Raw genomic sequence first — 56,773 nt, forward strand, 5'->3', positions numbered from 1 at the left:
TACTAAGAGCGTCACGTCCTGTGGCAACGTAGAAGTCAGCACATCCATGTGCAAGTAAGGAAGCGAAGAGAACGAAGACCGGAGTGTGCGGTATTGGAACATGAGGATCTGAGTGAACGAGCTGACACAGAGATTTGAAGCTTATCGCAAGCTGACATCCGAGCATAGAAGTTAAGCTCTCAACGTCGATGGATAAGTAATTAGCGAGATATCATATTGACCTCAAGCTCTAAGCACAGGATGCGCCTTGTAAGATAAGGAGATGAGGCCGGCGTCAAGCTCCTAGCTAGCCGAAATGATACCAAGAAAGAGGCGATGGACAACCAACCATTTCTCGTATCGTTAAGAGATTGATCGTGTTTATTAAGTGTCAGGCCTAGAGTTGGTTTGAGAGCATAGATGGATGTAAAAAAAGATAGTATTTTGTCGAAACGTCGATAAAAAGAAAATTCCGAAGATAAACCGATTAAAATCGAAGATAAAATTACTATTTTCGAAGATAAAAACTTTCACACACATAAAAACTACAATCCTAGCCGTGAAATTCCTCCATAACCATGTATAGACAAAGTAAAATCACGATTTTAGCAACAAAATGATCATTAAAGAGAGAAATAACCCCGTTAAGCGAATTTCTCCTCCGCTTTAGTGCTTGTAAAAACGAAAGAATAAAAATTTTCTAACTCAAACTACAAAGATAAGGACTGCTCATCTTCAAATGCACCCTTATATTTACATCGCACTCCCCGTAAGGTCTAAAAAAAAATATTTAAGATAAAATAATAGTAAACTTCTAATTTCGAATTATTCTCCAAACCATAGACATACACCTAACTCTAATATTTACATAACTTAATTAGTGCACTTAAATACAATTCTTAATTTTGTATACAAATTCGTAATATGGACAGAATAAAAATAGGAGGTGGAGTGTATGGATTCTAATGGTATAAAAAAACAAGTTGGGGAAACTTGCATCGTTTGTGAAGAGGAAAAAGCTTTGGGTATTCATCTTTATACAAGCTTCATTTGTGTTGAGTGTGAAAAGAGCTTAATTAATACGGAGACTTCAGACCCTATGTATCAATACTTTCTTAGAAAACTACAAAGGGTTAAAACTCCTCCACTTTATTCGTAAGGGCTGTTCATACAGGCCTTTTTTTACATATAAGGGAGTATAAAATTTGATACTAAATCTGAGTTTCGCAAGTCCAGCTCCAGCGCCTAGCCCCGACGCACAAGACGTGCTAGTGCAGTTACAGCGACAGGACGTCGCGGTTGAAACTGTGGCCTCGAGGTCATAAGTCAATTCTAGGGTAGAAGGCAAAGAACGCCTTCTACCCTAGAATCGCCTTATGCTATGCCTAAGGCTGAACAAGGCGCTTGCGCTTTTTAAAATTTTCCTAAATAGTGAAGTATTGAGCTTGTATTGTTATAATAGGGGTATTACCAAGTAAGGGCGGAATGACAGTTATATGAAAACGCCTCTTTTTAATGCTTTGTTGCAACATGTGGAAAAAAACCCTATCTCTTATCATGTTCCTGGACATAAGAATGGAGAAGTTTTTTATAAAAAGGCAGAAGCACTTTATAAAGATATTTTAAAGATTGATGTTACAGAATTAACAGGGCTTGATGATTTACATCAACCAAAGGCAGCGATTGAAGAGGCGCAATTACTTACAGCAGCGTTATACGATGTTCAATTTAGTTATTTTTTAGTGAATGGATCTACTGTTGGAAACTTAGCGATGATCATGGCTTGTTGTGAGGAAAATGAACCTGTACTCGTTCAACGAAATAGTCATAAGTCAATTATCAATGGGTTACAACTAGCAGGAGCACTTCCTGTCTTTTTATCTCCAGTTATGGATTTTGAATACAATGTTCCCTCATATGTCGATATTGATACAGTAAAAGAAGCAATAAAACGGTATCCAAATGCAAATGCGTTAATTTTAACCAACCCAAATTATTATGGACTTGCTAATTCATTGAAGGACATTATCAAGTTGGCTCACAATGCAGGAATTCCTGTATTAATAGATGAGGCGCACGGTACTCACTTTATACTAGGTGCTCCTTTTCCTACATCAGCTATTGAATATGGAGCAGATGTGGTTGTTCAATCTGCACATAAAACGTTACCTGCTATGACTATGGGATCCTACCTACACGTAAATAGTCGACTTGTTGACCAGGAAAAAATAACAAGGTATTTATCTATTTTACAAAGTAGTAGTCCTTCCTATCCCATTATGGCTTCTCTAGATTTGGCAAGAGCTTATCTTGAGGATTGTAAAGAGACGAATAAAAAAGAGATGATCTTAACGTCATCTAGTGATTTACGAAATCAGCTAAGTCTTCTGAATGGGATTGAAGTCGTAAATAGTAAAGATTCTAAAATCAAAACAGATCCGCTAAAAATTACGGTCAAATCAAGTCAGGAGTTAACAGGCTTTGATTTACAAACTGTTTTTGAATCCAACGGTATTTACGGTGAAATGGCTGATGTTCAAAATTTCTTATTGGTCTTACCGTTAAAAGGCAACTTAATGAATCCCTATAAACTTACTCAAATTGAGAATCTATTATCGGGGTTCCAGCAAAATGGTGAACCAAAAGATAATGAACAAAAGAGAAGGACATTAAATCTGAATAATATAGAGCCTCTAGAGGAGTCTTACTCGCAGTTGAAAAAACGTTCAAAAGCAGTTGTTCCTATAAACGGGTGTGTAGGTATGTTTGCAGCTGAATCCATCATTCCTTATCCTCCTGGAATACCATTGTTTGCGGTAGGAGAAAAAATAACGATTGAAAAAATGGATAGGCTTCAATATTTATTAAGAACGGAAACGAATTTTCAAGGTGATCAACATCTTCAAGCAGGTAATATAGCAGTATATCAATAGAAAAGGTGAGAATGGTGAACGGAATTTTTATTACGTTTGAAGGACCTGAAGGCGCGGGTAAAACAACGATTATACAATTACTTCAAGAGAAGTTTGCACAGCGTAAAGGTGAGATTGTTTTTACAAGAGAACCTGGAGGAATAAAAATCGCTGAAAAAATACGAGAAGTAATTTTAAATAAAGAACACACTGAAATGGATGCAAGAACAGAGGCGCTGTTATACGCTGCTGCTAGAAGGCAACATCTTATAGAGAAGGTTATCCCAGCTTTAGACGAAGGGAAAATCGTAATCTGTGATCGGTTTGTGGATAGCTCTTTAGCATATCAAGGATTTGCTCGTGGAATAGGTATAGATAATGTATATTCAATCAATGAGTTTGCAATTAACGGAGTTATGCCAAATGTCACGTTATATTTCGATCTCGACCCAGAAAAGGGTTTAGAGCGCATTAGTAGAAGTACTATTAGAGAAGTAAATCGCCTAGATCTAGAGAAATTAGCTTTTCATCAAAAGGTTCAAGAGGGCTATCGTCTAGTAAATGAACGTTTTAAAGACAGAGTCGAAATTATACAAGCGGATCAACCAATTGAAAAGGTAATGCAAGATGTTTTAGATATACTTAAAAAATACATGGTCGTTTAAGGATTAAGCCATCAATTAAAAAGAGTTATATACATCGGTTGTAAATTACCATTAATCATGCAATGATTCATAAAAATGAGCATGTTACAATATTATGGAGGGATTACCTATGAAGTTAATGATGGCTGTCGTACAGGATCAGGATAGTAACAAGCTATTAAATGCTTTAACGGAGCATAATTTCCGAGTAACGAAGCTAGCAAGTTCAGGTGGATTTCTAAAATCAGGCAATACAACCTTCATGATCGGAACAGAGGATATTCGTGTTGAAAAGGCACTTCATATTATAAAGGAAAATTGTCAATCTAGAGAACAATTAGTTGCCCCGGTATCTCCAATGGGTGGAAATGCAGATTCTTATGTACCTTACCCAGTTGAAGTTGAGGTCGGAGGCGCGACAGTTTTTGTCTTACCAGTAGAGCAATTTCAGCAATTTTAAGGAATGATGGTTAATGAAGATTAGTCAGGAAATCCGCACAACTACAGGGAAAAGTGGCTTAGAACAAAAAAATACTCTTACGTCAGCTAGAGGCTTTCAAGACTTAATATATAAGCAAGGTAACAAGCTACAGCTCGAGCAGATAAATAAGTTAATGGTAGATATTGATGACGCAGGGCGTCGTTTATCAAAAACAAGAAACTTTAACGAATTGTTCAAGTTTAAAGTTGTAGTCAAACGGTTCATCCATGAAGCTGTAGAATATGGAATGAATATGAAGCAATCTCACAGTTGGGACTTTCATGGAAATAGCCGTTCTCTTAAACTTGTCGAACAGGTTGATAAGAGCCTAATCGAACTTACTGATGAAATAGTCAATAAAGAAAAAACGTCAATCGATATACTTGCCAAGATCGGCGAAGTAAAAGGGTTACTGATTAACCTTTATACGTAGAGAGTGTGGTAAAATGGCAAAAGGGTGGGAAAATATAGCTCGGTATCAACCTCGTGTTACGAAGTTACTTACAAATAGTATTGAAAAGAAAAGGTTAGCACATGCTTATTTGTTAGAAGGTAAAAAGGGTACTGGAAAGAAAGAAATGAGTTTAGTATTTGCGAAAAGCTACTTCTGTGAAAATCTTATAGACTACCAGCCCTGTGAGAATTGCAAAAACTGCAAACGAATTCAATCCGGAAATCATCCAGACGTACATCTGTTAGAACCTGATGGATTGTCGATAAAAAAATGGCAGATACAAGCACTTCAAGAAGAGTTTTCAAAGTCGGGTGTTGAATCAAATAAGAAAGTTTATATTATTTCGCATGCGGATAAAATGACAACGAATGCTGCTAGTAGTTTATTGAAGTTTCTAGAGGAACCCAATGCTAATACCATAGCCGTTCTTTTAACAGAGCAAGTTCATCAAATTATAAGTACAATACTCTCTCGTTGTCAGGTACTTTCTTTTCAACCACTACCCCCACAAGCAATAAAAGATGAGCTAACTAAACTAGAAATACCTGCAGATCTTGCTACGCTTGTGTCACATGTTACAAACGATATTGAGGAAGCGCTCGAAATTAGTCGAGATGATTGGTTTGCGGAAGCTAGATTAAAAGTGATAAAATTGTATGAAGTGCTTACTACTCGAAAAGGACAAGCACCTATTTATATTCATACACAATGGATGTCACATTTCAATGACAAGGAAAAACAAGATATCGGGATAGACTTGCTTTTATATTTATACAAAGATTTGTTATCCATGCAAATAGGAAATGAGGAACAGGTCATTTTTAAAGACTTATTCCCACAGTTTAGGCAACATGCCCTTCAAACAACACAAAGAAGTGTAATCGAGAATATCACTTCTATATTAGAAGCTAAAAAAAGGCTTCATGCCAATGCAAACCCACAATTATTGATGGAACATTTGGTTTTAACATTGCAGGAGGGATAAGTTTGTATAATGTAGTAGGTGTGCGCTTTAAAAAAGCGGGCAAAATTTATTATTTCGACCCCAATGGTCTTCATATAGAGAACGATGATTTCGTAATTGTTGAAACAATTAGAGGAATTGAATATGGAAAAGTCGTATTAAGCAATAAAAAGGTAGATGAACACGATGTCGTGCTTCCTTTAAAGAAAGTCATACGAATTGCTGCTGACAAGGACCGACTTATGGTACAAGAGAATCAAGAAGCAGCAATCGAAGCTTACACGGTATGTCAGCAAAAGGTCATTGAGCATAGACTAGATATGAAACTAGTGGATGTTGAATATACATTCGATCGCAATAAAGTAATATTTTACTTTACAGCCGATGGAAGAGTGGATTTCCGCGAGCTTGTAAAAGATTTAGCTGCAATTTTTAAAACGAGAATTGAGCTTCGTCAAATTGGAGTACGTGATGAGGCTAAAATGCTAGGTGGAATTGGTCCATGTGGCAGAATGCTGTGCTGTTCTACGTTTTTAGGTGACTTTGAACCTGTATCAATTAAAATGGCAAAAGACCAAAATCTATCTTTAAATCCTACGAAGATTTCAGGTTTATGTGGTCGTTTAATGTGCTGTTTAAAATACGAAAATGATGAATATGAATCTGCAAAAGAACTGCTTCCTGATTTAGGAGAAATGATTGGGACACCAAGTGGCTTAGGGAAAGTAGTGGGACTAAATATTTTAGAACGCGTTTTACAGGTGGATATTGTCGAACTTAAGCGCGTTGTTGAATACACTTGGGAAGAATTACAGAGAGATGGCGTAGTTCCAATGCAATCCACAGATTAATGAGGTGGAACAAGTGGATAAAAAAGAGATCTTTGAGTCTGTTAGCAGTATGGAAGAACAAATAGGTTCCTTATATCGACAACTGGGTGAATTGAAGCACCATCTTGGTGAATTAATAGAAGAAAATCATCATTTACAGATTGAAAATGATAATTTGCGTCGTCGACTTGAGTCAACATCAACACCTAGTAAAAAGAGTGTTGGAAAGAAAAGAAGTAAACAACAACAAACTGATCCAAAGCAAAATCAAGTTGATATAGGCGAGGGCTATGATAATCTTGCACGTCTCTATCAAGAAGGCTTTCATATCTGTAACATACACTACGGAAGCATACGTACCGGAGATTGCTTATTTTGCTTATCTTTTCTGAATAAGAAGTAATAGGATTTCCTTATAAAGGGGAATTTTCAGTTAGTAGACAAAAGAGGTTTTCCTATCGTGGGAAAGCCTTTTTAGTATTATATTAAAGTCTGTCTATACTAGTAAAAAGGAAGGGACAAGGAGAATGGTAAAATTAATTGATGATGAAAGGCTTGACTATTTATTGGCTGAAGATTTACGAATCATTCAAAGTCCAACGGTATTTTCCTTTTCTATAGATGCCGTTTTGCTCGCGAAGTTTGCTTATATGCCAATTCAAAAAGGGAGAATCCTTGACTTGTGTACTGGCAATGGGGTCATTCCTTTATTATTGAGTACAAGAACAAAAGGAAACATCATAGGTGTTGAAATACAGGAACGTCTTTTTGAAATGGCTGTGCGAAGTGTAAAGTACAATCATTTAGAGCAACAGCTTGAAGTTATTCATGGAGACCTCAAAGAAATGCCAAAGCAATTAGGACATGGACAGTTTGATGTCGTAACATGTAATCCTCCATATTTTTCGACTCTTAAACAGGATGAAATAAACTTAAATGAACATTTGGCCATCGCTAGACACGAGATTCTTTGTACACTGGAGGATGTTGTTAAAGCATGTAGCCAATTGGTTCGTCAAGGTGGGAAAGTAGCCCTTGTTCATCGACCAGGCAGGTTAATTGAAATTTTAGAGCTTATGAGAAAATACGGAGTAGAACCAAAACGAATTCAATTTGTATTCCCGAAACAAGGGAAAGAGGCCAATACCCTACTAATTGAAGGGATAAAGGGTGGACAGCCTGACCTTAAAATCCTTCCTCCATTATTTGTTTATAATGAATCAAATGAATACACAGACGAAGTTAAGAAAATTCTTTATGGTGAAAAAGAGGAGAGATCTCCGATCACAGAGAGTCATGGTGATAAAAAATAATATGGAACAATTAAACCATTACTTTTATGTACTAGAATGTAACGATGGTAGTTATTATGCAGGTTATTCAAATAATGTCGATCAGAGACTTAAAAAGCATAACGAGGGCAAGGGAGCAAAATATACAAGAGCCAAGAAACCCGTAGAACTGCTCTACTCAAAAGCTTATCATACAAAAAGTGAAGCATTGAAGATGGAATGCTATTTCAAAAAACTATCTCGAAAAAATAAAGAAATTTATCTAACAGCTGAAAAAGAAAAGGAGGGAGAATGTGGCTAGTCAAAAAAGTTTTAATGAAGATACACTCTTAGGTAGTTTATACTTAGTTCCTACTCCTATTGGGAATTTAGAGGATATGACCTATCGAGCGATTAAAATCATGCAAGAAGTTGATTTAATTGCTGCTGAGGATACAAGACAAACGAAGAAACTGTGCAATTATTTTCAAATAGAAACGTCGATCTTTAGTTATCATGAACATAATAAGTTAACGAGCGGATCTAAAGTGAAAGAATTAATTCTCGACGGAAAAAGCATCGCACTAGTAAGTGATGCAGGAATGCCAACAATATCAGATCCGGGTAGCGAGTTGGTGAAGGAAGTGCTAGCGCTTGGCGGAAAGGTTATTCCACTTCCAGGAGCTAATGCAGCATTAACAGCTTTAATTGCATCGGGCATTACGCCACAACCTTTTTTATTTTTCGGGTTTTTGGACAGACAAAAAAAGGATAAAAGAAAGCAGTTAGATAAACTAAGCAAAAGACCTGAGACAATTATTTTTTATGAATCACCACATCGAATCAAAGAGACCTTACATATTCTTTTAGAACAACTTGGTGATCGACGAATCTGCCTTTCAAGAGAGTTAACGAAGAGATTTGAAGAGTTTATACGTGGATCTATTTCAGAAGCTATTTTGTGGTCAGAAGAAAATGAAATACGCGGTGAATTTTGTATCATACTAGAGGGATCACTTGAGGAGGAAGTGGAAGAAGATGCTTGGTGGCACAATTTAAAGGTAGAAGAGCATGTAACGCATTATGTAAACCAAGGAACAAAAGTGAAAGAAGCAATAAAGCAAGTGGCAGTCGAACGGAATATACCAAAGAGAGATGTGTATCAGGCTTACCATATCGAATAATGCTAAAAAAAGCGAAAGCGCCTTGACTTATTGGGGCTTAATAGCTGGATTGAGAAACGCATGCTATAGGGTAAAATTTATATAAATTCTGATAAGAGCATAAAAAAAAGCCCTTAACTGGGCTTACTTTTGTACTAATTGACCTTGAATTTCTGCTAAGATTTGTTCAGCACCTTCACGGCTAAGGACCAATTTACCATTAGCTAAGTTAAGGTTGTGGTCAGATACTTCACCAGTCACTTGGCAAGTCATGTTTGCTTTATATTTCTTTAAAATGATTTTATCTTCGTCAACGTAAATTTCTAATGCATCTTTCTCTGCTATTCCTAATGTACGGCGTAACTCGATAGGAATTACCACGCGTCCTAATTCATCAACTTTACGAACAATACCAGTAGATTTCATATTCTTTCTCCTCCTAATGATCTATTTCTCTATGTTTTTCTTCTATGCTTCGTCAATATTCGACAAAATTATTTACTTCAATAGCATATCAGGGTTTCCAATAAACGTCAACGATTTTATTTACAATAGTTTGTAAATAATGAAATGAAATTCAATTGTGTGTTAAAATCCCTTTACTTTAGTATTCATTACCCTTAAGGGAAGGTAAATAAACTCAAATGTGGGAATTTTTTATTATTGTAGAAATAGTATTTATAACAAAAAAGTAAAATAGCCCCATACTCAAATTGATAAAACACAAGGATATTTCGACAAAAACCGACTGTTATTTAAGCATCTTATTCATGAAGGATTAAAACGCATTATTAACTGAGTTGAGTGGGGGAATAGTGAACTTTTTGAGTCAACGTTCCATTTTTCTTTTTTAACATATAAGATGCATAAAATTTGATACTAAGTCTGCGTTTCGCAAGTCCAGCTCCAGCGCCTAGCCCCGACGCACAGGACGTGCTAGTACAGTCATGGCGATTGACGTCGCGTTCTTGACTGCCTCGAGTTCATAAGTCAATCTAAATAGAAGGCAAAGAATGCCTTCTACCCTAGAATCGCCTTATGCTATGCCTAAGGCTGACCAAGGCGCTTGCGCTTTTTTTAAAAACTGAGAACAAAAAATCTATGTATAAATCCTTGATATTAGAGGCTAAGATGGTATTATAAAGAAGAATATCCAAATGGCAAAAACACATACATATTAAACAAAAAAACGCGACAACTAAATTACTCTACCCAAAACGCTCTCGTCCTTAGGGGCGAGAGCTTCTTTTTTGTAATATCAGAATTTGTATAATTCTAGGATTCAGTTTGCGTTTCTGAACCCAGCTCCAGCGCCTAGACTCTCGAGGTCATAAGTCAATTCTAAATTGAAGGCAAAGAACTCCTTCTACCCTAGAATCGTCTTATGCTATGCCTAAGTCTGAACAAGGCGCCCCGCGCTTTTTTTAAAAGATAAGAAAGTATAAGTTTTTTGTACTTAGTTTTTGTGTCTAGCTCCAGGCGCCATCGGCTCTATGGTCTAAGCCAATCCGTTCAGAAGGTTAAAGAACAACCTTCCAGCCGGCTCGTCCTATGCTTGTCGCCGATAAGCGGGCGCCTTGCGCTTTTCTTATTATTTAAGAAAATGCAATCCTTACGAACAATTGACACTCATATAAAGGGAGGCTTCAAAATGGAGAATAAACAACAGTCATTTTATATTACAACGCCAATTTATTATCCAAGTGGAAAATTACATATAGGTCATGCATACACAACCGTAGCAGGTGATGCAATGGCTAGGTACAAGCGTATGCGTGGATATAATGTGATGTATCTAACGGGAACAGATGAGCATGGTCAAAAAATCCAAAGAAAAGCTGAGGAAATTGGAGTAAGTCCTCAAAAGTATGTAGATGATATTGTATCTGGTATCCAAGATCTTTGGAAGAAGATGGACATTTCCTACGATGATTTTATTCGAACAACAGAAGATCGGCACAAAATAGTTGTAGAAAAGATCTTCGCTCAGCTTGTTGCTCAAGGGGATATTTATTTAGATCAGTATGAGGGTTGGTATTCCGTTCAAGATGAAACCTATTATACTGAGCATCAATTGGATGACCCCATCAAAGAGGATGGAAAAGTGGTTGGAGGAAAAAGTCCAGATAGTGGCCACCCAGTTGAATTGGTTAAAGAAGAATCTTACTTTTTTAGAATGGGCAAGTATGTCGATCGACTATTAGCTTATTATGAAGAAAATCCAGAATTCATTCAGCCTGAATCTCGCAAAAATGAAATGATTAACAATTTCCTGAAACCAGGATTAGAAGATTTAGCTGTTTCAAGAACAACATTTGATTGGGGAGTAAAAGTACCTGGAGACCCAAAACATGTTGTTTATGTTTGGATTGATGCTCTTTCTAACTATATATCTGCATTAGGATACGGTACAGACAGCGATTCAAAATATAAAACGTATTGGCCTGCTGACATTCATTTAATGAGTAAGGAAATTGTTCGCTTTCACACAATCTACTGGCCGATCATGCTAATGGCTTTAGACCTTCCATTGCCTAAGAAAGTATTTGCACACGGCTGGCTGCTTATGAAGGATGGGAAAATGTCGAAATCGAAGGGCAATGCAGTCGACCCGGTCACACTTATCGATCGCTATGGGTTAGATGCACTCCGCTATTATTTATTGCGTGAAGTTCCATTTGGATCAGATGGTGTTTTTACACCAGAGGGCTTTGTTGACCGTGTAAACTATGATTTAGCCAATGATTTAGGGAATTTACTGAATCGAACAATTGCAATGGTTGAAAAATACTTTGATGGAAATATTCCTAATTATGATGGATCGAAGCAAGAGTTTGATTCTTCTTTAGTAGAGTTTTACCAAGGAACTGTCAATAAGTACGAGGAAGCAATGGATAGAATGGAATTTTCAGTCGCGCTTTCATCACTATGGCAGTTTATTAGCAGAACTAACAAATACATTGATGAAACACAACCATGGGTATTAGCAAAGGACGAAGAGAATAGAGTTCAATTAGCATCCGTGATGACACATCTAGCTGAATCGCTACGAATCACAGCTGTATTATTAAAGCCATTTTTAACAAAAACACCTGAAAAAATCTTTACTCAACTAGGTGTTGAATTACCTGAATTAAAAGGGTGGAACAGTATTACAAACTTTGGTCAGTTAGTTGATGCTAAGGTTAAAAAAGAAAATCCAATTTTTCCGCGTCTAGATGTTGAGGAAGAAGTTCAATATATCAAACAGCAAATGCAAGGAACAGTCCAAAAACCAGAAGAAAAAGCGGATTCAAAAATGGAAGAAGTTGAAAATGAAATTACAATAGATGATTTCATGAAAGTCGAATTAAGAGTCGCAGAAGTACTTCAAGCAGAACCGGTGAAAAAGGCAGATCGTCTTCTTAAAATCCAACTAGATCTTGGCTATGAAAAAAGACAAGTTGTATCAGGTATTGCTAAGTTTTATAAACCTGAAGAACTGGTCGGCAAGAAGGTTATCTGTGTAACGAATCTAAAACCGGTATTACTTCGAGGAGAACTTTCTCAAGGAATGATATTAGCAGGAGAAAATGATGGGGAATTGTCGATTGCCACTGTCGATTCAAACCTTCCAAATGGATCAAAAGTGAAATAACACATATAATGAGAGGTGTTCCACGTGTAACATTTTGGCGAACACCTCTTTTTTTTATGTCGAAGAACGCCTAAACTTGTAAGCAGGAAATTAGATGTTTAACATCAGGAAAGGGGTACTAATATGCTTTTTGACACACATGCACATTTAAATGCGTTACAATACGAAGATGATTTACAAGAGGTTATCTTAAGAGCACAACATGAAGGTGTTTCGAAAATTGTTGTCGTCGGTTTTGATCGGGAAACCATTGAGCGTGCAATGGATTTAATAGAAGAATACTCATTTATTTATGCAGCTATTGGCTGGCATCCTGTTGATGCAATTGACATGACTGATGAAGACCTAGCATGGATAAAAGAATTAGCATCGCATCCTAAGGTTGTCGCTGTTGGTGAAATGGGACTTGATTATTATTGGGACAAGTCACCAAAAGAAGTTCAGCAAGAAGTTTTTCGCAAACAAATTGCTTTAGCCAAGGAGCTAAAACTTCCCATCATTATACATAATCGTGATGCAACTGCTGATGTTGTAGAGATCTTAGCAGAAGAAGGAGCGAGTGAGGTTGGAGGAATTATGCATTGTTTTACTGGTAGTCTAGAAGTAGCCGAGCAATGTATGAAAATGAACTTTTACATTTCCTTTGGTGGACCTGTGACGTTTAAAAATGCAAAAAAACCAAAAGAAGTAGCCATGGAAATTCCAATGGATCGCTTATTAATTGAGACTGATTGTCCTTATCTAACTCCACACCCATTTAGAGGTAAACGAAACGAACCAAGCTATGTTAAATATGTTGCAGAACAACTTGCAGAGTTAAAAGGAGTCACCTTTGACGAAATTGCTCAAATAACTTCCGACAATGCACATAAATTATTCGGCATTTCTCGCTAAAGCATCCTGTCGCTTTTTGAAAGAGCTTGTCCTTAGTAGTTAAAATGGAAAGGTGTTCTACTTGTTTTACTTCCTTCATAGGATAACTTTGTCGACAATTCTTCCTTCACTTTTGTTTAAATATTTTGCATAATAGGGATTACCCGGAAAAATGAGACAACAGGGTGAAGGTTGACAGGCGGAAAGATACTCTATATAATCCACGGAGGAGAAGGAGGCGTTTTTCATCTTATTTAAAAACATGAAAAAGCTGTTTTCCGAAAAGGTTAGGAAAAATAAGATTGTTCTATCCGCTGCTAGTTTACTAGTTTTAGGGTCTGGAACTGCATATGGTACATATGAAGTGACGAAGGATTCTGTAAGCGTATCTTTAAATGGCAAAAAGCAAGAGATACGAACGCATGCGGATACTGTAAGTGAAGTACTGGCAGATCACGACATAGAACTTAGGGAAGAAGATAAGCTTTCTCCAGCAGTTGATGCAAAGATCAAAGGCAATATGGAGATTGTCTATGAAGCTTCCAAGCCAGTAAACCTTACAGTTAACAATGAACGAAGGACAATCTGGACTACAGCGAAAACCGTAGAAGAATTGTTAAAGCTAGAGAAAATAGGCGTAAACGAGCATGACAAAGTTGAACCAACTCTGAGCACCAAAATTGAAGAAGGCTTAACTCTAAACATAGATAAAGCATTTCAATTAACGTTAAATGTTGGTGAAAAGAAACAACAAGTTTGGACTACTTCGACTACTGTCGCTGACTTTTTGAAAGAGCAAGACGTAAAGCTAAACGACCTGGATAAAATTGAACCAGCGTTAACTGATAAGTTAAATGCAAAAGATGTAGTAACAGTTACACGCGTAGAAAAAGTCACCGATGTAGTGGAAGAACCAATTGCTTTTAATGTTGAGACAAAAAAAGATAGCAACATTGAAAAGGGCAAACAGGAAGTCTTAGAGTCCGGCGAAGAAGGTAAACAAGAAAAGCATTTTGAAGTAGTTCTTGAGAACGGTAAAGAAGTATCGAGGAAATTAATTAAAACTGAGAAGAAAAAAGATAGCAAGAATCGCGTGGTTGCTTTGGGTACAAAAAATGTGCAACAAGCAAGCACAACTGTTTCACGTGGAAACGATTCAGTTTCAAAAGAGTTTTATGTTAGCTCAACGGCTTACACAGCACATTGTAATGGTTGTTCAGGTACCACTGCTACTGGAGTAAACTTAAGGTCAAACCCAAATGCGAAAGTAATTGCTGTTGATCCAAGCATCATACCTTTAGGGACGAAAGTGTTTGTTGAGGGATACGGTTATGCCGTAGCATCAGATACTGGATCGGCAATTAAAGGAAATAAGATTGATGTGTTTTTCTCTGACAAATCAGCGGCATATAGATGGGGTCGTAAACAAGTCAAAATTAAAATTTTAGATTAATATTTGGCAGAGGGATGACCACCCTCTGTTTTTTTGTTGTTGATTAATTTATAATGAACACTACTTTATAAATTAGTATCTTCATTCAGCTATTACTAATTATTGACTCGGTTTTCATACGATATACATTAGACGTTTGAGTATAATGAAAAGTTTCATCATTTGGAGGAAAAAATGAAAATAAAAGAAATTATTGTTGTTGAAGGTAGAGATGATACAACTGCCATTAAACGAGCTGTAGATGCAGATACAATTGAAACAAATGGCTCGGCAATAGGACAAGCTGTTATTGAGCAAATTCGACTTGCACAACAAACAAGAGGTGTCATCATTTTTACTGACCCAGATTTTCCTGGTGAGAAGATTAGAAAGACAATTACAGAACAAGTAGAGGGTTGTAAACATGCCTTTTTAGCAAAGAATGAAGCTAGACCTAAGAGAGGGAAAGGAATTGGGGTTGAGCATGCTTCGATAATGTCCATACAGCAAGCACTTGAGGCTGTTAAGGAAGTTATGGATGAGCAGCCTTCTCAAATTTTTTTCGACGACCTTGTGAGAGCAGGTTTAGTTGGAGGTTCACATGCGAAATCGAGAAGAGAGAAATTAGGCACACTGTTAAAAATAGGCTACACAAATGGAAAACAGCTTCAAAAGCGATTGCAAATGTTTCAAATCGAGAGAGAGCAGTTTTTTCATGCTCTAGATGTTATTTTGCAGGAGGAGCACAAACATGATTAAAGATATTGCAACACCTATACGAACAAAAGCTATTCTTGAGAAGTATGGCTTTTCATTTAAAAAAAGTCTTGGTCAAAATTTTCTTATTGAACCAAATGTATTAACTCGTATTGTAGACCATGCGGAGGTCACAGAAAAGACAGGTGTCATTGAAATTGGACCTGGTATAGGCGCGTTAACTGAACAATTGGCAAGACGGGCAAAAAAAGTTGTAGCCTTTGAAATCGATAAGCGACTATTGCCGATCTTAAAAGAAACAATGAGCCCATATCCGAATGTAACTGTAGTGCATCAAGACGTCTTAGAAGCGGATTTGAAACAAGCGGTGAGTGATTATTTATCAGACTGTGAAGAAATAATGGTTGTCGCTAATTTACCTTATTATGTGACCACGCCGATTATTATGAAGCTTTTAGAAGAAAAGCTTCCTTTACGAGGGATAGTCGTGATGCTTCAAAAAGAGGTAGCTGATCGGATTGCAGCAAAACCCTCTACGAAGCAATATGGGTCTCTTTCAATAGCTATTCAGTATTATACTGAGGCGAAAACAGTTATGACAGTCCCTAAAACGGTTTTCGTTCCTCAACCAAACGTAGACTCGGCTATTATTCGATTACTAGTAAGGGATGAGCCAACCGTAGCTGTTCAAAACGAAGCGTACTTCTTTCAACTTGTAAGAGCAAGCTTTGCACAAAGGAGAAAAACTTTGCTTAATAATTTAATTCATTTCATTCCAAATGGAAAAGAATTAAAGCCTTTAGTAGAGAAAACATTAGAAGAGGTTGGAATTGACGGCAGAAGAAGAGGGGAAGCCCTATCTATAGAAGAATTTGCAAAGCTCAGTGACGCATTAGACTCAGCGTTAAAGGAAAAGTGAATTTTAAGTGCTAAATCTGTAAGAAGTAGACCACCGCTTTGATAGCCGTGGTTTTTTTACGTTTATGAATTCATTTGCAGCGACTAGCCCCTCGAGGTCATAAGTCACTCATAAATTGAAGGCAAAGAACACCCTCTATTCATGAGCGCGTTATGCTTGTAGGGGCTGATCAAGGGTTTCCACTTTTGTAATAATCACCAATTACATAAACCTACATAGGCTAGAGAAGGATACTTTTTCTTTCTTTTGAAACATTCATTGGAGTGAAGAAAATGCAGGTGAAAATTGGCGACATTGTTGCAAGAAAATCGTATCAACTCGATCTTTTATTTCGCGTAATTGATATGAAAATAACAGAGTCTGGTGAAGAAGTTGCGATTTTATATGGTGATGAGGTCAGATTAATTGCAGATTCATTGTGCAACGATTTATTGGTTGTAGATGAAGAAGAACGAAATCAGAGAAAACAAGAGGAACAAGAAAAAATTGAACAATCTTATTACCTACTTCGACAAGATTACCAACTATTGAGGGAAAAGCAAGAGTACTATGCAACATCAAGTTATAACCATAATGAAGAGTACTTTCATATTCCTGGAAGAGTATTACATTTAGATGGAGATCCGACATATTTACAAAAATGCCTTACTTTGTACGAGAAGATTGGTGTACCTGTAACGGGAATACATGTATTAGAAAAGGAAATGCCTGATAAAATAGTTGATCTTATTGATAAATATCGTCCAGATATCCTTGTAATAACTGGTCATGATGCGTATTCGAAGCATAAAGGGGATATGAACGATTTAAATGCATATCGTCATTCAAAACATTTTGTCCAGACTGTACGCAATGCTAGACGTAAGGTGCCACATTTAGATCAACTGGTTATTTTTGCTGGCGCTTGTCAGTCACACTTTGAATCGCTAATTCGCGTAGGAGCAAATTTTGCAAGCTCTCCTTCTCGAGTCAATATTCATGCGCTAGATCCAGTCTATATTGTTTCAAAGATTAGTTTTACACCATTTGTCGAAAAAATTAACGTCTGGGATGTTTTAAGGAACACATTAACCCGTGAAAAGGGTTTAGGCGGGGTAGATACTAGAGGGGTTTTAAGAACCGGAATGCCTTATCGAAAGTACGAAAATCAATGAAAAAGAGCCGCTTATAAGTAAATAAGTGGCTCTTTTCTTATGAAAAGATGAACGATTGTGAGTCAAAACTGAAAAAATATTCCTCTTTATACATAAAAGGGCTTCAGTTGGTTTAAACTAATTTTAGACAGAGTGGGAATTTTGTTGAAAATAATATGTTGACAATACAGAATTAACATTGTTATAATTTAAATTTTATTTGACTTACATAGGCAAAAGTTGTATACTTAAAATAGTGAGGTGGATACAATGGGAAAAACTCTGACGGATATTAAAAGATCCCTTGATTCAAATCTAGGCAGACGACTTACGCTAAAAGCTAATGGTGGTCGCAGAAAAACTATAGAGCGTTCTGGAGTACTTGCAGAAACCTATCCATCTGTATTTGTAATTGAGCTAGATCAAGACGAAAATTCATTTGAACGTGTATCTTACAGTTATGCAGATGTATTAACTGAAACAGTGCAATTAACATTCTTTGAGGGTACATCAGGTTCAGTTGCAGTTAGTGGGCAGTAGACATAATTGTTTGCTGCTTTTTTATTTATACATTTTTCCACTAATAAAAAAAACATAAATTCAAATACTATTACTAGCCGCTACCTTTCACATTTAGTTAATGTGCTTACATTTTCTTTTCTGAAGGGAAGTGCCTTGGATGAGTAGACGTCGTGGCATTATGTCGGAAGACTTTAAGTATGAGCTAGCAAAAGACTTAGGGTTTTATAATACGGTCAAAAGCGAAGGCTGGGGAGCAATTCGATCCCGAGATGCAGGGAATATGGTTAAACGTGCAATTGAAATTGCTGAGTCACAGCTTGCCCAAAGAAAGAATGACTTCTGAATAGTAAGCGGCTGCCGAAGCATTTATGCTTCGGCTTTATTTAAAGTAAAGTTTAATAATACATAAATTAGTTCCATACCTACATATACAAAATTCTTCTCGTGCTCCGGATAGCACTTTATATCTAGTTTAGAGCAGTTAAGATAATACTTAAGAGTTCCGTTTCCGACAACTGTAGCTATGGGTACAAGGTCTAAGGAGCTCGTTAATGATTGTCGAAAAAGGCAATATTCTACCTGCTTTTGTGGTACAATGTGGATAAAATTTCAGTTCGTTAAAGTAGGTGAAGGGATGCGCATTTTAGAAAAAGCGCCAGCAAAAATTAATTTATCATTAGATGTACTTCATAAACGGTATGATGGGTATCATGAAGTGAAAATGATTATGACAACAATCGACTTAGCTGATCGTGTTGAACTTATAGACTTACCAAATGAGCAGATACGTATTATTTCTCATAATCGATTTGTTCCAGATGATCATAGAAACTTAGCATATCAAGCTGCAAGGTTACTTAAAGATCGCTATGAAATTAAAAGGGGAGTTTCAATTTCAATAACGAAAACGATTCCAGTTGCAGCAGGACTAGCGGGTGGAAGTAGTGATGCAGCTGCTACGTTAAGAGGGTTAAATCGATTATGGAAGTTAGGACTAAGTTTGGACGAACTTGCTGAGCTCGGTGCAGAAATTGGTTCAGATGTATCGTTTTGTGTGTATGGAGGAACTGCGTTAGCAACTGGCCGCGGAGAAGTCATTCAACATATTGACCCCCCACCACACTGCTGGGTTGTGCTAGCTAAGCCGACAATTGGAGTTTCAACAGCTGACGTTTATCGGAATTTAGACTTAAAGACAATTGAACACCCAGATGTAAATGGTATGATTCAAGCGATTCAGCTAAAAGAGTATGAAACGATTTGTCACTTACTTGGAAACGTATTGGAGAATGTAACATTGCGAATGTACCCAGAAGTGGCTAATATCAAAGATCAAATGAAACGATTTGGTGCGGATGCTGTACTAATGAGTGGAAGTGGCCCCACAGTATTTGGGCTTGTACAATATGAATCGAAATTGCATAGAGTTTATAACGGGTTGAGAGGGTTCTGTGATCAAGTCTTTGCCGTGCGTATGTTAGGAGAACGAAACATCCTTGATTAAAGACGGATATTAAGTTATATTTACTATAATAATATTCGGTTTTTGGGGGTAATTCTATGAAATTTCGTCGAAGTGGTCGACTAGTTGATATGACTAACTATATGCTTCATCACCCACATGCACTTGTTCCTTTAACAGTTTTTGCTGAAAAATATAAGTCAGCTAAATCCTCTATCAGTGAGGATTTAACGATTATTAAACATACCTTTGAACAGCATGGAATAGGTACATTGCTAACTGTACCGGGTGCTGCAGGTGGCGTTAAGTTTATTCCTAAAGTTAGCATTAGTGAAGCGAAAGAATTTGTCGAAGAGCTTTGTGAACAAATGGCCAAGCCTGAAAGACTTCTTCCAGGTGGATACTTATATCTAACAGATATACTTGGTAATCCTGGCACCGTAAATCATATTGGACGTTTATTTGCATCCGTTTTTGCAGAAAGAAAAATAGATGTTGTCATGACTGTGGCTACAAAGGGCATTCCACTTGCCTATGCAGTAGCAAGTCAATTAGATGTTCCGGTCGTAATTGTAAGGAAAGATAGTAAAGTAACTGAAGGTTCAACGGTAAGTATTAACTATGTGTCTGGATCTTCAAAACGTATTCAAACGATGCTTTTAGCGAAAAGAAGCTTACGTGAGGGATCAAATGTTTTAATAATCGATGATTTCATGAAAGCTGGCGGTACAATTAATGGAATGATTAGCTTACTAGAAGAGTTCCGTGCAAATGTAGCCGGCATTGGTGTCCTTGTTGAATCTGAAGGAGTAGAAGAGAGATTAGTGGATGAATATATCTCACTTTTAAAGCTTACAGATGTTGACGTAAGAGAACGCCAGATTCATGTAAAAGAGGGAACATACTTTAACTTTTATAAATGACAGGGGCGTGAGTATAGTGAAAACGGTACAAACAAATGCTGCACCAGCTGCAATGGGTCCGTATTCTCAAGGGGTCATTGCAAACAATCTATTTTATAGTTCGGGTCAAATACCATTAACGAGTGAAGGTGACCTGGTTACTGGTGATATCAAGGTTCAAACACATCAAGTTTTTTCTAATCTAAAAGCTGTACTTGCTGAAGCGGGTGCTTCCCTTGAAACCGTCATTAAAGCAACGGTTTTTTTAAAGGATATGAATGATTTTGGTTCATTTAATGAGGTGTATGGTCATTATTTTAGTGAACATAAGCCTGCCAGGTCTTGTGTCGAAGTAGCCCGTCTTCCAAAAGACGTAGCTGTAGAAATTGAAGTAATAGCTCTTGTTAAATAGATAAGTCTCTTAAAAAGGCCAATTAGCATCCAACATGCTAATTGGCCTTTTTTATACCAGAATTTATATAATTTCAGACTCAGGATGCGTTTTTGCATCCAGTTCCGACGCACAGGACGTTCTAGTGCGTTACAGCGACAGGACGTCGCGGTTGTAACTGCCTCGAGGTCATAAGTCAATTCTAAATTGAAGGCAAAAAGAACACCTTCTATTTAGAATCGCCTTATGCTATGCCTGAGGCTGACCAAGGCGCTTTCGCTTTTTTTATTTTAGATTTTATTAAAATCACGGTCAACTAATTGACATAATATTTTAAAAATATTTTTAGAGACTTGCAGGAATTAAGAAAATTCTGTTGAATTTAGTAACTAATGTTTTTCATATAGGGAAAAGGTGGTGAACATAGAATGGAAGTTACAGACGTAAGATTACGCCGCGTAAACACCGAAGGCCGCATGAGAGCAATCGCTTCAATTACATTGGATCATGAGTTTGTAGTACATGATATTCGTGTGATTGATGGCAATAATGGTCTATTTGTTGCGATGCCGAGTAAGCGAACTCCTGATGGAGAGTTCCGCGATATTGCACACCCTATTAATTCAGGTACACGTGGAAAAATTCAAGATGCTGTATTAGCTGAGTATCATCGTTTAGGTGAGTTAGAAGTCGAATTCGAAGAAGCTGGGGCTTCTTAAAATAAAATGGGGAGGACAATATGTCCTTTTCTTTTTTTTGGTCAATAAACATCATACCCATCCATCACTACTCTTTGTTCAAACTCCAGTTGTTCCGTTTACCCCATGCCTTACCTAATTAAACATTAACCTCGTTTTATCAGTCTTTAAATATAAAATTTCCCGATTACTTTATTCGAAACGTGCTAGTTATCACCAAATCAAATTTAGCAATTTCATGTAGTTTTGCTTGTTTCCTTGAAAAAGAGTGCATTTTAAGATATATTTTTTATGGATAAGTAGGCGAAAAGAGGTTTTATTTTCGGTTATAGTGACCTTTTTTGAAAGAATAATTCAACATATATTTGAAACATAACTTCTCACTTTTTTTATTTTTCATGAACACATATCATATTGGAGGCTTTTATATGGATAAACGTTACGCAGTGATTTTAGCTGCAGGCCAAGGCACAAGAATGAGATCTTCATTATATAAAGTGCTACATCCTGTTTGTGGAAAGCCAATGGTACAGCATGTAATGGATCAAGTCACAAAACTAGATCTTGATACAATTGTGACCGTTGTAGGACATGGAGCGGAAAAAGTACAAGCACAGCTTGGGGAAAACAGTGAATATGCTTTGCAGAGTGAACAACTTGGTACTGCGCATGCTGTTATGCAGGCAGCATCATTCCTTGAAAGCAAAGAGGGAACAACGATTGTGATTTGCGGAGACACACCTTTAATTACTTCTGAGACGATGGCATCCTTATTAAACCATCACAAAAACACAGAAGCTATCGCAACGATCCTGACTGCCAACGCTGAGGAACCAACAGGATATGGCCGAATTGTCCGAAACACTGAGGGTTCCGTGGAAAGAATTGTCGAACATAAGGATGCAAGTACAGAAGAGCTCCGTTTAACTGAAATTAACACAGGAACTTATTGCTTTGATAATCAAGAATTATTTAAAGCGTTATCAAATGTTTCAAATGATAATGTTCAAGGTGAATACTATCTTCCTGATGTTGTGGAGATCATGAAAAGTGAAGGCAAAGTCGTTTCAGCGTTTCAAACGTCGACGTTTGAAGAAACATTAGGTGTTAATGACAGAGTTGCTCTTTCTCGGGCTGAAAAATTGATGAAACAACGCATTAACGAAATTCATATGAGAAACGGTGTAAGTTTAATTGATCCGGAGCAGACGTATATTTCCGACGACGCGGTAATTGGCAGAGATACCGTGATCTATCCAGGATCAATAATTATAGGTAAAACAGTTATCGGTGAAAACTGCATCATAGGACCAAATACGGAAATAAAAAATTGCACAGTCGAAAATGGAACAACGATTCGATATTCTGTTGCACATGATAGTGAGATAGGCAATGAAGTTTCAGTTGGGCCGTTCGCACACATACGACCTTCTTCTATAATTAAAGACGAAGTGAAAATTGGTAATTTTGTCGAAATCAAAAAAACTTCCATGGGTAAAGGCAGCAAAGCTTCTCACTTAAGCTATGTTGGAGATGCTGAAGTTGGTGAAAATGTAAATCTTGGCTGTGGTTCAATTACAGTAAATTACGACGGTAAAAACAAATACTTAACTAAAATTGAAGATGGCGCATTCATTGGCTGTAATTCTAACCTGGTTGCACCCGTGACTGTTGGAAAAGGAGCTTATGTAGCTGCTGGCTCTACAGTTACAGAGGATGTTCCTGCAAAAGCACTATCTATTGCTCGTGCTAGACAAGTGAACAAAGAGAATTACACTGATCGCCTTAAAATGAACAAATAATCCTAATGGAGGTTTTCCTTTTACTATGTCTAATCGCTATCAAGATTCAGATTTAAAAATATTTACGCTAAATTCTAATGTGGCATTGGCGCAAGAAATTGCAGATGTTGTGGGTGTTGATCTTGGGAAAAGTTCAGTAACACGCTTTAGCGACGGGGAAATTCAAATAAATATTGAAGAAAGTATCCGTGGTTGTGACGTTTACGTTATCCAATCAACAAGTGGTCCAGTGAATGAACATCTTATGGAGTTATTGATCATGATTGATGCCTTGAAAAGAGCATCTGCAAAAACGATTAATATCGTTATGCCATACTACGGATATGCTAGACAAGATCGCAAGGCGAGAGCACGTGAACCAATTACAGCAAAACTTGTTGCAAATCTCTTAGAAACAGCAGGTTCTACACGCGTGATTAATCTTGACTTACATGCACCACAAATTCAAGGATTCTTTGATATCCCGATTGATCACTTAATGGGAGTGCCGATTCTTGGTGATTACTTCCAAAAGAAGAATCTGAAGGATATTGTCATTGTTTCCCCAGATCACGGAGGGGTAACACGTGCTCGAAAACTTGCAGACAAATTGAAAGCTCCGATAGCGATTATTGACAAACGTCGTCCCAAGCCAAATGTGGTAGAAGTGATGAATATTGTCGGGAACGTTGAAGGGAAAACTGCCATTTTAATTGATGATATCATTGATACAGCTGGCACCATCACTTTAGCCGCAAATGCTTTAGTAGAAAACGGTGCGTTAGAAGTGTATGCATGCTGTACACATCCAGTTTTATCAGGCCCAGCAATTGAACGTATTCAAAATTCTAAAATAAAAGAACTAGTTGTCACGAACTCAATTGCAATTAGTGAAGACAAGAAAATAGATAAACTAATTGAACTTTCTGTCGCACCATTAATAGGTGAAGCGATAATCCGTGTTCATGAAAAGCAATCTGTAAGTACTTTGTTCGATTGATTTCGACAATCCTTTTCTTGGAGTAATTAATGCTAAAAGTGTTGATATGTATCCTTTTTATTTTAATAACGTTTAGATTCACCATGTTTAGGGAAACTAGTAAATATGACTAAATAAACGTTAGGAAGGTGTTACAAATGACAACATTACAAGCAAATGAAAGAAAAAGTTTTAAAAGCTCTTCAAATAGATTAGTTCGTGAAAAAGGCCAGATACCTGCTATTATTTACGGGAAGAAGATTGAGAGTCAGCCTGTTTCAGTTGATAACATAGAGCTATTGAAAACATTACGAGATGAGGGTCGTAATACGATACTTCAATTAAAGGTTGGAGAATCAACACATTCTGTCATGCTCTATGACATGCAAAAAGATCCTCTCAAAAATCAAATTGTTCATGTGGATTTTCATGTCGTGGACATGCAAGCAGAGATTGAAGTGGAAGTCCCAGTTCACCTCGTTGGAGATGCACCAGGGGTAAAAGATGGTGGCGTATTACAACAACCATTACATGTACTTTCCATTTCTACTAAACCTGGCGATATTCCACAATCAATTGAAGTAGATATCACAAATCTAGGAGTAAATGACACACTTACAATTAAAGATGTTAAAGCAAGTGGTTCGTATAAGTTTACTCAAGATGAAGATCAAGTGATTGCTTCAGTTCTCCCTCCTAAACAGGAAGAGGAAATTGATAGTGGTGAAGAACAAGAGCCAGGTCAACCGGATAAAGAAGAGGGAAGAGAAAACTAAGAATTAAATAGTGACTATAGAGACTGACACTTTTTTAAGTCAGTCTCTTTTGTTATATGTTATGATTACATAGTAATAGACAATGTTGAAACAATAAAAATTGATTTGCTGAGGAGGGTTTCTTTTGAAACTCATCATTGGTTTAGGTAATCCCGGAAAGCAGTATGAATCCACGAGACATAATATCGGATTCATCATTATCGATCAACTCTCTAAAAGTCTTAACATCCCGCTTGATCGAACCAAATTTAACGGTTTGTATGGGATGGGGCATATATCAGGAGAGAAAGTCATATTATTAAAACCACTTACATACATGAATTTATCTGGTGAATGCATACGTCCATTAATGGATTATTACGAAATTGAAAATCATGATATTGCTGTTATTTATGATGACCTTGACTTGCCTACTGGAAAAATTCGTTTACGAGAAAAAGGCAGTGCAGGCGGGCATAATGGCATTAAGTCAATGATTCAGCATCTTGGTACGCCGGGGTTTAACCGAGTAAGAGTGGGAATCGATCGTCCTACTAATGGTATGAAGGTACCTGATTACGTATTAGGCCGCTTTGGTGATGATGAACTAATCCATATAAAGAAGGCGATTGAACAGTCTTCTAACGCTTGTGAGAAGTGGATTAGTTCACCTTTTATACAAGTGATGAATGAATTTAATTAACCTAGCAGAATAAGTGAGCATGTATAGCGCTATTAAGAAAGGTTCATACTAACAATAAAAACCTTTCTTAGGAGGCAAATAATGGCTCTTCACTATTTTTGTCGGCACTGTAGTGTTAAAGTTGGAAGCCTTGATAATATCTCCGTTTACAGTGAGCAATTGGGATTTAATCAGCTTTCTAATCATGAACGACAAGAAATGATTTCGTATGAACAAAACGGTGATATTCATGTAAAAACGATTTGTGAAGATTGTCAGGAAGCGCTCGATCGTAATCCTGATCTTCATCAAGTACAGAATCTAATACAGTAAAACGCTTTGGGAGACATCCCCAAAGCATTTTTCTGTTTTGATATGAGGAAATTTAATTAGGTTATGGAGAAAGGGGGGCTCGGCTTGCAAGGTTTACAAAAGTATTTTTATGAAAATGATGATTTCAAAACAATTGTCTCTGGAATTGAAGAAGGGTTAAAAGAACAGTTAGTGTCAGGTTTATCTGGCTCAGCAAGAACCGTTTTTACCTCGTCTCTTTTTAAAGAAACAAATAAACCGGTGTTAATTGTGACACATAATCTTTTTCAAGCACAAAAAATTTATGAGGATATGCTAAACCTTCTTGGTGACAGTGTTTATCTTTACCCTGTTAATGACTTAATTGCATCTGAAATAGCGATAGCGAGTCCAGAATTAATGGCACAAAGAATCGATGTTCTAAACAAGCTTACAACAGGAAAAACGGCAGTGGTTGTAGCTCCTGTCGCAGCACTTCGAAGGCTTTTACCGCCAAAAAGCAGTTGGGAAAACAACCAATTTACAATTGAATTGGGACAAGATATTGAGCTCGATATGTATATCCATCGCCTTGTAGAGATTGGATATGAACGAACAGACATGGTCAGGTCACCAGGTGAATTTAGTGTGCGTGGTGGGATTATTGACATCTATCCCCTTACAGAGGAGCACGCAATTCGAATTGAATTATTTGATACAGAGGTTGATTCAATTCGATCTTTTAATATTGAAGATCAACGCTCCATTAAAATGATTGAAAAGGTATCAATTGGTCCAGCTAAGGAAGTAATATTACCAGAACATGCTGTTATTCGCTGTATAAATGAATTAAATACTAAATTATCCAAAAGCTTAAAAAAAATCAAAAATGAAACACAAAAAGAGCTTTTGATGGAAAACATTCAGCATGATATTGAACGTCTAAAAACGGGTCAAATTAATCAAGAAATGTTTAAATACCTTTCTTTATTCTATGAAAGTCCTGCTAGTTTACTAGATTATTTCCAAGATGAATCAATCCTTCTTTTAGATGAAGTGAGTAGAATTCATGAAATGTATGACCAGCTAGAGAAGGAAGAGGCAGAATGGTATACAGGATTACTTGAAGAAGGAAAAATTCCTCATGATGTCCAAATTTCTCATCCATATGTAGAGACGATCACGCAGTCTGGACACCATCTGGTTTATTTATCATTATTTTTAAGACACGTGCCACATACGAGTCCACAAAACATTTTAAATACATCATGTAAGCAAATGCAGAACTTTCATGGTCAGATGAATGTCTTGAAAAATGAACTTGAGCGCTGGAAGAAATCCAATTATGCTGTGGCATTCCTAGGTGGAACAAAAGAGCGTTTGAAAAAGCTAGAAAGTGTGTTAGAGGATTATGAAATTGAAGCCATAATCTTACCTGATGGGGTACCACTGAAGAGTGGAAAGATTTCAATTATCGAAGGTGAACTACAAACAGGCTTTGAATTACCGATGCAGAGATTGGCAATTATTACCGAAGAAGAGCTGTTCAAAAAGAGAGTCAAGAAACAGGTCCGGAAACAAAAGCTCTCAAATGCAGAGCGTCTTAAAAGTTACTCAGAGCTACAGATTGGTGATTATGTCGTTCATATCAACCATGGTATCGGTAAATATTTAGGTATTGAGACATTAGAAATTAATGGAATTCACAAAGATTATGTAAATATCAGGTATCAAGGTAGTGATCAGTTATATGTTCCAGTGGAGCAAATTGATCAAGTTCAGAAGTACGTTGGTTCTGAAGGGAAAGAGCCAAAAATCTACAAATTAGGTGGCACTGATTGGCGCAAGGTTAAGAAAAAAGTGGAATCTTCTGTTCAAGACATTGCTGATGATTTAATAAAATTGTATGCAGAACGTGAAGCGAGTGAAGGGTACGAATTCTCACCTGATGGAGAAATGCAACGAGAGTTTGAAGCTGCATTTCCATATCACGAAACAGAAGATCAAATCCGTTCAATTCATGAGATTAAACAAGATATGGAACGTTTGCGCCCAATGGACCGCTTACTATGTGGAGACGTAGGGTATGGAAAAACAGAAGTCGCAATACGGGCTGCATTTAAAGCAATTGCAGATGGAAAGCAGGTTGCATTACTAGTTCCGACAACAATTTTAGCCCAACAACATTACGAAACAGTTCGTGAGAGATATCAAGATTTTCCGATCAACATTGGTCTTTTAAGTAGATTTAGAACTCGAAAAGAAATGAACGAGACGATTAAAGGGCTAGGCAATGGTTCAGTAGATATGGTAATTGGCACTCATCGTCTTCTATCTAAAGATGTGACGTATAAAGACTTGGGACTGTTAATTGTGGATGAAGAGCAGCGGTTTGGTGTGACACATAAAGAGAAAGTTAAACAATTAAAATCAAATGTTGATGTCTTAACACTGACTGCAACACCTATCCCTCGAACGCTTCACATGTCAATGCTAGGGGTGAGGGATTTATCAGTCATTGAGACGCCGCCAGAAAATCGTTTCCCTGTTCAAACATACGTGGTTGAATATAATGGTGCCCTTGTGCGAGAAGCAATAGAAAGGGAGTTGGCACGCGGCGGTCAGGTCTACTTTTTATACAATCGTGTGGAAGATATTGATCGAAAAGCAGAAGAAATTTCAATGCTAGTTCCAGACGCTAGGGTTGCTTTTGCTCACGGTAAAATGACAGAAAACGAACTTGAGTCTGTCATGCTCAACTTTTTGGAAGGCGAATATGACGTGTTAGTAAGTACCACCATTATTGAAACGGGTGTAGATATTCCAAATGTGAATACGTTGATCGTAAACGATGCCGATAAAATGGGATTGTCTCAGCTGTATCAATTACGAGGCCGTGTTGGTCGTTCAAATCGCATAGCATATGCGTATTTCACCTATCGTAAAGACAAGGTATTAACAGAAGTGGCAGAAAAGCGTTTGCAAACAATTAAAGAGTTTACTGAGCTAGGATCAGGATTTAAAATTGCCATGCGTGACTTGTCTATCAGGGGAGCGGGAAATTTATTAGGTGCACAGCAGCACGGGTTCATTGATTCTGTGGGCTTTGATTTATACTCGCAAATGTTAAAGGATGCAATTGAAGAACGTAAAGACGATCACCATAAAGAAAAACGTTTTGAGGTCGAGATCGATTTAGAAGTAGATGCTTACTTACCTCAAGAATACATATCTGATGGACGTCAGAAAATTGATATGTATAAAAGGTTTAAATCGATTTCTTCTATAGTTGAGCTAGAAGAACTACAGGAGGAAATGATTGATCGTTTTGGTGAGTATCCGCAAGAAGTAGATTACTTGTTCCGAATTGCCAAAGTAAAGGTCTTTGCTGTTCAAGAGAGAGTAGAACAAATAAAGCAAGATAAAGATCAGATCTCAATGTTTATAGAAGAAAAGGCTAGCAGCTCAATCGATGGACACAAGTTATTTGAAATAAGCAACAAGTATAGTCGGATTGTAGGCTTAGGAATGGATGCGACAAGATTAAAAATAACCATTGCAACAAAAGGGCTTACTCCTGATAAGTGGTTAACAATAATAATTGATTTATTAAATGCATTAGCGGAAGCAAAAAAAGAAGAAATATCTTCAAGTTAAGGTTTAATGAACCCAGTTCTTGGCAAAGCTTTAAAGTCATTATTGTCCTAAAAAGTTAAAAAATCGCTTTCATTATGTATATTACATCGGTTGTGAAGGATACTAATTTCAACAAATGGTGATTGTTACATAAAAAGGAATGAACAACAATCAGCCGTTTTCCTATCATCAGATGAAAGTGAGGCAACATGAGATGAAAGCAACTGGTATAGTTCGTCGCATTGATGATTTGGGTCGCGTTGTAATCCCTAAGGAAATTCGTAGGACACTACGGATTCGTGAGGGAGATCCACTTGAAATATTTGTTGATCGTGATGGTGAAGTTATTCTAAAAAAATATTCACCAATAAGCGAGTTAGGCGACTTTGCAAAAGAGTATGCGGATGCTCTATATGATAGTTTAGGGCATACAGTGTTAATTTGTGACCGAGACAACTATATTGCGGTCTCGGGAGGCTCTAAAAAAGAATATTTAACAAAAAACATTAGCGAAATTATTGAAAAAGTGATGGAAGACAGAAGTTCGGTTATACAAAATGATGTAGGTGACATCCAGTTAATTGATGGTACGGATGAAACGCTTAAGTCTTATACTGTAGGACCAATTGTAGCTAATGGTGATCCAATCGGAGCAGTAGTTATTTTCTCTAAAGAACAAAGTGTTAATGAAGTTGAACACAAAGCGGTTCAAACTGCCGCCGGCTTTCTAGCACGTCAAATGGAACAGTAATTATATTTTATAAGTTATGAATCAGGACAGCGAAACGCGCTGTCCTTTTATCATTCTATGGAAAAACAATATGATATAATAAGTCCGTTATAAGCTGTATTGGAAGGAGAAGGGTGATGAACAGCGAGAAGCAAAGCGCCCATCTTATTTTACAAGGTGCCATACTATTAACGATTGCCGGATTGCTCACAAAAATTTTGAGTGCAGCTTACCGAATTCCGTATCAAAATATTGTTGGGGACATTGGTTTTTATATCTATCAACAAATTTATCCTTTCTATGGAATGGCTGTTATGTTTGCAACAACAGGTTTTCCTGTTATTATCTCGAAACTGCTAACAGACTATAATGTCGAAAAAAATGATTCTATACGTTCGAAAGTTTTAACTGTTACCATGCTCTTTCTGGTAGTTGTTGGAATAATGATGTTTATCATTCTTTTTTTAGGTGCAGAAATCATTGCAAAAATCATGGGAGATCCTCCATTAAAGATCTTAATTCAAGTCATTTCTTTTTCTTTCTTATTGGTTCCGTTTATTTCCTTTTTTAGAGGGTATTTTCAAGGTAATCAACAGATGTATCCCACTGCAATTTCTCAAGTAGCGGAGCAGGGAATAAGAGTCGGAAGCATTCTCGTGATTTCATACATATTAATTCAAAATGGTTATACCCTATATGAAGCTGGTGCTGGCGCTCTTTTCGGTTCTTTAACAGGTGGACTAACTGCGCTAGCTTTGTTAGCATTCTTTTGGTTCAAAACAAATCAGCATGTTACCTTTAAGTGGAGTTTAACTGCAAACGTTCAGTCAACAGATATTATTATGACTTTATTAAAATACAGTTTTACGATTGGATTTAGCAGTTTGTTGTTGATTTTGATTCAATTAATTGATTCGTTACACTTGTATTCACTTCTAGTTTCAAACGGTGTAAACGAAACGGTCGCCAAGGAATCAAAAGGAGTTTACGACCGAGGTCAACCTCTTATTCAGTTAGGAACCGTTGTTGCGACGTCTTTTGCATTATCACTGGTACCTATAATTGCTAAAGCAAAAAAAGAAAATAATGAAGAATTTATTCATAAAAAAGTGAATTTGTCTTTAAAAATTTGCATCGTCTTTGGCGTGGCTGCTACTGTAGGATTAATTGCCATTATCAAACCAACAAATGTCATGCTTTTTATGGATCAGTCAGGTAATTTAGTGTTATCTATTTTAAGTTTGTCGATTTTATTTACGTCCTTATCTTTGACACTTACGGCTATACTGCAAGGGCTTGGGCACACGGTTTATCCTGCTCTCGCTGTAACTGTCGGCTTATTGGTGAAGTTCGTGTTGAATCTTATGCTTATTCCATTTATGGAAACAGTGGGAGCTGCCATTTCAACTGTACTGGCGTATTTTTCCGTTGTAGTTGTGCTCATTATTATTATAAGGAAAAAGAAATATCGTCTAAGAAACAGTAAAAGCATCAAAAAAATTGCAATTGCGGTTTTTGTCATGCTCACATATCTTGTTCTTTCTACAACTTTTCTAGAATTCTTTTTAAATTCTAATGATCGTGGACAAGCTGCGTTTATCGCTTTATCTGGCGTAACAATTGGTGGTATCTGCTATTTATTTTTAATAGTAGCTTTAGGCGTATTTACGAATGAAGAGCTGGTTGACCTTCCATTTGGAAGCAAACTACTCTTGTTTTTAACAAAGTTGAAATGGGGTAAATAAATGACAAAAGTGATCACGGTGGTCGGACTTGGTGCTGGAGACTTAGAACAAATGCCACTAGGAGTTTATAAACTATTAACTACAACTGAGCACCTTTTTTTACGAACGAAGGAACATCCTGTTATTAATCAAATGTCCGCGGACCTTCCTGAATACCAGTCCTTTGACTCTATTTATATGGAGAACGAACAATTTGAACAGGTATATATTAAAATTGTAGAAGAGTTATACAAACAAGCAGAGAACAAGGAAATTGTTTATGCGGTTCCAGGTCATCCTCTCGTTGCTGAACAAACCGTTCAACTACTTATAAAAGAAGGACGCGATAAAGGGTATGAGATTAAGATAAGGGGTGGTCAAAGCTTTCTTGATGCAACGTTCCAAGCTCTTGAAATAGACCCGGTAGAGGGGTTTCAACTGCTAGATGCATTAACTTTGAAGCGAGAAGAGCTGCAGCTTAAACAGCATATTGTGATTACTCAAGTTTATGACCAACTAGTAGCATCAGAAGTCAAATTAACCCTTATGGAACAGCTACCAGATGATTATCAAATATGGATCATAACAGCTGCAGGAACTAGTGATCAAATAATTAAGAAAGTCCCGCTCTTTGAGATGGACCGAGTTACAACTGTCAATAATTTAACGAGTGTTTACATCCCACCTGTTCAAAATGAAGAACTAATGTATCATCAATTCACAAAATTCCGAAACGTGATTGCAGAACTTAGAGGCCCAAATGGATGTCCATGGGATAAAAAACAAACACATCATACGTTAAAAAAATACTTAATTGAAGAATGTTATGAACTATTAGAGGCAATTGAGGAAGAAGATATAGATCATGTTATTGAAGAATTAGGAGACGTTCTCCTACAAATTCTCCTACACGCACAAATTGGTGAGGATGAAGGTATGTTTACAATCGACGATGTGATCAAAGGGATTACCAAGAAAATGATCCGGAGACATCCACACGTATTTGGTGACGTAACGGTAAGGGATTCTGAAGACGTTCTAAAGAATTGGGACGAAATTAAAAAGCAGGAAGGCAAGCAACCTGAAGAGAATTCCTTATTAGATTCCGTAGCTACCACGCTTCCGGCTCTCTCAAAGGCGTATCATTTACAAAAAAAGGCTGCAAAGGTTGGTTTTGATTGGCCTAATATTGATGGTGCCTGGGATAAAGTTAAAGAAGAAATACAGGAGTTTGAAGAAGAGCTAAATTCGCAACAAGATGATTCTCTAATGCTTCAAGAATTAGGCGATGTTTTATTTTCGCTCGTTAATATTGCGCGATTTAATGGTGTTGAGCCTGAGGAAGCGCTCGCCTCAACGAATAAAAAGTTTTATGAACGCTTTTCTTTTATTGAAAAAAAAGCAAAGGAACAGGGAAAGGTCCTATCAGAAATGGCGTTAGAAGAAATGGATTTGTACTGGAAGGAAGCAAAAAAAGTAAACTAAAGGGGTACTATAATGAGACTAGATAAATTTTTAAAGGTATCGAGATTAATTAAAAGAAGAACATTAGCTAAAGAAATTGCCGATCAAGGGAGAATAGCAATTAACGGAACTCCTGGAAAAGCGAGTTCAACCGTAAAAATAGGTGATGAGCTTTTAATACGATTTGGCCAAAAGCTTGTAACTGTGAAGATTGAGGATCTAAAAGACGCGACAAGAAAAGAAGAAGCTACAAATTTATACTCAGTTGTGAAAGAAGAGAAGGTAGCTGAATAATAATTCTTTAAACCCAGTCTAATCAAAAAATATAGGGCTTGTTCTAAACCGCAATTATGTTTCATAAAATGTAAAAGAATATTTTTACAAGATTGCGGGGGTTGAAGATGAATCAATATTATGACAACCAGTCGGCTATCACTAAAGGGACTGTCCAAGAGCACGATGTGATTATGAGAGGACGAAAACTGTTAGATATCACAGGTGTAAAGCAAGTTGAGAGTTTTGATAATGAAGAATTTTTGTTAGATACTGTTATGGGTGCCTTAGCTATTAGAGGTCAAAATCTGCAGATGAAGAATCTAGATGTCGACAAAGGGATCGTTTCAATTAAGGGAAGAATCTATGATCTTATTTATTTAGACGAGCAGCAAACGGAGAAAGCTAAAGGCCTCTTTAGCAAGTTGTTTAAATGACACTCACTGTACAATTTTATACCATGCTTGCAATGTTTGGTATGGGAGGATGGATTGGTTTAGCTCTTGATACACATGGTCGCTTTTTGAAGCGGCCTACAAGGGCTAGATGGGTTGTGTTTATGAATGACTTACTTTTCTGGATTGTACAAGGACTTATTCTTTTTTATCTATTGTTGCTTGTCAATGAAGGTGAGTTAAGGGTTTATATCTTTTTAGCCGTTTTATGTGGTTATGCAGCGTACCAAAGTTTATTAAAGGGATTTTACTTAAATATTCTTGAGCGTATTATTCTGACAAGCCTTGCAATCTATCGGTTTGCAATAAAAGTCGGAAATTTACTTCTTGTCAGACCAATCATAGGATTGATTCAATTTATTTTTGTGATTATTTTAGGAATACTTAACTTTTTATTGAGATTTGTAAAATGGGCTTCACAACTTCTCTATTCATTCGTTAAAATTATAGTAGCGCCACTTTTTTGGATACTAAAAATACTCTGGAATTTTATTCCACATACAATAAAAAACTTCTTTATCAAGAATATAAACAAAGTTGCAGGATTCTTAAGAAAAAGCAAGAATATATTTGTAAACTTAACGTCTTGGTGGAAACAGCTATTTAAAAAGTAAGGAGGGCAATGGAGATGAGTCTCGCGAGAAATCGTAAAATTACCCAGCTTCAGTCACAGTATATGATGCAGCAAGAGAGAGATCAACAGATCAACCAGCGACGCAAAAGAGGCTTAGTTAGAAGGCTCACATTGTTCGGTATTTTAGTTTTGGTTTCAACAGTTGTCATGGTATCAACTATTTTCTCCCAATCGAGTGCTATTAACGAAAAAATAAGCGAGCAGAAAAAATTGGAAGAAGAGCTTTCTCATCTTGAAAGAGATGAAAAATTGTTAGAAGAAGAAATCATTAAATTGAATGATGACGAGTATATAGCGAAGATTGCTCGTCGGGACTATTTCTTGTCTGATGAAAATGAGATCATTTTCAATATTCCTGAAAGCGAGTAGGCTTGTTGACACTAGATTTTTTGTTTATGTATAATATAATAAAGATTTGAATGATTTTTTATCTGTTCTAAGGAGGAGCAATATTTTTATGTCGATAGAAGTAGGCAGCAAAGTAAAAGGGAAAGTGACGGGTATTACTAATTTTGGTGCGTTTGTAGAGTTGCCGGCAGGCTCAACAGGACTCGTTCACATAAGTGAAGTAGCCGATAATTACGTGAAAGACATTAACGATCACTTAAAAGTCGGTGATGAAGTTGAAGTAAAGGTTATCAATGTTGAGAAGGATGGCAAAATTGGTCTATCAATTAAAAAAGCAATTGATCGCCCGGAACGTCCAGAACGACCTCGAACTGACCGTCCACGACCAACAGATCGCTCAAGACAACGAGGCGGAGCAACGGAATTCCGTCCTAAAGAAAATTTCGAGCAAAAAATGAATCGGTTCTTAAAAGACAGTGAAGATCGTTTATCTTCTCTTAAGCGTAATACGGAGTCGAAGCGTGGCGGTCGAGGAGCAAAAAGAGGGTAGAGTGCTGCTTTCAATATAGAATAATAAAAAGGAAAACATTTGATGTTTTCCTTTTACTTTTTATCACAAAAATTATGTTTTCTAATTTTCTTATTGACGGACTCAGTAATCGAATGTATTATATATTTTGTGCCTTAATTACTATTACGTAATTCGGACAAAAAGCAAAGTGTTTTATTACTATGGCGGCGTAGCTCAGCTGGCTAGAGCGTACGGTTCATACCCGTGAGGTCGGGGGTTCGATCCCCTCTGCCGCTACTAATTAAGATAATATTGACGGCCCATTGGTCAAGCGGTTAAGACACCGCCCTTTCACGGCGGTAACACGGGTTCGAATCCCGTATGGGTCATCTCTTTTATAAAAACCTAGTTCCTTTAATCAGGAGCTAGGTTTTTTCTCGACAAATGAAATCATAGGAAATGATCGTAATTTAACAGAATATTTGTATTTTTGTCGCATTCTTCAAAAACCGTCGAACAGTTTATCGATTGAGATTCCTTCTTTTGACAAAATCCTTCCATTATACCTTGCTATAATACAGTCAACGTTGAAAAGTGGGGGAATGAAAATGGAAAAAGTAGAAAGAAGGTTAATGGAGCCTATCTCAGAATTAAATATTGAGAGAACCCAACAAGTCGTAAATCGTTTCTACCATCGTTTATCGGCCCGGTTGCAACTGTTGCTTTTACACAAAGGACTCGTTTATGTATTGATCGGCTTTTTACTAGGACGAGCTATGATTTTAACCGAAGTACTACCATTTGCGCTACCATTCTTCGGTGCAGTTTTCTTAATGAAGAAAGATAAAGCTCTTTTAGCAGGATTGTCCCTCATCGCTGGGGGGTTAACGATATCGTATGAAGTTTCGATTTTAATTGCAGTTTCATTAATGCTTTTTTTGGTCGTTAACAAGCTGACAACTTTTGTTTACAAAGACAAGCTGAAAGCACTACCTTTTCTCGTTTTTCTGACAATAGCGATGACTAGGTTGAGTTTTTTCTATATATCTGGTTCATCTCTTACTTTGTATGAATATATGATGGCTGGGGTTGAGTCAGGCTTGGCCTTTATCTTGACTCTCATTTTTCTCCAAAGTATCCCTCTTATTTCTGCTAGGAAGTATAAACAATCACTTAAGATAGAAGAAATCATCTGTATTATGATTTTATTGGCCTCTGTTATGACCGGTTTAGTAGGAGTTACTTATCAAGATCTCCAAGCAGAGCATGTGATTTCTCGCTATATTGTGCTTCTTTTTGCATTTATCGGTGGATCAAGTATAGGTTGCACGGTTGGTGTTGTAACTGGATTAATCTTAAGTCTGGCGAATGTTGGAAACTTATATCAAATGAGCTTACTTGCTTTTTCTGGACTACTAGGCGGTTTGCTTAAAGAGGGGCAGAAATTAGGAGCTGCAATTGGTTTATTAATAGGTTCTGTTTTAATTTCCTTATATGGTGAGGGGTCAGCAGAGCTACTAAAAACACTAATAGAATCAATGATTGCAATTCTGCTTTTTCTATTAACTCCTAAATCAATTACAAGTCGACTAGCAAAACATATTCCTGGTACAAATGAGCATGCACAAGAACAACAGCAATATGTTCGGAAAATTCGTGATGTAACAGCACACCGTGTTGACCAGTTTTCTCAAGTATTCCATGCATTATCGGAGAGCTTTGCTACTTTTTATGAAAAGAATGAGGACAAAAGTGATCAACGTGAAACCGATCTTTTCCTAAGCAGTATCACAGAAAGCACATGTCAGAATTGCTTTAAAAAGGAAAAGTGCTGGGTAGAGAACTTTGATAAAACATATGACTACATGCAAAGAATTATGCTAGAAAGTAAAGAAGGTATCTACCAAAATAACTTAAAGTTAAAAAAAGATTTTCAGAGACATTGCTCCAAATCAAAGCAAGTTGAAGAAGCGATTGATCAAGAAATCAATTATTTCCAAGCAAATCAGCGAATAAAGAAAGAAGTTCAAGAGAGTAGAAGGTTGGTTGCCGAGCAGCTATTAGGAGTTTCACATGTGATGGAGGACTTTTCTAAAGAAATAAAACGTGAAAGGGAGAATCATTTTGTCCAAGAAGAGCAAATTTTAGATGCATTACAAAATTTCGGAATTGAAATTATGCATGTTGATATTTTTAACCTAGAACAAGGAAACGTAGATATTGAAATGAGTATCCCATTTTGTAATGGTCATGGAGAGTGTGAAAAAATTATTGCACCGATGCTTTCAGATATTCTCGAGGAATCAATTATTGTTAAACAAGAAGAGTGTGCGACTTACCCGAATGGATTTTGTCACGTTTCTTTTGGTTCATCAAAAGCGTATCGCGTAGATAATGGTGTAGCACATGCAGCTAAAGGAGGAGGTCTTGTTTCAGGTGATAGCTATTCCATGATTGAACTTGGAGTAGGTAAATATGCAGTTGCAATCAGTGACGGAATGGGAAATGGAGTTAGAGCTCACCTTGAGAGCAATGAAACGATTAAGCTATTACAAAAAATTCTTCAATCAGGCATAGAAGAAAAAGTAGCGATTAAAACGATAAATTCTATTCTTTCACTTCGAACAACAGATGAAATTTTTTCTACTTTAGATTTAGCGATTGTAGATTTGCAAGACGGTCAATGTAAATTCCTTAAAATCGGCTCCACACCTAGCTTTGTGAAGCGGGGCGATAAAATCATTAAGATCCAAGCAAGCAACCTACCGATGGGAATTGTTGATGACTTTGATGTTGATGTTGTAGGTGAACAGTTAAAAGCTGGTGACTTACTTATTATGATGAGTGATGGCATATTTGAAGGTCCAAAGCATGTAGAGAATTATGATTTATGGATGAAACGTAAATTAACTGAAATTATAACGGAGGACCCTCAGGAAGTTGCTGACATCATCATGGAGGAAGTGATTCGAACACGAGCGGGGAAAATAGAGGACGACATGACTGTGGTCGTTTCTAAAATTGAGCATAATACTCCGAAATGGGCATCAATTCCTGCCACGAAATATTATGAAGCCAATAAAACCGGCTGAACTTAATGGAGGTGCTTTTGAAAAGTATAAAACCCTACCCTTCTGGCGAGGATGGTAATAATGTGAATATTTCATACATTGGAAGAAAATTAAATCATTGTATGGGAAATTGTCTCGTCTAGGAGGGGAAAGAATGACTAAAGGTCAACTTAAGCAGATTTTATTAATAACAGATGGATGCTCTAATCATGGAGAAGATCCCATTGCAATGGCAGCCTTGGCCTCCGAGCAAGGAATCACTGTAAATGTAATTGGAATTGTTGAGGAAAGTGTTATTGATCAAGAAGCAATTCAAGAGATTGAAGGGATTGCGATGTCTGGCGGTGGTGTCCATCAAATCGTTTATGCACATCAACTATCTCATACGGTACAGATGGTTACTCGTAAAGCAATGACACAAACGTTACAAGGTGTAGTAAATAAAGAACTTCAGCAAATACTTGGAAAAAAGGTTTCTATGGAAGAATTGCCTCCAGAAAAGAGGGGGGAAGTCATGGAGGTGGTCGACGAGCTAGGTGAAACCGTGAGCTTAGAGATTCTCGTATTGGTTGACACGAGTGCAAGTATGAAGCCAAAGTTACCGACAGTAAAAGAGGCACTGTTAGACTTGTCAATAAGTCTTAATTCAAGAACTGGTGTTAACCAATTCTCTGTGTCTGTATTTCCTGGGAAAAAGGATGAAGTCGAAAAGGTCCTAGATTGGACGCCAAAACTAGAATCATTGTCTTCAATATTTCCTAAACTATCAACTGGAGGAATTACACCGACAGGACCTGCAATTAGAGATGCTATCCATCACTTTAAGAAAAAGCGTTCCTTGAGGAGTTTGTTGAAGAATGATGAACAATACTTCGATGAATCAGGCATGTAAGCTTAAACCTGGCACATCTCTAATTGGTAAATGGAATAAGAATATTTACACAATGATTCGGTTGCTAGGCGAAGGAGCAACTGGTGTCGTCTATTTAGCAGACAGTGATCAAGGAAGAGTTGCGTTAAAGTTGAGTGAGAACAGCCTGTCTATTACTTCAGAGGTAAATGTTCTTAAGCACTTCTCTAAGGTCCAGGGTTCTTCTCTTGGGCCTTGTTTGCTTGATGTCGATGATTTCATACAACCCAATACGCAAAAAATAATTCCCTTTTACGTTATGGAATATGTGGGAGGTACTGATTTTTTAACGTTTGTTCAAGGAAAGGGTATTGAATGGGTTGATGTTCTCATTCTTCAACTATTAACAAACCTAGAACAATTACATCGGCACGGATGGGTATTTGGAGATTTGAAACCTGATAACTTAATCGTCTCAGGTCCCCCGACTAAGATAAGGTGCATTGATGTAGGTGGAACAACGATGCAAGGTCGGTCTATTAAAGAATTCACGGAGTTTTTTGATAGAGGCTATTGGGGGTTAGGAACACGAAAAGCAGAACCAGCATATGATTTGTTTGCTGTAGCAATGATCATGGTAAATGTAGCTTATCCAAAGAGATTTTCTAAAAAAACCGATGGTACAGAAGGCAAGATCCACTTATTTGAGGCAATTGATCAAGATACGTTCTTAAAAAAGCATAAACAGATGTTAGTAAATGCAATTTTAGGGAAATACAATAGTGCAGCAGAAATGAAACAAGATCTACTTGTCATTGTCAGCACAGCGACTAGTAAACCTGCTCGTTCAAACAATGGTACAAAAAGTAAACGCGTTCAACAGAATCGGCCAACTGCTAGTACCCGTAAACAAGTAAAACAGAGTAATAAACGAAAAAAGACAAGTGGACTACTAGAAACGATCGTTATCTTAATTGGGGTTTTTCTCATTTATTCACTTTATGTAATGCAAAACTTAATGTAATTTTGAGAAATCTGTGAAACTTTGCTTCTTTTTTGCAGTCTCATCAATAATAATGGTAGGATATTTATAGGATGTTAATTTCAATGTCATATGAACTGCAAATGAAGGAGTCAACGTGGAAAAATTCCATTTGTTTGTTAATAAACACGAATCCTTATTAAGGTACTCGGTAGTTGTTGTCGGTGTTTCTGGAGGTCCGGATTCACTCGCACTTCTCCATCAATTCCTGAAAATAAGGAAAAAGCTTCAATTGACAATTATCGCAGCACATTTGGATCATATGTTTAGAGGGAAGCAATCTGAAAGTGAAATGATATTTGTTCAACAGTTTTGTGAAAGACACGACATTTCCTGTGAAACGAAGCAAATTCATGTAGCTGCTTATGCTGATAAGTTCAATTTAAGCACGCAAGCTGCAGCAAGAACATGTCGATACGACTTTTTTAAAGAAATCATGGTGAAACATAATGCGGGAGTTTTAGCGTTAGGTCATCATGGTGATGATCAAGTGGAAACAATCTTAATGAGGTTAGTACGTGGGAGCATTGGGTCCGCACTTGCTGGGATACCAGCAAAACGAAAATTTGATACTGGAACAATCATTAGGCCCTTCCTTTCCTTATCGAAAGATCAACTTTTGGATTATTGCCATGTACATAATTTAAATCCTAGATTTGATCCAAGCAATGAGAAATTAGATTATACAAGAAATCGATTTAGAAAGCGTGTCCTGCCTTTTTTAAAAGAAGAGAATCCACTCGTTCACGCTCGTTTTCAGTATTTTAGTGAAACAACTTTAGAAGACGAGATGTACTTACAGGAATTAACGAAGGAAAAGATGAATACAGTATTGAAAAGAAAAGAAAAGCAAGAGGTAGAAATAGACACGGAGCTGTTTTGTGACCTACCTTTGCCTTTACAAAGAAGAGGGATTCAACTAATATTAAACTATCTTTACGAAAACATTCCATCTTCGCTTTCTTCAATACATATTGAGGGTTTACAGACGTTGCTCTCGCGTGAACACCCTTCCGGTTCACTTGATTACCCAGGTGGTCTAAAAGTGATCAAATCTTATCAACTATGTTTGTTTACTTTTGAGCATAAGCAATTCGAGCCCTATTGTTACACACTCGAAATTCCTTCTATGCTCAATCTTCCAAATGGGTATATCATTAAAAGTGACATCGAAAAAAATATTCACGAAAAAAATGGGAATCATACATTTATTATCAATCGTAGCTTTTTGACTGGGCCCCTACTAATTCGAACGAGAAAACCAGGGGACAAAATCAAAGTAAAGGGCATGAACGGGACGAAAAAGGTAAAAGATATATTTATTGATGAAAAAGTCCCATTGCATAGCCGGAGCTTGTGGCCGATTGTAGAAGATGGAAATGGGAATATTCTATGGATTCCTAGTCTTAAAAAGTCCATCTTTGAGGGTGGTGAAGGCGAAGATGACTACGTTGTTTTACACTATAAGAAGCACTGATCTTCTAGGGGGCACTGGTTTATGAAACAAGATATTGAAAAAATCTTAGTTACTGAAGAACAAATTCGTGAGAAGGTAAAAGAGTTGGGTCTACTCTTAACTGAAGAATACAATGATCGTTTTCCACTAGTGATTGGCGTGTTAAAAGGTGCAATGCCTTTTATGGGAGATCTTATTAAATATGTTGATACATACTTGGAAATGGATTTTATGGACGTTTCAAGCTATGGAACATCAACTGTTTCTTCTGGTGAAGTGAAAATCCTAAAGGACTTAGATACTTCTGTTGAAGGTAGAGATATTTTAATTATTGAAGACATAATTGACAGTGGACTTACATTAAGCTATCTCGTAAAGCTTTTCCGTTATCGAAAAGCAAAATCAATCAAGATTGTTACTTTATTAGATAAACCAACAGGCCGTAAAGCAGATATTAAAGCAGATTATGTTGGCTTTGAAGTTCCAGACGAATTTGTTGTTGGCTACGGATTAGACTATATAGAAAGATATCGAAATCTTCCTTATATAGGCGTTTTAAAACCAGAAATTTATCAAAGTAAAGAATGAAGAGTACATAGATGATGAATGGGCTAATATGTTGTATTGGAATGATTTTCTATGATACTATTGAAAATAGTTTTGTTACTGTGGGAGGAGGTAAGGAATGAATCGGATCTTCCGTAATACCATATTTTATTTACTTATATTTCTAGTCGTTATAGGGGTTGTTAGCTTCTTTAATGGGAGTAGCCCAAAAACAGAGCAGATGACTTACAGCACTTTCATTTCTAACTTAGAAAAGGGAGATGTTAAAGAAATAACCGTTCGACCTGTTCGGGGTGTTTTTGAAGTAACAGGTCAATTAAAGAACTATGGTGAAGAAGAGTATTTTATTACACACATTCCAACCGAACAAGGATTGGACCGTGTCGATAAAGCAGCTGGTGAAAACAACATCGAGATTGTTGAAGTTGCGCCAGCAGAACAAACAAGTGGTTGGGTGACGTTCTTTACGTCAATTATTCCTTTCGTTATCATCTTTATTTTATTCTTCTTCTTGCTTAACCAAGCACAAGGCGGCGGAAGCCGAGTAATGAACTTTGGTAAAAGTAAAGCGAAGTTATATAGTGAAGAAAAGAAGAAAGTGAAGTTTAAGGATGTAGCAGGTGCAGATGAAGAGAAGCAGGAATTAATAGAGGTTGTCGAATTCTTGAAAGATCCTCGAAAATTCACTGAGCTAGGTGCGAGAATACCTAAAGGGATATTACTGGTAGGTCCTCCTGGTACAGGTAAAACATTGTTAGCAAGAGCTGTAGCGGGTGAATCGGGAGTCCCATTCTTCTCTATAAGCGGTTCTGATTTCGTTGAGATGTTCGTCGGCGTCGGTGCTTCCCGTGTACGTGATCTCTTTGAAAATGCTAAGAAAAATGCTCCATGTATTATTTTCATAGATGAAATTGATGCAGTTGGTCGTCAACGTGGTGCTGGTTTAGGTGGAGGTCATGATGAACGTGAGCAAACACTAAATCAATTACTCGTTGAAATGGATGGTTTTGGTGCAAATGAAGGAATCATTATGGTTGCTGCAACGAACAGACCAGATGTACTAGATCCAGCATTGTTACGCCCAGGTCGTTTTGATCGTCAAATTACAGTAGATCGTCCTGATGTAATTGGTCGTGAAGCAGTATTAAAAGTACACTCACGCAACAAGCCGTTAGATGAATCAGTTGATTTAAAGGCAGTTGCGGCACGTACTCCTGGTTTTTCGGGTGCAGATCTTGAAAACTTGTTGAACGAAGCCGCACTTGTTGCTGCTCGTCATGATAAAAAGAAAGTCGATATGTTAGATATTGATGAAGCAACAGATCGCGTAATTGCAGGACCAGCTAAGAAATCACGTGTGATATCTAAGAAAGAACGTAACATTGTTGCGTATCATGAAGCAGGTCACGTTATCATTGGGGTCGTCTTAGACGAAGCCGACATCGTTCATAAAGTGACAATTGTACCTCGAGGGCAAGCAGGTGGGTATGCTGTTATGCTTCCAAAAGAAGATCGCTACTTTATGACAAAACCTGAACTATTAGATAAAATCACTGGGTTACTCGGTGGACGTGTAGCTGAAGAATTAGTCTTTGGTGAAGCGAGCACAGGTGCTCATAATGACTTCCAACGTGCAACTGGGATTGCAAGAAAAATGGTAACCGAATATGGAATGAGTGAAAAACTTGGACCACTTCAATTTGGTCATGCTCAAGGCGGACAGGTGTTCCTAGGTCGTGATATTCATAACGAGCAGAACTATAGTGACGCAATTGCATATGAAATTGACATGGAAATCCAACGTTTTATTAAGGAATGCTTTGAACGTGCGAAGCAAATTCTTACAGAAAACCGCGAAAAACTTGAATTAATTGCTCAAACATTACTTAAAGTCGAAACATTAGATGCGAAACAAATTGCACATCTGGTAGAAACGGGTAAATTACCAGATCGAATTGTAGAAGTTTCAAGTGATGATGATCGCCAAGAGGATGTAAAGGTAAACATTCAATCGAAAAAAGATGAAGAAAAACCAACAGAACAATAATTACTTACCGCCGACTAGTATTTACTAGTTGGCGTTTTTTTCATTAATCTTAGGATATGATAAGTGTCTATTCACTCATTGTTTTTATTTTATGATAAAATGGTTGCAGAATGTTTTTAACAAGATATGAGAAACTATTAAAGTGGTGATGGCGATGATATTAGTGTTGGATGTTGGGAATACAAATACCGTTCTTGGTGTGTATGAAGGAGATAAACTTAAGCACCACTGGCGTTTTGAAACGAGTCGGAATAAGACAGAAGATGAATTTGGTATGATGATTAAAAGTCTTTTTGAACATGCCGAGCTCTCATTCCGTCATATTAAGGGCATTATTATCTCATCTGTTGTACCTCCAATTATGTTTGCGCTAGAAAGAATGTGTGTGAAGTACTTTGGCATAAAGCCTTTAATTGTTGGACCAGGAATTAAAACAGGATTAAACATTAAATATGAGAACCCTCGTGAAGTTGGGGCAGATCGAATTGTAAACGCTGTTGCAGGAATACAGTTATATGGAAGCCCATTAATCATTGTTGATTTTGGGACAGCTACAACTTACTGCTACATAAATGAATATAAACAATACATGGGTGGAGCTATTGCGCCAGGTATTAATATTTCAACAGAAGCTCTTTATTCAAGGGCAGCGAAATTACCAAGAATTGAGATTGCACGACCAGACGATATCATTGGCAAAAATACTGTTAGTGCGATGCAAGCTGGTATTTTATATGGGTATGTTGGACAAGTTGAGGGAATAGTCAATCGGATGAAAAGTCAAGCTAGTATAGAACCGAAAGTTATTGCAACTGGTGGGTTAGCTTCATTAATTGCAGAGGAATCAAATTGTATTGAATTAGTTGACTCATTTTTAACTTTAAAGGGATTACAGCTTATTTATCAACGAAATACCACATCATGAGGTTTCCTTAAAAGGAGTAGATAAAGTGGATTATCTAGTTAAAGCATTAGCGTACGATGATCAAGTTCGTGCGTATGCAACAGTTACATCAGATACAATTTCTGAAGCACAAAGACGACATCAAACATGGCCAACAGCATCCGCAGCATTAGGTAGAGCAATGACTGCGGGTGTTATGCTCGGATCAATGATAAAAGGTGATGCCAAATTAACAATTAAAGTTGAAGGTGGCGGACCAATTGGTACAATTTTAGTTGACAGTAATTCAAAAGGAGAAGTTCGTGGATATGTAACGAACCCTCAAATTCACTTCGATTTAAATGATAAAGGGAAATTAGATGTGGCAAGAGCCGTTGGAACCACTGGTACATTAAGCATAGTTAAAGACCTCGGGTTAAAGGATCATTTTTCAGGACAAGTACCAATTGTTTCAGGTGAGCTAGGAGAAGATTTTACGTACTATTTAGTTTCGTCTGAACAAGTTCCTTCATCTGTTGGTGTCGGAGTACTGGTTAACCCTGATAATACGATATTAGCTGCTGGTGGGTTTATCATTCAGCTTCTACCGGGAACAAGCGATGAAACAATCACAAAAATTGAAAATCGGCTAAATAAGATAGAACCAATTTCAAAATTAATTCAAAAAGGATTAACACCTGAAGAAATTCTTTATGAAGTATTAGGAAAAGAGAATGTAAAGCTTCTTGATAAACACCCTGTTCGTTTTGACTGTCCTTGCTCAAGAGAACGAATTGAGCATGCTATTTTAAGTTTAGGCGGGGAAGAAATTCAATCAATGATTGATGAGGACGGCAAGGCAGAAGCACAGTGCCATTTTTGCAATGAACTTTATCATTTTACAAAAGATGATTTGGAAGAGATAAAAAAAGAAGCTTCCAGTCAATAAGGTTTTAGGAGTTGGAGAAGTTGAGTGGGAGAACACTGTGGCCAATTATTTTTGGTCTAGTCATTATAAATTGTTTTACAATTGGTTTCTTTTTATCAAAGGATCAAGCTATTCCGGTAAGTTCAAGTCAAACAGATCCAATCGATGAAGAAATTGCGACAGTTGGGGATACGAAAATTACTCGTGAACAATGGCTTGCAGAACTTGAAAATCGATTCGGTAAAGAAACACTTGAGGAACTGATCAACGTAAAAGTCGTTGAGGAGCTTGCAAAAAAATACAAACTTACTGTAATAGATGAGGTTATTGATCGTGAGCTAACAATGTTTAAATCAATGTATAACTCATTTGATAACGAACAATTTGGTGATGAAGCCAAATGGAGGGATCAAATACGTTACAGCATTTTGCTAGAAGAGTTGCTAACGAGAGATGTACAGGTAAGTGATGAAGAATTAAAGAAATTCTATGAAAGCAATCAGGATTTATACCGTATCGAAGACATGTTTCGCCTGTCTCATATTGTTGTAAAAACGGAAGCTGAAGCATTAAATGTTGTTGAAGAATTAGAAGGTGGATCAAGCTTCGAAGCCTTAGCTCTGGAGAAGTCAATCGATGAGTTTTCTTCGAATGAAGGTGGCGAGATTGGGTTCGTTTCACAGAAAAATGAGTATGTTCCTGAACAATACTTAGAAGCGGCAGCTCAGCTAAATGAGAATGAGCTTAGTAAGCCAATAAAGGTAGAGACAGGATTTGCAGTTATCCTTCTACACGAGAAACTAAAAGGAGTATCTTATCCTTTTGAAGAAGTCAAAGGCCAAATACGTCGTCAAATTGCACTAGAACAAATGTCAGGTTCAGTTTCAGTTGAACCACTTTGGGAAGAAATTGGCGTAACTTGGTTTTATGGGAATAAAGGGGACACTCAAGAAGAGAATTAAGTAATGATTGAAATCAACTGTTCTAAACATTAGTTGTTCACAAAGACTGCTTTAAAATAGAGGGATTTACAGATTTTTTGTAAATCTCTTTTGGGATAAGTAAATGGCAATAATTCAGCTATATTAATTGACAATTCTAAAAATAATTGCTACATTTTATATAATACCTATAAAAATACTCGGGAATAAAGGTGGTTTTTTAATGGCACGCGTAGCAAATTCGATTCATGAATTAATTGGCGACACTCCAATTGTTAAATTAAACCGTATGGTTGAAGAAAACAGTGCAGATGTTTACTTGAAATTAGAATTTATGAACCCAGGTAGCAGTGTTAAGGATCGTATAGCGCTTGCAATGATTGAGGCTGCTGAAAAAAAGGGCGACTTAAAGCCAGGAGATACAATTATTGAACCTACTAGTGGAAATACAGGAATTGGCCTCGCGATGGTTGCAGCTGCTAAGGGCATAAAAGCAATTTTAGTTATGCCAGATACAATGAGTATGGAACGAAGAAATCTATTAAGAGCTTACGGAGCAGAATTAATTCTTACTCCTGGTGCAGAGGGCATGGGAGGAGCAATTCGTAAATCTGAAGAACTTTCGAAAGAACACGGTTATTTTATGCCACAACAATTTAAGAACGAAGCAAATCCTGAGGTTCATCGATTAACGACTGGTGAAGAAATCGTTCGACAAATGGGCGATCAATTAGATGCTTTCGTTTCTGGTATTGGAACAGGTGGTACGATTACCGGTGCTGGAGATGTTTTGAAAGAAAAGTACCCAGAAATCAAAATTGTAGCTGTTGAACCGACAGACTCACCGATTCTATCTGGTGGTAAGCCAGGTCCACATAAAATTCAAGGAATTGGCGCAGGATTTATTCCAGATATTTTAAATACAAAAATCTATGACGAAATTGTCTTGGTAAAAAATGAAGAGGCCTTTGAGTATGCACGAAGAGCAGCACGAGAAGAAGGAATTCTTGGTGGAATTTCCTCAGGTGCCGCCATTTATGCAGCTTTAGAAGTTGCTAAAAAACTTGGTAAAGGAAAAAAAGTATTGGCAATCATTCCAAGTAATGGTGAACGTTATTTAAGTACTCCACTATACCAATTCGAGTAAAGCAAAAAAACAGTCTAAGGACTGTTTTTTTTCGTTAAAATAGACTATATCTCTAATAGATCCAATAATACCTGTCTACTTGATTAAATTAACAACGATTTCATTATGGTATCTCTCTCGTATTTATGTAAAATGAAAGTATGAGTATTTAAGGAGAGGGTACGGAATGCAGCAGAGAAGAACACCTTTCAGTCTAAAAGTAAACTACGAAATTGATTTTTTTAAACAATATCAATATCTAGCGCAAAATGAAACATACCATGCTTTTTTAGAAAGTGGTAGAGGTGGACGGTATAGTATCGCTGGTATAAAACCAATTGCAATTGCCAAGGGAAAAGACGAAGAATTAGTAGTTAGGCATCATGATATACAAAAGACTTTTCTCGGAAATCCACTAGACTCTTTTCAAGAGTGGTTTCAGCAGTTTAGTACGATAAATGATCCAAAGCTTCCCGACTTTCAAGGAGGTGCGATTGGATTTTTAAGCTATGATTGTGTTCGCTATTTTGAAAAATTGCCTAATCTAGCAGAGGATGACTTACAAACACCTGACTTGTATTTTATGATTTTTGATGATGTTGCGATCTATGATCATCAGGAGTCTGTATTGTGGCTAATTACGCATACCTATAATGATGATGAAAAAAGTGCAGCTTATGATAAACTTAATGGTATGAAAGCGGAGTGGACAAGTGCAACACAAGTTAATGTATTAACAAGCTTAGATACACCTTCTATTCAAATGAAGAAGCAACTAGCATTTACTGAAAAGACATTTATGCATGCTGTAGAGAAGATCAAAAGCTACATTGCACAAGGTGATGTGTTTCAAATAAATCTATCTGTACGTCAAGACTTTCCTTTAACGAGCGACCCAATGAAGATTTATGAAGCATTAAGAATGATTAATCCTTCTCCGTATATGGGGTATTTAAATTTTCCGGAATTTCAACTAGTTAGTAGTTCACCTGAGCTGCTTGTGAAGAAACAAGGAAAAAACGTCAGCACAAGGCCAATCGCGGGCACGCGTTCTAGAGGTAGAGACGAACATCATGATCAACAGCTAGCGAATGAGCTTATTCAAAATGAGAAAGAACGAGCAGAACACGTTATGCTTGTAGATCTTGAAAGGAACGACTTAGGAAGAGTTTGTGGATACGGTACAGTTCATGTGAATGAGTTCATGGTCATCGAAAAGTACTCCCATGTTATGCATATTGTCTCAAATGTTGAAGGACAACTAAGAGATGACTGTACCTATGCTGAACTAATAAAAGCAACGTTTCCTGGGGGAACAATAACAGGTGCTCCAAAAGTAAGAACGATGCAAATTATTGAAGAGTTAGAACCTACACGACGTGGTATATATACAGGTTCAATTGGCTGGATAGGGTTTAATGGAGACACAGAGCTAAACATTATCATTCGAACGCTTTTAGCCAAAGACGGTGTTGGGTATGTTCAATCTGGTGCAGGAATTGTCATTGATTCAAACCCTGAGCACGAATATAAAGAATCTTTAAAAAAAGCAAAAGCAATGATGAAAGCAGTTGAGTTAAGTTCAGAAGAGAAAATATTAAGCTTGAGGTGAGCGTAGTGATATTAATGATCGATAATTATGATTCTTTTACATTTAATTTAGTACAGTATTTAGGTGAACTTGGAGAAGAGCTCGTTGTTAAGAGAAATGATGAAATAACAATTGAAGAAATTGAGCAGATGAAACCTGACTTTTTAATGATATCTCCGGGGCCTTGTAGTCCAAATGAGGCGGGAATTAGCTTGGAAGCGATAAAGCATTTTGCAGGGGTTATTCCAATCTTCGGTGTATGTCTAGGGCATCAATCAATCGCACAAGTCTTCGGAGGGGATGTTGTCCGCGCAGAAAGACTTATGCACGGAAAAACATCGGAAATTCATCATAATGAAAAAACAATTTTTGAAAACATGGATAATCCTTTTACCGCTACAAGATACCACTCTTTAATTGTAAAGAAGGAAACACTACCAGATTGCTTAGAAGTAACTGCATGGACAAAAGATGATGAAATTATGGCAATCAGACATAAGACGCTGCCGGTAGAAGGTGTGCAGTTTCATCCCGAATCTATTATGACGTCTTTTGGTAAGGAGCTATTGAAAAACTTTATTACTCGATACCGACATTTAGAAAAGAGCGTATAAAACAGTGTATATCTATTTAAACTCTGAATTTGTTAAAGCGTCAGAAGCGAGGATTTCTCCTTTTGATCATGGCTTTTTATATGGAATGGGTGTTTTTGAAACGTTTAGGGTATATCAGGGCTTTCCATTTTTATTAAATGATCATCTTACACGTCTTCATCAGTCGCTGGTAGAACTAAACATCCCTATTGAATTAGAAATGAATGAGGTAAGAAGGGTTATTGCGGAACTCATCCAATTAAATAACCTGGAAGATCAAGACATTTCAATCCGGTTAAATGTTTCTGCAGGAGTTGGCAGGGTTGGTCATCTTAATGAAACGTATGAAGCACCGAGTGTCATTTACTATGTAAGACCAGCCCCTCATCTAACTGACCAAACAGAAATAAAAGCGACCTTATTAAAAATAAACCGAAATACTCCAGAAGGAGACTATCGTTTAAAATCCCATCACTATTTAAATAATATTCTAGGGAAACGCGAGCTTCAGGGACATTTAAGTGATGAAGGCATTTTTTTAACAAAGGAAGGATTTGTAGCCGAAGGAATCGTCTCAAATATTTTCTGGGTTAAAGATAATAAGGTTTATACACCATCTGTTCACACTGGAATATTAAATGGGATCACGAGACAATTTGTCATGAAGTGTCTTACTAAGCATAACATCTCAGTTTATGAAGGATTCTATACAAGAGAAGAATTACTAAATGCGGATGAGGTGTTTCTTACGAATTCAGGTCAAGAGGTGTTAGCTGTAAAAATGGTTGATGATGTTCCTTTCTACGGGAGAAATGGTGAGGTAACACATACCCTTCAAAAGATGTACGCACAATATCATCAAAGATTATTGAGTATAAATGAGTTATAAAGGATTGAGTAAATTGGAAGCCACTAGACTAAAAGATAAAGACTTGCTGAGATGGAATGGTTATACATTAGATTTTAGTGAAAAAACATATGTAATGGGAATTTTAAACTTAACACCAGACTCATTTTCTGATGGTGGAAAGTATGCAGACTTAGAGAAGGCAATTCTTCACTCGAAAGAAATGATCGAACATGGAGCAGATATCATTGATGTTGGTGGAGAATCTACGAGACCTGGTGCAGAATTAGTAGATCTTGAGGAAGAACTTTTACGGGTTGTTCCTGTTATCTCAAGGCTATCAAAGGAAATTGATAAACCAATATCTATTGATACGTATAAAGCTGAAGTGGCTAGACAAGCGATTGAAGCGGGTGCTTCTATCATTAATGACATCTGGGGAGCAAAAGCAGATCCAGAAATGCCAAAAGTTGCAGCAGAGTATGAGGTCCCAATTATTCTCATGCACAACCGCCACAAACGCGATTATAAAGATCTAATACCAGATATGATCGCAGACCTAATGGAATCTGTAGAGATTGTAAAAGCAGCCGGTGTAAAAGAAGATAAAATCATTTTAGATCCAGGGATTGGTTTTGCTAAATCAATCGTCGAAAATATAGAGGTCATGAGAAATTTGAAAGCTTTTACTTCTCTTGGCTATCCTGTTCTATTAGGAACTTCTAGAAAAACTTTTATTGGACAGGTGCTAGATCTACCCGCACCTGAACGGATGGAAGGAACGGGTGCTACTATTTGTTTAGGTATTGAAAAAGGATGTGATATCATTCGAGTACATGATGTTCTAGAAATGTCGAGGATGTCGAGGATGATGGATGCAATGATTGGTAAGGGAGGAGTTCAAAATCGATAAAATTATTGTAAAAGGCATGGAATTTTACGGCTATCATGGTGTTTTTAAAGAAGAAAATAAGTTGGGTCAAAGATTTCGAGTAGACCTGGTTGTTGAATTGGACTTGAAACTGGCAGGAGAAACGGATGCTTTGGAGCACACAGTCAATTATGGTGAATTATATAAGTTAACAAAAGAAATTGTTGAAGGTAAGACCTATAAATTAGTCGAAGCAGTAGCAGAGAAAATTACAAATACAATCTTGGAGAACTTTGATCCTGTTCAGAACGTTACGGTTACCTTAATTAAGCCTGATCCGCCAATTCCTGGGCATTACGAGCATGTAGCCGTCGAGATCAAAAGAGGTAGAACATGAATAATGAAGCATACCTTGCTCTCGGTTCAAACATGGGCGACCGAGAGTTATATTTAAAAAATGCACTCATTTCTTTATCTAATAATTCTTCTATTGAAATTGTAAATATTTCCTCAATTTATGAAACAGACCCAGTTGGTTATACAGATCAAAGTGAGTTTTTAAACATGGTCATCCATATAAAGACTGATTTAACAGCGTTTGAACTGTTAAAAGTCACTCAGACGATCGAAAAAAAACTTGAGCGAAAACGTGATGTCGAATGGGGTCCGCGGACTTTAGACCTTGACATTTTACTATATAATCATGAGAATATTGAAACAGAACAGTTAATTGTTCCACATCCAAGAATGTTTGAACGTTCTTTTGTGTTAGTTCCTTTATTCGAATTGAATTCAAATGCCGTGAATCCGACCACAGAAGTACTGGTTTCGGTTATAATAGAGCAACTATCAGATAAAAAAGGAGTACGAATATGGAAGCAGAAAAATGGGGAAGACGTATTCGCGCTTACAGAAAGCTAAAGGGGTACACCCAAGAAAGTTTCGCAAAAGATCTTGGTGTTTCTGTTTCTGTGTTAGGTGAAGTAGAAAGAGGAAATCGACTACCGAGTGAACAGTTTATTCAAGATGTGGCAAAAGCACTAAATGTCACAATTGAGGAATTAACTCCAGAAGGAAATTGAAGAATTGGAGGTTATAAAATGTTTAAAATAGGTGATATTGAGTTGAAAAATAAAGTTGTTCTAGCTCCAATGGCTGGAGTGTGTAACGCTGCATTTCGACTCACAGTGAAGGAATTTGGTGCGGGATTAGTTTGTGCTGAAATGGTTAGCGATAAGGCAATTCTTTACAATAACGCAAAAACCATGGGTATGCTTTACATTGACGAGCGAGAAAAGCCACTAAGTTTGCAAATCTTTGGTGGTGAAAAGGAAACTTTAGTAGAAGCAGCACGTTTTGTAGATAAAAACACAACTGCTGATATTATTGATATTAATATGGGTTGTCCGGTTCCTAAGATTACAAAATGCGATGCGGGAGCTAAATGGTTACTCGACCCGAATAAAATCTATGATATGGTTTCGGCTGTTGTCGAAGCAGTAGATAAACCTGTAACAGTTAAGATGCGAATGGGGTGGGACGAAGAACATATTTTTGCTGTAAAAAACGCACAAGCTGTTGAACGTGCTGGAGGTAAAGCGGTCGCATTACATGGTCGAACTCGTGTTCAAATGTATGAGGGAACTGCAAACTGGGATATCATTAAAGAAGTAAAGCAATCTGTGAAAATACCTGTGATTGGCAATGGAGATATCCAAGCTCCTCAAGATGCTAAACGTATGTTGGATCACACAGGGGTAGATGGTGTGATGATTGGTCGTGCAGCACTAGGTAACCCATGGATGATTTACAGAACGGTGAAGTATTTAGAAACAGGTGAACTAATAGATGAGCCGAATGTTCGTAATAAGATGGATGTTTGCAAACTCCACTTGGATCGATTGATTGCATTGAAAAATGAAGACATTGCAGTTCGTGAAATGAGAAAGCATGCAGCCTGGTACCTAAAAGGAATTAGAGGAAATGCGAAGGCAAGAAATGCAATTAACTTGATGAATACAAGAAGTGAATTCATTTCACTAATTGATGAATTTGTTGAAGAAGTCGAAGCAAGACAAGAGAATACGAGCAAAGTAGTCTAACTACCAAGCTCTTAATACGCACCGAATGAAATCATTATGACAAGTTGCCTATACTGCCAGTTGTTGCTGGCAGTTTTCTGCTTTTCTATTAAACAAAAGGATGGAGATGTTTTACATGAGTCACGAAGAATTGAATCAAGAAGAGTTAAGTGATCAAATAAAGGTTAGACGCGAGAAACTACATACGTTAAGAGAAAGAGGACTAGATCCTTTCGGTAAAAGATATGAAAGATCTCATCAAACATTAGATATTACCTCTGCATATCAGGAAGTCTCTAAAGAAGAACTCGAAGAACAGGATATTACGGTAACATTAGCCGGCAGAATTATGACAAAACGCGGAAAAGGCAAAGCGGGTTTTGCGAACATCCAAGACTTATCCGGTCAAATTCAAATCTATGTGCGTAAAGATGGAGTAGGCGAAGAACAGTATGAAACCTTCAATACAGCTGACCTAGGTGACTTGGTAGGTGTAACAGGTGTTATCTTTAAAACGAAAGTCGGGGAACTCTCAGTAAAAGTAACATCTTTTGACTTGCTCACAAAATCACTACGTCCACTTCCTGACAAATTTCATGGATTAAAAGACATTGAACAACGCTATCGTCAAAGATATCTAGACTTAATTATGAGTCCTGAGAGCAAAAACACATTTATTACCCGTAGTAGAATTATTCAGTCAATGCGCCGATACTTGGATGACCAAGGCTATTTAGAAGTAGAAACACCTACTATGCATTCAATTCCAGGTGGAGCGTCTGCACGTCCATTCGTAACGCATCACAATGCACTAGATATGCCATTATATATGCGAATTGCAATTGAACTGCATTTAAAGAGATTAATTGTCGGAGGATTAGAGAAGGTCTATGAAATTGGACGTGTGTTTCGTAACGAAGGGATTTCAACAAGGCATAACCCTGAATTCACTATGATTGAATTATACGAAGCTTATGCTGATTACAAGGACATTATGAAACTAACTGAAAATGTTATTGCACATATAGCTAAGGAAGTCCTAGGAACAACAACTGTAAAATACGGTGAATATGAAGTGAATCTAGAGCCTGAATGGACAAGATTACACATGGTTGACGCCATTAAAGAAAACTGTGGTGCTGACTTCTGGAAAGAGATGACCATTGAAGAAGCGCGCCAACTAGCAAAAGATCATAATGTAGAAATTACTGCACATATGCAATATGGACATATTGTTAATGAGTTCTTTGAGCAAAAGGTCGAGGAAACTCTCATTCAGCCAACGTTTATTTATGGACATCCTTTAGAGATATCCCCTTTGGCTAAGAAAAATGAAGAAGATCCTCGATTTACGGATCGATTCGAGTTGTTCATTGTAGCTCGTGAGCACGCAAATGCCTTCACGGAGTTAAATGATCCTATTGATCAAAAAGAACGGTTTGAAGCACAGTTAAAAGAAAGAGAACAAGGTAACGATGAAGCACATCCAATGGACGAAGATTTTATTGAAGCGCTAGAGTATGGAATGCCACCAACAGGTGGATTAGGGATTGGTATCGATCGTCTAGTTATGCTTTTAACAAATTCTCCATCCATTCGTGACGTGTTATTATTTCCACAAATGAGAAACCGATAGGCCTGTTTTTTGCTTAATGCAAAAAAGTAGGTACTGTAGTAGTTTGGGGATTTGCCTTTGAGTGGTTTTCATGAGGAGTTTTTTGTTGTGGCGGTGGTCTTTTTTAAAACAGGCTATTCTCGTAAGACCAACCAAGTCAATAAATTCTTATATACAAAAGGTGTGCTAAATCTATTGCTGATTTCGCACACCTTTTTGCCTTATGATGAAGTGGCTATAACTCTCTAGCATTAGGAAATATTAAAGTATTGGGATCTCAAAAAGTTTTTTAAAAAAGTACTTGCTAATCTTAATCTGCGATGGTATATTTGAATACGTTGCTGAAAAACGGCGACGAAACGCTTTGAAAAAAATAATAAAAAAACATTGACCTTATGACGAACTTTATGTTATATTGGTAAAGTCGCCTCAGAGCGAAGATGATCTTTGAAAACTAAACAAAACCAAGCGTGCCAACGTTGATTTAATCAACAAAGCAACAAAGTTTTTTCGCGCATTCGTGTGCAAAAGAAGAGCTAGTCAAACAATCTTATTGGAGAGTTTGATCCTGGCTCAGGACGAACGCTGGCGGCGTGCCTAATACATGCAAGTCGAGC

Annotated in this window: 58 protein-coding genes, 2 tRNA genes and 1 rRNA gene; 60 read left to right on the plus strand and 1 reads right to left on the minus strand. The window is 37.1% G+C overall.

Annotation, left to right across the window (positions count from 1 at the left end; genetic code table 11):
- The first annotated feature begins 934 nt into the window (after nucleotides 1–934).
- The 11 genes from ACFFIX_RS23200 (at nucleotide 935) to rsmI (ending at nucleotide 8,719) form a co-directional block, all read left to right on the plus strand.
- Entirely contained in the window at nucleotides 935–1,138 is a 204-nt protein-coding gene (locus ACFFIX_RS23200; protein WP_378938291.1) for a sigma factor G inhibitor Gin, read from the plus strand.
- A 337-nt stretch (nucleotides 1,139–1,475) separates the two neighbouring features.
- Nucleotides 1,476–2,912, plus strand: coding sequence for an aminotransferase class I/II-fold pyridoxal phosphate-dependent enzyme (locus ACFFIX_RS23205; protein ID WP_378938292.1), 1,437 nt, complete (start codon nucleotides 1,476–1,478; stop codon nucleotides 2,910–2,912).
- A 14-nt stretch (nucleotides 2,913–2,926) separates the two neighbouring features.
- Nucleotides 2,927–3,556: a dTMP kinase gene (gene tmk, locus ACFFIX_RS23210; protein WP_378938293.1), complete on the plus strand. Its 630-nt coding sequence runs from the start codon at nucleotides 2,927–2,929 to the stop codon at nucleotides 3,554–3,556.
- 109 nt (nucleotides 3,557–3,665) lie between these two features.
- The gene (darA, locus tag ACFFIX_RS23215; RefSeq protein WP_378938294.1) at nucleotides 3,666–3,995 is read left to right on the plus strand and encodes a cyclic di-AMP receptor DarA; all 330 of its coding nucleotides are present in this window, start codon (nucleotides 3,666–3,668) and stop codon (nucleotides 3,993–3,995) included.
- Between the two features lie 13 nt (nucleotides 3,996–4,008).
- The gene (locus ACFFIX_RS23220) at nucleotides 4,009–4,449 is read left to right on the plus strand and encodes a YaaR family protein (protein ID WP_378938296.1); all 441 of its coding nucleotides are present in this window, start codon (nucleotides 4,009–4,011) and stop codon (nucleotides 4,447–4,449) included.
- Nucleotides 4,450–4,462: 13 nt separating this feature from the next.
- Complete coding sequence (gene holB / locus ACFFIX_RS23225; RefSeq protein ID WP_378938298.1) at nucleotides 4,463–5,455, plus strand: DNA polymerase III subunit delta'; 993 nt, start codon at nucleotides 4,463–4,465, stop codon at nucleotides 5,453–5,455.
- A gap of 2 nt (nucleotides 5,456–5,457) precedes the next feature.
- Nucleotides 5,458–6,285 (plus strand): competence/sporulation regulator complex protein RicT, encoded by an 828-nt coding sequence (ricT, locus tag ACFFIX_RS23230; protein ID WP_378938300.1) that lies wholly within the window; start codon nucleotides 5,458–5,460, stop codon nucleotides 6,283–6,285.
- Between the two features lie 13 nt (nucleotides 6,286–6,298).
- On the plus strand, nucleotides 6,299–6,667 hold the full coding sequence (gene yabA, locus ACFFIX_RS23235) for a DNA replication initiation control protein YabA (protein ID WP_512700175.1): 369 nt from the start codon (nucleotides 6,299–6,301) through the stop codon (nucleotides 6,665–6,667).
- A 124-nt stretch (nucleotides 6,668–6,791) separates the two neighbouring features.
- Complete coding sequence (locus ACFFIX_RS23240; protein WP_378938302.1) at nucleotides 6,792–7,577, plus strand: tRNA1(Val) (adenine(37)-N6)-methyltransferase; 786 nt, start codon at nucleotides 6,792–6,794, stop codon at nucleotides 7,575–7,577.
- Between the two features lies 1 nt (nucleotide 7,578).
- Nucleotides 7,579–7,857, plus strand: a complete 279-nt coding sequence (locus ACFFIX_RS23245) for a GIY-YIG nuclease family protein (protein ID WP_378938392.1) — start codon at nucleotides 7,579–7,581, stop codon at nucleotides 7,855–7,857.
- Nucleotides 7,850–8,719 (plus strand): 16S rRNA (cytidine(1402)-2'-O)-methyltransferase, encoded by an 870-nt coding sequence (gene rsmI, locus ACFFIX_RS23250; protein ID WP_378938304.1) that lies wholly within the window; start codon nucleotides 7,850–7,852, stop codon nucleotides 8,717–8,719. The genes ACFFIX_RS23245 and rsmI overlap by 8 nt, the downstream gene beginning before the upstream one ends.
- Before the next feature lie 123 nt (nucleotides 8,720–8,842).
- On the opposite strand, the gene abrB is transcribed toward rsmI, so the two are convergent.
- The gene (gene abrB, locus ACFFIX_RS23255; protein ID WP_378938307.1) at nucleotides 8,843–9,124 is read right to left on the minus strand and encodes a transition state genes transcriptional regulator AbrB; all 282 of its coding nucleotides are present in this window, start codon (nucleotides 9,122–9,124) and stop codon (nucleotides 8,843–8,845) included.
- Nucleotides 9,125–10,349: 1,225 nt separating this feature from the next.
- Here abrB and metG point away from each other — a divergent pair.
- The 49 genes from metG to ACFFIX_RS23500 form a co-directional block, all read left to right on the plus strand.
- Complete coding sequence (gene metG, locus ACFFIX_RS23260) at nucleotides 10,350–12,335, plus strand: methionine--tRNA ligase (RefSeq protein ID WP_378938309.1); 1,986 nt, start codon at nucleotides 10,350–10,352, stop codon at nucleotides 12,333–12,335.
- Between the two features lie 123 nt (nucleotides 12,336–12,458).
- Nucleotides 12,459–13,229, plus strand: coding sequence for a TatD family hydrolase (locus tag ACFFIX_RS23265; RefSeq protein ID WP_378938311.1), 771 nt, complete (start codon nucleotides 12,459–12,461; stop codon nucleotides 13,227–13,229).
- A gap of 241 nt (nucleotides 13,230–13,470) precedes the next feature.
- Nucleotides 13,471–14,661 carry a ubiquitin-like domain-containing protein gene (locus ACFFIX_RS23270; protein ID WP_378938313.1) on the plus strand — a complete coding sequence of 397 codons (1,191 nt, stop codon included), beginning with the start codon at nucleotides 13,471–13,473 and terminating at the stop codon, nucleotides 14,659–14,661.
- 174 nt (nucleotides 14,662–14,835) lie between these two features.
- Nucleotides 14,836–15,399 (plus strand): ribonuclease M5, encoded by a 564-nt coding sequence (gene rnmV / locus ACFFIX_RS23275; RefSeq protein ID WP_378938316.1) that lies wholly within the window; start codon nucleotides 14,836–14,838, stop codon nucleotides 15,397–15,399.
- A complete protein-coding gene (gene rsmA, locus ACFFIX_RS23280; RefSeq protein ID WP_378938318.1) occupies nucleotides 15,392–16,276 on the plus strand; it encodes a 16S rRNA (adenine(1518)-N(6)/adenine(1519)-N(6))-dimethyltransferase RsmA in 885 nt (294 codons plus the stop codon). The genes rnmV and rsmA overlap by 8 nt, the downstream gene beginning before the upstream one ends.
- A 272-nt stretch (nucleotides 16,277–16,548) precedes the next feature.
- Nucleotides 16,549–17,430, plus strand: coding sequence for a sporulation peptidase YabG (gene yabG / locus ACFFIX_RS23285; protein WP_378938319.1), 882 nt, complete (start codon nucleotides 16,549–16,551; stop codon nucleotides 17,428–17,430).
- 249 nt (nucleotides 17,431–17,679) lie between these two features.
- The gene (veg, locus tag ACFFIX_RS23290) at nucleotides 17,680–17,949 is read left to right on the plus strand and encodes a biofilm formation stimulator Veg (protein WP_378938321.1); all 270 of its coding nucleotides are present in this window, start codon (nucleotides 17,680–17,682) and stop codon (nucleotides 17,947–17,949) included.
- Between the two features lie 139 nt (nucleotides 17,950–18,088).
- The gene (locus ACFFIX_RS23295) at nucleotides 18,089–18,274 is read left to right on the plus strand and encodes a small, acid-soluble spore protein, alpha/beta type (protein WP_378938323.1); all 186 of its coding nucleotides are present in this window, start codon (nucleotides 18,089–18,091) and stop codon (nucleotides 18,272–18,274) included.
- A 291-nt stretch (nucleotides 18,275–18,565) separates the two neighbouring features.
- Nucleotides 18,566–19,435, plus strand: coding sequence for a 4-(cytidine 5'-diphospho)-2-C-methyl-D-erythritol kinase (gene ispE / locus ACFFIX_RS23300; protein ID WP_378938394.1), 870 nt, complete (start codon nucleotides 18,566–18,568; stop codon nucleotides 19,433–19,435).
- A 56-nt stretch (nucleotides 19,436–19,491) separates the two neighbouring features.
- Nucleotides 19,492–20,316, plus strand: coding sequence for a pur operon repressor (gene purR / locus ACFFIX_RS23305; RefSeq protein ID WP_378938325.1), 825 nt, complete (start codon nucleotides 19,492–19,494; stop codon nucleotides 20,314–20,316).
- Between the two features lie 16 nt (nucleotides 20,317–20,332).
- The gene (locus ACFFIX_RS23310; RefSeq protein WP_378938327.1) at nucleotides 20,333–20,707 is read left to right on the plus strand and encodes a RidA family protein; all 375 of its coding nucleotides are present in this window, start codon (nucleotides 20,333–20,335) and stop codon (nucleotides 20,705–20,707) included.
- 407 nt (nucleotides 20,708–21,114) lie between these two features.
- A complete protein-coding gene (spoVG, locus tag ACFFIX_RS23315; protein ID WP_066227607.1) occupies nucleotides 21,115–21,405 on the plus strand; it encodes a septation regulator SpoVG in 291 nt (96 codons plus the stop codon).
- 407 nt (nucleotides 21,406–21,812) lie between these two features.
- Complete coding sequence (glmU, locus tag ACFFIX_RS23320; protein ID WP_378938329.1) at nucleotides 21,813–23,186, plus strand: bifunctional UDP-N-acetylglucosamine diphosphorylase/glucosamine-1-phosphate N-acetyltransferase GlmU; 1,374 nt, start codon at nucleotides 21,813–21,815, stop codon at nucleotides 23,184–23,186.
- Nucleotides 23,187–23,211: 25 nt separating this feature from the next.
- Nucleotides 23,212–24,165, plus strand: coding sequence for a ribose-phosphate diphosphokinase (locus ACFFIX_RS23325; protein WP_378938332.1), 954 nt, complete (start codon nucleotides 23,212–23,214; stop codon nucleotides 24,163–24,165).
- A gap of 137 nt (nucleotides 24,166–24,302) precedes the next feature.
- Nucleotides 24,303–24,920, plus strand: coding sequence for a 50S ribosomal protein L25/general stress protein Ctc (locus tag ACFFIX_RS23330; protein ID WP_378938335.1), 618 nt, complete (start codon nucleotides 24,303–24,305; stop codon nucleotides 24,918–24,920).
- Between the two features lie 124 nt (nucleotides 24,921–25,044).
- Nucleotides 25,045–25,602, plus strand: coding sequence for an aminoacyl-tRNA hydrolase (pth, locus tag ACFFIX_RS23335; protein ID WP_378938337.1), 558 nt, complete (start codon nucleotides 25,045–25,047; stop codon nucleotides 25,600–25,602).
- Nucleotides 25,603–25,683: 81 nt separating this feature from the next.
- Nucleotides 25,684–25,914, plus strand: coding sequence for an anti-sigma-F factor Fin (gene fin / locus ACFFIX_RS23340; RefSeq protein WP_378938339.1), 231 nt, complete (start codon nucleotides 25,684–25,686; stop codon nucleotides 25,912–25,914).
- Between the two features lie 63 nt (nucleotides 25,915–25,977).
- A complete protein-coding gene (mfd, locus tag ACFFIX_RS23345; RefSeq protein WP_378938341.1) occupies nucleotides 25,978–29,529 on the plus strand; it encodes a transcription-repair coupling factor in 3,552 nt (1,183 codons plus the stop codon).
- A 193-nt stretch (nucleotides 29,530–29,722) separates the two neighbouring features.
- Entirely contained in the window at nucleotides 29,723–30,259 is a 537-nt protein-coding gene (gene spoVT / locus ACFFIX_RS23350) for a stage V sporulation protein T (protein ID WP_378938396.1), read from the plus strand.
- 116 nt (nucleotides 30,260–30,375) lie between these two features.
- Nucleotides 30,376–31,983, plus strand: a complete 1,608-nt coding sequence (locus ACFFIX_RS23355) for a putative polysaccharide biosynthesis protein (RefSeq protein WP_378938343.1) — start codon at nucleotides 30,376–30,378, stop codon at nucleotides 31,981–31,983.
- Nucleotides 31,984–33,447 (plus strand): bifunctional methyltransferase/pyrophosphohydrolase YabN, encoded by a 1,464-nt coding sequence (yabN, locus tag ACFFIX_RS23360; RefSeq protein WP_378938346.1) that lies wholly within the window; start codon nucleotides 31,984–31,986, stop codon nucleotides 33,445–33,447.
- Between the two features lie 12 nt (nucleotides 33,448–33,459).
- A complete protein-coding gene (locus ACFFIX_RS23365) occupies nucleotides 33,460–33,720 on the plus strand; it encodes an RNA-binding S4 domain-containing protein (protein ID WP_378938347.1) in 261 nt (86 codons plus the stop codon).
- Between the two features lie 107 nt (nucleotides 33,721–33,827).
- Nucleotides 33,828–34,136: a sporulation protein YabP gene (yabP, locus tag ACFFIX_RS23370; protein WP_378938349.1), complete on the plus strand. Its 309-nt coding sequence runs from the start codon at nucleotides 33,828–33,830 to the stop codon at nucleotides 34,134–34,136.
- Nucleotides 34,133–34,768, plus strand: coding sequence for a spore cortex biosynthesis protein YabQ (gene yabQ / locus ACFFIX_RS23375; RefSeq protein WP_378938351.1), 636 nt, complete (start codon nucleotides 34,133–34,135; stop codon nucleotides 34,766–34,768). The genes yabP and yabQ overlap by 4 nt, the downstream gene beginning before the upstream one ends.
- Before the next feature lie 14 nt (nucleotides 34,769–34,782).
- Nucleotides 34,783–35,157: an FtsB family cell division protein gene (locus ACFFIX_RS23380; protein ID WP_378938353.1), complete on the plus strand. Its 375-nt coding sequence runs from the start codon at nucleotides 34,783–34,785 to the stop codon at nucleotides 35,155–35,157.
- Between the two features lie 88 nt (nucleotides 35,158–35,245).
- Nucleotides 35,246–35,686 carry a S1 domain-containing RNA-binding protein gene (locus tag ACFFIX_RS23385; RefSeq protein WP_378938355.1) on the plus strand — a complete coding sequence of 147 codons (441 nt, stop codon included), beginning with the start codon at nucleotides 35,246–35,248 and terminating at the stop codon, nucleotides 35,684–35,686.
- Between the two features lie 184 nt (nucleotides 35,687–35,870).
- Nucleotides 35,871–35,944, plus strand: a tRNA-Met gene (locus ACFFIX_RS23390).
- A gap of 20 nt (nucleotides 35,945–35,964) precedes the next feature.
- Nucleotides 35,965–36,036: transfer RNA gene (locus ACFFIX_RS23395), tRNA-Glu, on the plus strand.
- Between the two features lie 219 nt (nucleotides 36,037–36,255).
- A complete protein-coding gene (spoIIE, locus tag ACFFIX_RS23400) occupies nucleotides 36,256–38,739 on the plus strand; it encodes a stage II sporulation protein E (protein WP_378938356.1) in 2,484 nt (827 codons plus the stop codon).
- A 133-nt stretch (nucleotides 38,740–38,872) separates the two neighbouring features.
- Nucleotides 38,873–39,610, plus strand: coding sequence for a vWA domain-containing protein (locus ACFFIX_RS23405; protein WP_378938357.1), 738 nt, complete (start codon nucleotides 38,873–38,875; stop codon nucleotides 39,608–39,610).
- Entirely contained in the window at nucleotides 39,576–40,592 is a 1,017-nt protein-coding gene (gene prkT / locus ACFFIX_RS23410; protein WP_378938359.1) for a serine/threonine protein kinase PrkT, read from the plus strand. Before ACFFIX_RS23405 ends, prkT begins: the two co-directional genes overlap by 35 nt.
- Before the next feature lie 115 nt (nucleotides 40,593–40,707).
- Nucleotides 40,708–42,087, plus strand: coding sequence for a tRNA lysidine(34) synthetase TilS (gene tilS, locus ACFFIX_RS23415; protein WP_378938361.1), 1,380 nt, complete (start codon nucleotides 40,708–40,710; stop codon nucleotides 42,085–42,087).
- Nucleotides 42,088–42,108: 21 nt separating this feature from the next.
- A complete protein-coding gene (hpt, locus tag ACFFIX_RS23420; protein ID WP_378938363.1) occupies nucleotides 42,109–42,654 on the plus strand; it encodes a hypoxanthine phosphoribosyltransferase in 546 nt (181 codons plus the stop codon).
- Between the two features lie 97 nt (nucleotides 42,655–42,751).
- On the plus strand, nucleotides 42,752–44,680 hold the full coding sequence (gene ftsH, locus ACFFIX_RS23425; protein ID WP_378938365.1) for an ATP-dependent zinc metalloprotease FtsH: 1,929 nt from the start codon (nucleotides 42,752–42,754) through the stop codon (nucleotides 44,678–44,680).
- 154 nt (nucleotides 44,681–44,834) lie between these two features.
- Nucleotides 44,835–45,605 (plus strand): type III pantothenate kinase, encoded by a 771-nt coding sequence (locus ACFFIX_RS23430; RefSeq protein WP_378938367.1) that lies wholly within the window; start codon nucleotides 44,835–44,837, stop codon nucleotides 45,603–45,605.
- Nucleotides 45,606–45,630: 25 nt separating this feature from the next.
- Complete coding sequence (gene hslO / locus ACFFIX_RS23435; protein WP_378938368.1) at nucleotides 45,631–46,512, plus strand: Hsp33 family molecular chaperone HslO; 882 nt, start codon at nucleotides 45,631–45,633, stop codon at nucleotides 46,510–46,512.
- A gap of 20 nt (nucleotides 46,513–46,532) precedes the next feature.
- Complete coding sequence (locus ACFFIX_RS23440; protein WP_378938370.1) at nucleotides 46,533–47,453, plus strand: peptidyl-prolyl cis-trans isomerase; 921 nt, start codon at nucleotides 46,533–46,535, stop codon at nucleotides 47,451–47,453.
- 202 nt (nucleotides 47,454–47,655) lie between these two features.
- Nucleotides 47,656–48,579: a cysteine synthase A gene (gene cysK, locus ACFFIX_RS23445; RefSeq protein WP_378938372.1), complete on the plus strand. Its 924-nt coding sequence runs from the start codon at nucleotides 47,656–47,658 to the stop codon at nucleotides 48,577–48,579.
- Between the two features lie 166 nt (nucleotides 48,580–48,745).
- On the plus strand, nucleotides 48,746–50,170 hold the full coding sequence (gene pabB / locus ACFFIX_RS23450) for an aminodeoxychorismate synthase, component I (RefSeq protein ID WP_378938374.1): 1,425 nt from the start codon (nucleotides 48,746–48,748) through the stop codon (nucleotides 50,168–50,170).
- A gap of 5 nt (nucleotides 50,171–50,175) precedes the next feature.
- Nucleotides 50,176–50,763 carry an aminodeoxychorismate/anthranilate synthase component II gene (gene pabA / locus ACFFIX_RS23455; protein ID WP_378938376.1) on the plus strand — a complete coding sequence of 196 codons (588 nt, stop codon included), beginning with the start codon at nucleotides 50,176–50,178 and terminating at the stop codon, nucleotides 50,761–50,763.
- Nucleotides 50,764–50,767: 4 nt separating this feature from the next.
- Entirely contained in the window at nucleotides 50,768–51,631 is an 864-nt protein-coding gene (gene pabC / locus ACFFIX_RS23460; RefSeq protein ID WP_378938378.1) for an aminodeoxychorismate lyase, read from the plus strand.
- A 13-nt stretch (nucleotides 51,632–51,644) separates the two neighbouring features.
- Complete coding sequence (gene folP / locus ACFFIX_RS23465) at nucleotides 51,645–52,502, plus strand: dihydropteroate synthase (RefSeq protein ID WP_378938399.1); 858 nt, start codon at nucleotides 51,645–51,647, stop codon at nucleotides 52,500–52,502.
- Nucleotides 52,495–52,857, plus strand: coding sequence for a dihydroneopterin aldolase (gene folB / locus ACFFIX_RS23470; RefSeq protein WP_378938401.1), 363 nt, complete (start codon nucleotides 52,495–52,497; stop codon nucleotides 52,855–52,857). Before folP ends, folB begins: the two co-directional genes overlap by 8 nt.
- Entirely contained in the window at nucleotides 52,854–53,381 is a 528-nt protein-coding gene (gene folK / locus ACFFIX_RS23475; protein WP_378938380.1) for a 2-amino-4-hydroxy-6-hydroxymethyldihydropteridine diphosphokinase, read from the plus strand. The genes folB and folK overlap by 4 nt, the downstream gene beginning before the upstream one ends.
- A complete protein-coding gene (locus ACFFIX_RS23480) occupies nucleotides 53,333–53,542 on the plus strand; it encodes a helix-turn-helix domain-containing protein (protein ID WP_378938382.1) in 210 nt (69 codons plus the stop codon). Before folK ends, ACFFIX_RS23480 begins: the two co-directional genes overlap by 49 nt.
- 18 nt (nucleotides 53,543–53,560) lie before the next feature.
- Entirely contained in the window at nucleotides 53,561–54,562 is a 1,002-nt protein-coding gene (gene dusB / locus ACFFIX_RS23485) for a tRNA dihydrouridine synthase DusB (RefSeq protein WP_378938384.1), read from the plus strand.
- Nucleotides 54,563–54,677: 115 nt separating this feature from the next.
- Nucleotides 54,678–56,177, plus strand: coding sequence for a lysine--tRNA ligase (gene lysS / locus ACFFIX_RS23490; RefSeq protein ID WP_378938386.1), 1,500 nt, complete (start codon nucleotides 54,678–54,680; stop codon nucleotides 56,175–56,177).
- 57 nt (nucleotides 56,178–56,234) lie between these two features.
- Entirely contained in the window at nucleotides 56,235–56,405 is a 171-nt protein-coding gene (locus tag ACFFIX_RS23495) for a hypothetical protein (RefSeq protein ID WP_378938388.1), read from the plus strand.
- Between the two features lie 301 nt (nucleotides 56,406–56,706).
- A 16S ribosomal RNA gene (locus ACFFIX_RS23500) occupies nucleotides 56,707–56,773 on the plus strand; the annotation flags it as partial.

The sequence above is a fragment of the Metabacillus herbersteinensis genome, from assembly GCF_042433335.1.
Lineage (GTDB): Bacteria > Bacillota > Bacilli > Bacillales > Bacillaceae > Metabacillus > Metabacillus herbersteinensis.

Coding starts and splice junctions, on each gene's coding strand:
- ACFFIX_RS23355 (WP_378938343.1), top strand. CDS start 30,376: ATGAACAGCGAGAAGCAAAGCGCCCATCTTATTTTACAAGGTGCCATA.
- ispE (WP_378938394.1), top strand. CDS start 18,566: ATGCGCATTTTAGAAAAAGCGCCAGCAAAAATTAATTTATCATTAGAT.
- ACFFIX_RS23430 (WP_378938367.1), top strand. CDS start 44,835: ATGATATTAGTGTTGGATGTTGGGAATACAAATACCGTTCTTGGTGTG.
- yabN (WP_378938346.1), top strand. CDS start 31,984: ATGACAAAAGTGATCACGGTGGTCGGACTTGGTGCTGGAGACTTAGAA.
- folK (WP_378938380.1), top strand. CDS start 52,854: ATGAATAATGAAGCATACCTTGCTCTCGGTTCAAACATGGGCGACCGA.
- ACFFIX_RS23240 (WP_378938302.1), top strand. CDS start 6,792: ATGGTAAAATTAATTGATGATGAAAGGCTTGACTATTTATTGGCTGAA.
- ACFFIX_RS23245 (WP_378938392.1), top strand. CDS start 7,579: ATGGAACAATTAAACCATTACTTTTATGTACTAGAATGTAACGATGGT.
- spoVT (WP_378938396.1), top strand. CDS start 29,723: ATGAAAGCAACTGGTATAGTTCGTCGCATTGATGATTTGGGTCGCGTT.
- abrB (WP_378938307.1), bottom strand. CDS start 9,124: ATGAAATCTACTGGTATTGTTCGTAAAGTTGATGAATTAGGACGCGTG.
- glmU (WP_378938329.1), top strand. CDS start 21,813: ATGGATAAACGTTACGCAGTGATTTTAGCTGCAGGCCAAGGCACAAGA.
- veg (WP_378938321.1), top strand. CDS start 17,680: ATGGGAAAAACTCTGACGGATATTAAAAGATCCCTTGATTCAAATCTA.
- ACFFIX_RS23330 (WP_378938335.1), top strand. CDS start 24,303: ATGACAACATTACAAGCAAATGAAAGAAAAAGTTTTAAAAGCTCTTCA.
- lysS (WP_378938386.1), top strand. CDS start 54,678: ATGAGTCACGAAGAATTGAATCAAGAAGAGTTAAGTGATCAAATAAAG.
- yabP (WP_378938349.1), top strand. CDS start 33,828: ATGAATCAATATTATGACAACCAGTCGGCTATCACTAAAGGGACTGTC.
- ftsH (WP_378938365.1), top strand. CDS start 42,752: ATGAATCGGATCTTCCGTAATACCATATTTTATTTACTTATATTTCTA.
- ACFFIX_RS23220 (WP_378938296.1), top strand. CDS start 4,009: ATGAAGATTAGTCAGGAAATCCGCACAACTACAGGGAAAAGTGGCTTA.
- ACFFIX_RS23480 (WP_378938382.1), top strand. CDS start 53,333: ATGGAAGCAGAAAAATGGGGAAGACGTATTCGCGCTTACAGAAAGCTA.
- mfd (WP_378938341.1), top strand. CDS start 25,978: ATGGAGAAAGGGGGGCTCGGCTTGCAAGGTTTACAAAAGTATTTTTAT.
- ACFFIX_RS23295 (WP_378938323.1), top strand. CDS start 18,089: ATGAGTAGACGTCGTGGCATTATGTCGGAAGACTTTAAGTATGAGCTA.
- purR (WP_378938325.1), top strand. CDS start 19,492: ATGAAATTTCGTCGAAGTGGTCGACTAGTTGATATGACTAACTATATG.
- ACFFIX_RS23405 (WP_378938357.1), top strand. CDS start 38,873: ATGACTAAAGGTCAACTTAAGCAGATTTTATTAATAACAGATGGATGC.
- ACFFIX_RS23270 (WP_378938313.1), top strand. CDS start 13,471: ATGAAAAAGCTGTTTTCCGAAAAGGTTAGGAAAAATAAGATTGTTCTA.
- darA (WP_378938294.1), top strand. CDS start 3,666: ATGAAGTTAATGATGGCTGTCGTACAGGATCAGGATAGTAACAAGCTA.
- fin (WP_378938339.1), top strand. CDS start 25,684: ATGGCTCTTCACTATTTTTGTCGGCACTGTAGTGTTAAAGTTGGAAGC.
- ACFFIX_RS23365 (WP_378938347.1), top strand. CDS start 33,460: ATGAGACTAGATAAATTTTTAAAGGTATCGAGATTAATTAAAAGAAGA.
- ACFFIX_RS23325 (WP_378938332.1), top strand. CDS start 23,212: ATGTCTAATCGCTATCAAGATTCAGATTTAAAAATATTTACGCTAAAT.
- yabQ (WP_378938351.1), top strand. CDS start 34,133: ATGACACTCACTGTACAATTTTATACCATGCTTGCAATGTTTGGTATG.
- dusB (WP_378938384.1), top strand. CDS start 53,561: ATGTTTAAAATAGGTGATATTGAGTTGAAAAATAAAGTTGTTCTAGCT.
- spoVG (WP_066227607.1), top strand. CDS start 21,115: ATGGAAGTTACAGACGTAAGATTACGCCGCGTAAACACCGAAGGCCGC.
- ACFFIX_RS23205 (WP_378938292.1), top strand. CDS start 1,476: ATGAAAACGCCTCTTTTTAATGCTTTGTTGCAACATGTGGAAAAAAAC.
- prkT (WP_378938359.1), top strand. CDS start 39,576: ATGATGAACAATACTTCGATGAATCAGGCATGTAAGCTTAAACCTGGC.
- cysK (WP_378938372.1), top strand. CDS start 47,656: ATGGCACGCGTAGCAAATTCGATTCATGAATTAATTGGCGACACTCCA.
- spoIIE (WP_378938356.1), top strand. CDS start 36,256: ATGGAAAAAGTAGAAAGAAGGTTAATGGAGCCTATCTCAGAATTAAAT.
- rsmA (WP_378938318.1), top strand. CDS start 15,392: ATGATTAAAGATATTGCAACACCTATACGAACAAAAGCTATTCTTGAG.
- pabB (WP_378938374.1), top strand. CDS start 48,746: ATGCAGCAGAGAAGAACACCTTTCAGTCTAAAAGTAAACTACGAAATT.
- holB (WP_378938298.1), top strand. CDS start 4,463: ATGGCAAAAGGGTGGGAAAATATAGCTCGGTATCAACCTCGTGTTACG.
- yabG (WP_378938319.1), top strand. CDS start 16,549: ATGCAGGTGAAAATTGGCGACATTGTTGCAAGAAAATCGTATCAACTC.
- ACFFIX_RS23200 (WP_378938291.1), top strand. CDS start 935: ATGGATTCTAATGGTATAAAAAAACAAGTTGGGGAAACTTGCATCGTT.
- ACFFIX_RS23265 (WP_378938311.1), top strand. CDS start 12,459: ATGCTTTTTGACACACATGCACATTTAAATGCGTTACAATACGAAGAT.
- hpt (WP_378938363.1), top strand. CDS start 42,109: ATGAAACAAGATATTGAAAAAATCTTAGTTACTGAAGAACAAATTCGT.
- ACFFIX_RS23380 (WP_378938353.1), top strand. CDS start 34,783: ATGAGTCTCGCGAGAAATCGTAAAATTACCCAGCTTCAGTCACAGTAT.
- rnmV (WP_378938316.1), top strand. CDS start 14,836: ATGAAAATAAAAGAAATTATTGTTGTTGAAGGTAGAGATGATACAACT.
- ACFFIX_RS23385 (WP_378938355.1), top strand. CDS start 35,246: ATGTCGATAGAAGTAGGCAGCAAAGTAAAAGGGAAAGTGACGGGTATT.
- metG (WP_378938309.1), top strand. CDS start 10,350: ATGGAGAATAAACAACAGTCATTTTATATTACAACGCCAATTTATTAT.